The following is a 55,743-nucleotide window of genomic DNA, read 5'->3' as shown; positions in this document are numbered from 1 at the left end:
GAGGAATATCGCCAGCATCAGGCCTACAGCCGTGCAGATGACGATGTAAAGCGAGGCGAAGATCGCGATGTTGGTGATCGCGGTGGTCCAGGCGGGAAGGGCGAAGAGTTTCTCGTAGTTCTGGAAACCCACCCAGTCGTAGCGGGGCAGCATCTTCGATCCGGTGAAGGACAGGGCCACGGTGAAAAGGATGAAGCCGTAGACGAAAAGGAGCGTCACGGCGAAGGAGGGGGCGAGGACGAGCTTCGGCAGCAAGTCCTGCAGCGTGGTGCGGAAATCGGCCTTGGTGGCCATGGGTCCCTCCTTTGGTTCTGGTGGCCAAAATCCTTGAGTAAGGATTTTGACAAATTCCTTACTTAAGGAATTTGGGTCGGGGGGGCAGCGGTGCCGCCCCCCGTTCAAGCGATTACTGCGCGGCGGCAACCGCTTCGGCCAGGGCAGCGGCAGCGGCGGCGCCGTCGGCATATTCGCCGTTGAAGGCCGCGGTGATCACGTCATAGGTCGCGTTCTTCACCGAGGCCGGGGCGGCATGACCATGCGCCATGGACCCGAAAAGCGTGCCATTGGAGTTGGCTTCCGCGAGGTCCGCCATCCCCTTCTTGCCGCAGTCGTCGAAGGCGTCGTTCGGCACGTCGGTCCGGGCCGGGACCGAGCCTTTGACCACGTTGAACGCCGACTGGAAGGTCGGGTTCATGATCGCCGAGGCCATCGCGCCCTGCGCGGCTTTCGCCTCTTCGCTTTCCACGTTGAACATGGCGAACTGGTCGGAGTTGAAGGTGACCGAGCCTTGCGTGCCGGGGAAACGGATGCAGACGAAGTCGGTGCCCGGGACCTTTCCGGCCTTCAGGAACTCGCCCTTGGCCCAGTCGCCCATCATCTGCATCCCGGCCTCGCCGTTGATGACCATAGCGGAGGCCAGGTTCCAGTCACGGCCCGAGAAGTTGTCGTCGACGTAGGAGCGCAGCTTGATCAGGCGGTTAAAAGCCTCGGCCATTTCCGGGCCGCCGAGGGCCGCGGGGTCGAGGTCGATGAAAGCCTTCTGGTAGAGGTCCCCGCCCATCCCCAGGACCACGCCGTCGAAGACAGTCGCCTCTTGCCAGGGCTGGCCGCCGTGGCCAAGGGGCGTGATCCCGTTTTCCTTCATCTTGTCGAGGACGGCGACCAGCTCGTCCCAGGTCGTGGGCGCGGCAAGGCCGGTCGCGTCAAGCGCGGCCTTGTTGATCCAGACCCAGTTGGTGGAGTGGACGTTCACGGGGGCCGCGATCCACTTGCCATCGGCTTTCGAGAAGCCCTGGAGTGCTGCGGGAACGACAGCGTCCCAGCCTTCGGCGGTGGCGACTTCGGTCAGGTCGCCGAGTGCGCCCTCACCGGCCCAGTCGAGGATGTCGAAGCCCAGCATCTGCACGGCGGTCGGCGGGTCGCCTGCCGTGACACGGGCGCGGAGCGCGGTCATCGCCGCCTCGCCCCCGCCCCCGGCGACGGGCATGTCGACCCAGCCGATGGACTTGGTGCCGAGGTCGTCCTTCAGCACGTTCAACGCGGCGGCTTCACCGCCGCTGGTCCACCAGTGAAGGACCTCCACATCCTCGGCAAATGCCAAGGACGTGGTCAGGGCAAGTGCCGCCGCGGCGGTCATCGTTCTTCCGAAAAGGCGCATGGTTTCCTCCCGTTTTGCGCATCATTGGCCCGCTCAAGGGTCAGCGGGGTCTTACCCAAGGCGCCCGTGTGCGGCCGATCCGCATGACGAGCGACTTGATTTCCATGAATTCATCCAGGCCGTAGCGGCCGATCTCACGCCCGAGGCCCGATTGCTTGACGCCGCCGAAGGTGACTTCGGGGAAGCCGTCCATCCAGGTGTTGGTCCAGACGGTGCCGGCCTGCGCCTTGCGGGCAAACTCAAGGCAGGTATGGACGTTCTCGCTCCAGACGCCCGCGGAAAGGCCGTAGTCGGCGTCGTTCACGAGGTGCAGCGCTTCGTCCAACGTGCGGAAAGTCAGGACGGTGAGGACCGGGCCGAAGACTTCCTCGCGGGCGATGGCCATGTCGGGGGTGACATTGGTCACGATGGTGGGCTGGTAGAACTGGGGGCCGAGGCCGGGCACTTGCAATGCCGCGCCGCCCAACGCGACTGTGGCCCCGGCCTTGGCTGCGGCGGTGACGTAGGCGTCGATCTTCGCGCCATGCTCGCGGCTGACGATGGCGCCGACTTGCGTGGCGGGGTCGAGCGGATCGCCGAAGGCCACTTGGCGCGAGAGGTCCACCACGCGGGCGGTGAAGGCCTCGGCAATGTCTTCGCGGACGATGATCCGGCTGCCGGAATTGCAGCACTGGCCGACGTTGAAATAGACGCCGAAGGTGACGGCGTCGGCGGCGGATTCAAGGTCCGCGTCGGGGAAGATCACCTGCGGGTTCTTGCCGCCGAGTTCGAGGGCGACTTTCTTCAGCGTACTGGAGGCGGCGGCGGCGATCCCGCGCCCGACGGCGGTGGAGCCGGTGAAGGTGACCATGTCCACGTCAGGGTGGCTGGCAAGGGTCGTGCCGACCGGCTGGCCGTAGCCGAGGACGATGTTGACCACTCCGTTGGGGAGGCCTGCTTCAAGGAGCAGTTCACCCAGGATCACGGTAGTCGAGGGCGTGAGTTCGGAGGGCTTGACGACGCAGGTGCAACCGGCGGCCATCGCGAAGGGCAGCTTCTGGGACAGGATCCAGAACGGGAAGTTCCAGGGCGTGATGATGCTGACGACGCCGATGGGTTCCTTCAGGACCACGGCGAGGATGTCTTCGCCAAGGCTGTTGTGGCTGTCGCCGTGGAGGGTGCGGGCGAGAGAGGCAGCATAGCGCCAGAGGTCGGCGGCCCCGCTGATCTCTCCGCGCGCCTGGGTGATCGGCTTGCCGGATTCGAGCGTTTCCATGAGCGCCATGCGCTCAACGTTGGCCTCGATCAGGTCGGCGACTTTCAGGAGGACCGTGGCGCGCGCCTTGCCGGAGAGAGCGCTCCAGCGCCCGTCGTCGAAGGCCTTGCGGGCGGCGGAGATGGCGGCTTCGGCGTCTTGGATCGTTCCAATTTGCGCGCGTGAAACGACGGTGCCGTGGGAGGGAGAGAGGCGTTCGGACGTGGGGCCTTGGGCAAGCCATCGCCCGTCGATCAGATGGCGGGCGTCGAAGACCGGCGGAAGGGTGGTCTGGATTGCGGGGATCAGGGTGAGGTCGAGCATGTCAGGTCCCCGGGAAGTCTGGAGTGCGTTTCTGTTGGAAGGCGGCGACGCCCTCTGCGCGGTCCTCGCTGGCGGCGATGGCGGCGGAGCCGAGCGCCTCGATCAAGGCGGCGCTGTCCTCACTTTTCCCTGCGTGGATCATCGCCTTGGTGATCTCGGTCGCACGGGGGGAGAGGGTGGCGGCTTTCTCGGCGATGGCCTGGGCTGTGGAGCAGACGTCCTCGGCGACTTCGGCTACAAAGCCGCAGGAGAGGAGGCGGTCCGCGCCGATGCGGCGGCCGAAGAGGGCCATTTCCTTGAGGAGGCCTTCGGGGATCAAGCGGGCGAGGCGTTGCGATCCGGACCAGCCGGGGACGATGCCGACTTGTGCCTCTGGCAGGGCAATGGTCGCTTTCGGCGCGATGACCCGGATGTCGCAAGCGGCGGCGAGTTCGAGGCCGCCGCCGAAGGCATGGCCGTTCAGTGCGGCGATGGTGGGTTTCGCGAGGCGCGCGAGACGGTCGAAGATGCGGTGGCCGCCGCGGACCCAGTTGCGGGCGAAGTCGGCGGGGGTCAGGCCGCCCCAGGCGTTGATGTCGGCGCCGGAGCAGAAGGCCTTTTCCCCTTCCCCGGTGACGATCACGGCGCGGAGGTCTGGGTTGGCCTCGATGGTTTCAAGGTGGCTGGCGAGTTGGTCCAGCATGTCGGTCGTGAAGCAGTTGAGCTTCGCGGGGTTGTCCAGCGTCAGGGTGGCGACGGGGCCAGCGATGTGAAGACGGACGCCGCTCATGGTTGCCACCCCATCGGGCCTTCGGTGAGGAGCTTGAGCGGCATGGTAGTGGCGTTCTCGGCGATGGAGACGCGGCCCTGGGAGGCGGCGATGATGTCGCGGGCGGGGTCGATGCCGGGCATGATCTCGGTCGCGACAAGGCCCCGGTCGGTCAGGCGGATCACGCAGCGTTCGGTGATGTAGAGGACCTCTTGCCCAGTGGCGCGGGCGCGGGTGCCGGAGAAGGTGACATGTTCGACGCGGTCAACCATCTTGCAGAACTTGCCTGGGGTGGTGACAGTGAGGCCTTGCGGGGAGAGCGAGACCCCTGCCCCGGCCTCGAACCAGCCGGAGAAGACGATCTTGCGGGCGTGCGAGGTGATGTCGACAAATCCGCCGCAACCGGCTGTGAGATAAGGCTTTTTCCCGAGTTTAGAGACGTTGACGTTGCCTTCGACGTCGATCTCCAGGAACGACAGGAACGACAGGTCGAAGCCTGCGCCCTGGAAGTAGATGAACTGCTGCGGCGAGGGGACGTAGCCCCAGGCGTTCGACGCACAGCCGAAGGCGAAGCCGGTGAGGGGCATGCCTCCCACGGCGCCCTGTTCGATGGCCCAGGTGACGGCCTCGGGGTGGCCTTCCTCCAACAGGATGCGGGGGACCATGGCCGAGATGCCGAAGCCGAGGTTGGCGGTCTGGCCCTTGCGAAGCTCCATCGCGGCGCGGCGGGCGATGACCTTTTCGACACCGTGTTCGGCCAGGGTGAAGGAGGACCAGGGGCGCATGATCTGGCCGGAGATGGCGGGGTCGTAGGGGGTTTCGCAGGTCTGCTTCTGGTCGGGGTCGATGACGATCAGGTCGACCAGGTGGCCGGGTACACGGACGTCGTGGGGGCGGAGGCTTCCGGCGGCGGTCAGGCGGGAGACCTGGGCGATGACGAGGCCGCCGTTGTTGCGGGCGGCGATGGCCTGTTCGAGACCGCCAAGGTAGGCGCCTTCGTGTTCGTAGGTGAGGTTGCCGTTTTCATCCGCCGTGGTCGCGCGCAGAATGCAAACGTCGGGCTGGATGTTCGGGAAGTGGAGCCAGGTGTCGCCCCCGAACTCGACACGCTTCACGATGGGCGCAGCGGCCCCGCGGGCGTTCATCGCACAGCCCTCGCGGATCGGGTCGGCGAAGGTCTCCATCCCAACCTTGGTCAGCACTCCGGGGCGGCGGGCGGCGGCTTCGCGGTGCATGTCGAAGAGGATGCCGGAGGGGACGTTGTAGGCGGCCACCCGGTCCTCGACGATCATCTTCCAGATTTCGGGCATCGGCAGGTTGGAGGAGCCGGAGGGGTAGGAGCCGGCCAGGACGCGGGAGAGGAGGCCATCCTGCGCGATCCAGTCCATGCCCTTGACGCCGTACATATCCCCGGCCGCGATGGGGTGGAGCGTGGTGATGCCCTTCGGATGGCCCTCGGCGCGGAACCTTTCGCCCAGGGCCTTCAGGACCAGGTCGGGGCAGCCCAGGGCGGAGGAGGAGGAGACGGTGACGACAGCCCCGTCCGCAATGCGGGAGACGGCGTCGGACGGGGAGACGAGTTTGGTCATGCGGGCACCTTCACAAGCTGGCGTTGGCCGGTGCGCGCAGCTTCGCGCACGGCCAGCGCCACGGCAAGCGAGGCGATGCCGTCTTCTCCGGTCGCAGCCGGGGTGCCCTGCCCCGCGACGGCGGCCAGGAAGTCGGTCACACCCTGAAGGTAGAGGTTGTGGGCGGAATAGGGCACGGCTTCGCGGCCCTGGGCGGTGACCAGCTCGATCTCACCCACCGGAAGCTGTGTCATCACGCCCCGCGCGAAGATGGAGCCTTCAGTGCCGTGTACCTCCAGCCCCGACCCGGCGAAGGGGTGGGTGAAGCTTTCGTGGGACATGACCATCGCGCCCGAGGGCATGGTCCAGACCGACATGGCACCGTCCTCGACCCCCTGCCCCATGCCGCTGGCGGTCATCTGGGCGACCACGGAGACCGGGGTTTCGCCGAGGAGGAAGCTTGCCACGTCGGCATCGTGGACGGTGATGTCTGGGATGACGCCGCCGCCCGCGTCAGGGTTGTCGATCCGCCAGCCCTGCAGGTGCGGCGGCAGGTGGACGGCGTGGAAGAGGCGGAGCGACAGGACCCGCCCGATACGGCCCTGGGCGATCAGGTCGCGGATGGCGCGGTGGCTGCCCGAGCAGCGCAGGTGGTGGTTGGTGGCGAAAGTGACGCCTGCGGCGCGGGCAGCGCGGACCATTTCGGCGGCTTCCTCGGCGGTCATCGCCAGGGGCTTTTCGCACAGGACATGCTTGCCCGCCGCAATGGCCGCCATGGCCTGGGCGTGGTGTTTTTCGTTGGTGGAAGAGATGTAGACGGCCCCGATCCCCAGGTCTGCCGTGACCGGATCAAGCTGCGCAAAAGCGGCGGGGATGCCGTGCTCTGCCGCAAACTCGGTCGCCCGCGCGGCACTGGTGCTGACCACAGCCGCCACATCCTGACCCGCCCCGCGCAAGGCGCCGATCATGTGCTGAGCGGCAATCGTACTTGCCCCGATCAGTGCCCAGCGCATGATTCCCCCGATTTGGTTCGTTCCAAATTACTTATGGAACGATCCAAACGACGTCAAGCCAGAAAAGCTTTGGGGATTTGTGGCCGTCACGAGTAGGGCGACAGGCTAGCGCCGGGGCTTGGAGCCGGGCTTGCGGTCGGTTGCTGGGGCCTCGGGATCAAGGTTCAGCTTCTGAAGGTCTTCCAGCAGGTCCAGCAGCGCCTCCAACCGCTTGGAGCCGAACTCGGCCTCGATCCGGCCCAGGATCGCCGCACTCTGCCCGGCATGGGCGTTGACCAATGCAAGGCCCGCCGGAGTGATCGCGACAATCGACTTGCGCCGGTCCTCGGGCGGGGTCATCCGGGTGATCAGGCCCTCCTCGACCATCGGCCCGACCATCCGCGTCAGGCTGGAAAGGAGGAGAACCGCCTCGGCGGCGACCTGGCTGAGTTCCAGCGGCCCCCGCTCCTGCAACACGCGCAGGACGCGCCATTTCTGTTCGTTGACGCCGGAGGTCGCCAGCATGCCCCGCAACGGCCCCATGACCGTTTCCCGTGCGCGCAAAAGTGCGATGGGCAGGGAGCGGCGGGTCTGGCGAAACGGGGGCGGCTGATCGGTCATATCCGGCTTATCGCCTGTTTTCGGGTGGGCGACAATGCTTGCAGGGCGGCGCGAATGACGCAGCAGGCCGGGACGGCGGCGGCACCGCCAGGGGCAGCGGATTCCGCTGGCCAGTCCAAGACCTTGCGCGCTAGGGTCGGCCCGCCCGACCCCAAACACCGAGTGTCCCGATGCCTGCCCCTGTCAACCACCTGAAACGCCGCCTTGCTGCGGGAGAGACCTTGTACGGCTGCTGGCTGGGCATGGCCGATCCTTATCCGGCCGAGATGGCGGCGACCTGCGGCTTTGACTGGCTCTTGATCGACGGGGAACATGCGCCGAACGACCTACGATCAACAGTGGCGCAGCTGGCGGTGATCGAGCCGTCGCCCTCCCTGCCGGTGGTGCGGTTGCGCGACGACGATCCGGCGCGGATCAAGCAGGTGCTGGACGCGGGCGCGCAGAGCCTGTTGATCCCGATGATCGAAAGCGCCGACCAGGCGCGGCGGGCGCTGGCGGCGACGCGCTATCCGCCCGAGGGGATCCGGGGGGTGGGGTCGTCGCTGGCCCGTGCCTCGCGGTTCTCGGCGATCCCGGATTACCTGAAGACGGCGGCCGACCAGATCTGCCTGATCCTGCAGATCGAAAGCCGCGCGGGGCTGGCGGCGCTGGACGAGATTCTGGCGATCCCGGGGGTGGATTGCGTGTTCATCGGGCCGTCGGACCTGGCCGCCGACATGGGGCATCTGGGGAACGCGGGCCATCCGGAGGTGCGGGGCGCGGTCATGGACGCGCTAGCGCGGATCGCGGCGTCGGGCAAGGCGGCGGGGGTGCTATCGACCGAGGATGCGTTCATCGCCGATTGCGTAGCGGCCGGGGCGCGGTTCGTGGGCGTCGGGATCGACGTGCTGGCCTATGTCGGCGCTTTGCGGGCGCGGGCGAAGCAGTTCGTTTCCCGGTAAGGCTCCTGCGTCGCGCCTGCGGCTTCTCCTCGCGCGAGGAGAACCGAAGGGCACGACGAGCGGTCAGACCAGCGCCAGCGCCCGGATGGGTGAGCCGGTGCCGTCCTTAATCTTCAATGGCGTGACGATCAGCACCGCGCCCTTGGGCGGCAGCTGGTCGAGGTTGCAGAGGCTGGCAAGGCCAAAGCAGTTGTCCCGATGCAGGAAGTTATGCGCCGGGAAGGGTGGGCTGAACTTGCCGGCCATGCCCGCGTCGGTGCCGATGCACTGCGTGCCCCAGCCGACGATGCCTTTCCCCAGGAGGTAGTCGATGCAGTCGGTCGACGGGCCGGGGGAATGCGAGCCGTCCTCGTAAGGATCGGGGTCCTCGTTCAGGAACAGTTCCTCGTCGTGCGACCGCTTGTCCCAGTCGGTGCGCATCAGGACCCATTCGCCCGGCCCGATTTCGCCGTGCCTGGCCTCCCAGGCCTTCACATGGGCGGCGGTGAGGAGGAAATCGGGGTCTGCGGCGGCTTCCCTGGAGCAGTCGATGACGTTGGCCGGTGCGATCAGGCGCTGGACGGAGAGGGTATCGGTGAAGCCGTCGGGGTGGTCCTTGCCCGAGAGCCAATGGTGCGGCGCGTCGAAATGGGTGCCGGAGTGTTCGCCGAGTTCCAGCCAGTTCCAGGCCCAGAAGGGGCCGTTCTGGTCGTAGGCGCTGATTGGGTGGATGGCGACCTTGGGGGTGTTGCGGGCCAGGTCCTCGGGCAGGCGAAGGATCGGAGTTTCGGGGCCGAGTTGGGCGGTGAGGTCGATGATCTTGACGCCTCCGGTGGCCAGGCTGGTGGCCAGCGCGGCGAGGGTCTCTGTGGGGTTCCCGGTCCTTTCCCCCTGCCCCGGATAGCGGCGGCGGCGGCGGGCCATCACGTCCTCGACCATGTCGAAGACGGCGTCCACGGCGCGTTCCTCGGTCACGAAGCCCGGAGACATGCGCAGGATCGGGCCGCGGAAGTCGACGGAATAGCCCTCTACCCCGAGGGCACCGACGCAGGCCGCGGCCTCGGCCTTGTCGGGCATCCGGATCATCACCGCCCCGCCGCGCTTGTGGGCTTCGCGGGGGGAATGGAGCGGGAGGTCCAGGCGGTCGGCGCGGGTGATCACCCGGTCGACGAGGCGGCGGTTGTGGGCGGCGACGTCGTTCAGGTCCTGTTTCGAGAACCATTCCATGGCGGGCAATGAAGCCAGGGCCGCGACGGAGCCGGGCGTGCCGGTGTCGAAGCGGCGGATGTCGGGGGCGTAGGCGAAGGTGTCGAGGTCCCAGGAGAAGGGGTTGTTCTGCGAGAACCAGCCGCGGCCTTCAGGGGTGAGGCTGGGGATCAGGTCCTTGTCGGCGTAGAGGATGCCGGCGCCGGGCGTCCCGCAGAGCCACTTGAGGCTGGTGGAGACGACGAAATCCACCCTCGGGTTCAGCGCGTCGAAGGGCATGAGGCCCGCGCCCTGGGTGATGTCGGCGACCATCAGGCTGCCCATCTGGCGGCCGTGGGCGACGAGGGTTTCGTAGTCCATCTTCGACGACCCGATGGAGGTGACCCAGGTCAGTAATGCGAGGCCCACGTCGGGGGTCCAGTGGGCGAGGTAGTCCTCGGTCGTGACGAGGGGGAGGCCTTCCGAGAGGGGGACGGTGGTGAGGGTGAAGCCCATCTTGGGCGCGAGGCCAGCGAGGAGGAAGTGGAGCGAGGGAAAGCAGTCAGCGGCGGCGAGGACTTTCTTGCCCTTGAGGCTGCCTTCCGGCAGCGCGCGGAGGATCTTCTGCAGGCCCTCGGTCACGTTGTCGACGGTCGTGAGGCTGCCCTTCGGGACATTGATCAGCCGCCGCCAGCGGTCGATGAAATCCTGCCGCTTGCGCAGGACATAGCCCCATTGCTTGTCGTTCGGGGCGGACCAGACTTCGGAGAATTCGGCCATCGCGCAGGCCATGTCCTCTTCCTTGCCGGGATAGATGCCGATGGAATGGTAGAGGAAATAGCCCCCCGTCGTCGTATTGCTGGCCAAGGTCTGCCGTCCTTCCCGTCCCATTGCGGAGGAAGGATAGGGCACATGCGGGGGCGTCTCAAGTTGTTTCAAGCTTGAATGATCTGGCCGGATCAATCGGCGCGATGCGGGGCGAGGGTCCGGGCCCAGTCCGAGGGGAGGTTCAGGTCGAAAACCCTTCCCGCAAGGACATCAACCGTGCCGTCCGGGTGGACCTTGAACGCTGTCGGCAGCCCTCTCGCCCGGCAGAGGGCGAGGCCCGCAGCGCAGTCCCAGAGGCCGCCGACGTGGGCCTCGATGTAGCCTTTCAGCCGCTGGGTGGCGACCAGCATCAGGGACAGCGCGCAGGAGCCGAAGATGCGGGGAGAGAGGCCTGCAGCCTCGACGGCGGCCTCAAGGGCGTGGCGGTCGGCGGCGGGCCAGCGGTCGTTGCGGCCCATGCCGATGCAGGACGGGTTGGTGGCGCGGGAGCCGGGGGTGAGGCCGGTTTCAGTGAGCGTGATGCCGTCGGTCACGGCCATCAGGCCGAGAGCGGGGGCGTAGATGCCCCCGGCGACAGGCTGGCCCTGGTCCATGAGGCCCAGGGAGATGGTCCAGAACGGGAGCCCTGAGAGGAAGTTCGAGGTGCCGTCGATCGGGTCCACGGCCCAGAAGCGACCGGTGGGGTGGCCGCCCATCTCCTCGCCGAGGATGCCGTCGCCGGGGAAGTGCTGGGCGAGGAGGCGGCGGATGGTGACCTCCACTGCGCGGTCGGCGTCGGAGACGAAGTCACCGGGGGCCTTCGCCTCGATGGTGCGGGCGTGGAGGGTGTCGAAGAAGCCTTGGGCCTGGGTGCCCGCTTCGCTGAGGATGGTGGTGAGGGTGTCGAGCATTGGCGGCTCCTCGTGCGTCTTCGACTTCTCGTCGCAGAGTGGGCGGCTCCTGCGTCGCGTCTTCGACTTCTCGTCGCAGGGCGGACGGCAGCGAGGAGTGCCGAAGGCTTCGACGAGCGGCGCGTCAGGCCTCGGGCACAGAGACCACGATCCCGTCCAGCGCCGCCGTCATCTTGATCTGGCAGGACAGCCGCGAGGTAGGTTGGCGGCCGGCCTCGGTGATGTCGAGCATGTCCTCCTCGAAGGCGCTCGGGGCCCCTGCCCTTTCGGCCCAGTCATCGGCGACGACGACGTGACAGGTCGCGCAGGATATCGACCCGCCGCATTCGCCGATGATGCCGGGGACGCCGCGGGCGGTGGCGGCCTCCATCAGGCTGGTGCCCTCGGCAACGTCCAGGGTGATCTCGCGGCCATCGGCCAGTTTCCAGGTGGCTTTCCGTAGTGCAGGCATGGGGGGGACCCTCAGACGTACCAGATGTAGTAGTCGCGCAGCGCGGGGCCTTCGAGGCCTTCGGTCTTGGTCACCTCGATCCGCTTCATGAAGAGGTGGTGTTCGACGAGTTCCGGGCCGAGGGCCTGGCCCAGCGCGGTGTCGGCCTGCAGGTCATCCATCGCCTCGGCCAGAGACCCCGCCACGCCATAGCCCGCATCGGTGCGGTCGAAGCCGTCGCCAGCCTCGGGTGGCGGGAGGTCATAGCCGTTCTGGACGCCCAGAAGCCCGGCCTGCAGCAGCGCCGCAAGCGCGGTGTAGGGGTTGCAGCTGGCGTCGGCCATGCGGTGTTCGAGGCGGGTTTTCGGGCCGCCCTCTTCCGACACGCGGACCGTCACGCCGCGGTGGTCACCACCCCAGTTGCACCAGTAGCCGGACATCGAGGCGGGCTGCAGGCGGAGGTAGCTGCCGACCGTGGGGGCCAGGAGGCCCGCAAGGCCCTTGTGATGGTGCAGCCAGCCCGAAACGACGCCTTTCGCGAGGTCGTTCATGTGGTCGGGGCCGCCCTTGGGGCCGGTTTGCAGGGCGTTCTTGCCGGCTTTGTCCGCGAAGGACAGGTTGAAATGCAGGCCCGAGCCGCCCTTTTCCAGGATCGGTTTCGGCAGGAAAGTCAGAAGGATACCGTGCTCCAGCGCCACTTCGCGCGCCATCTGGCGGAAGAGCACCATCTCGTCCACGGCCTTGACCGCCGTGTCATAGGCGAGGGTGAATTCATACTGCGGGGTGTCGTATTCGGCGGTGATGAGGTCCAGCTTGAACCCCGCTTCCTCGGCCCGGTTCCAGATCGCGTCGGTGAAACCGGCGGGGTCGGCGAAGGGGCCGGTGCCGTAGACGATGCCGCCGGGGGCATGCATGGGCGCGACGGAGCCGTCTTCAGCGATCTCGAAGGCGAAGGCTTCCAATTCGATCCCGACCTTGGGGGTCAGGCCCTTCGCCTCCCAGGCGGCAACGGCGCGTTTCAGGGCCGAGCGGGGGCAGAGGGGGATGCGTTGGCCGTCGCTGTCGTAGAGGTCGCCGGTGACGACTTTCGTGTCAGGCTCCCACCCCTGGCGGATCTCGGCGGCGTCCCAGCGCAGTTCCATGTCCGGGATGCCCTCGCGGCATTTGGTGTGGGGGGCGTCGAGGATCAGGTCCTTGTCCCAGTGGACGCTGAACGTGGGCCGCGCCATGCGGGTGCCGTCGGATTTCAGCTTGGCGGCGGGCAGGTACTTGCCACGCATCAGGCTGAGGTGGTCGCAGAACATCGCGCGCAGGCGGTCGGCCATTTTGTGTCCCCTGTTGATTATTGCAGCGTCACGCGGACGGGCAGGCTTTTCAACCCTGCGATAAAGTTCGAGCGCAGGAATTTCTGGTCGCCCGCCGGTTCGATGGATCTGATGCGCTTGGCCAGTTCCTGGAACAGGACGCGGACCTCCAGCCGGGCGAGCCACATGCCGAGGCAAAGGTGCGGGCCACCCTGCCCGAAGGCGAGGTGCTTGTTCGGCGTGCGGGCCAGGTCGACGCGGTAGGGGTCGGCGAAGACCGTCTCGTCCCGGTTGGCCGAGGCGAACCAGTAGAGGACCTTGTCGCCGGTTTGCACGGTCTTGCCGTGCAGGTCGAAGTCGCGGGTCGCGGTGCGTCGGAAGTAGGCGGTGGGGCTGGCCCAGCGGATGATCTCGTCCGCCATGGTGTCGTCGACGGCGCCGGACTGGATCAGGGGGAGAAGTTCCGGCTGGTGGGCAAGCGCCTGCAGGCCCGCGGCGATGGAATAGCGGGTGGTGTCGTTCCCGGCGGCGACGATCAGGCAGAAGAAGTTGCGGAATTCGTTCTCCGGCATCACCGTGCCGTCGTGGCCGGGCTGCAGGATCATGTGAAGGACGCCGCCCGTGTCCCCGCTGGCGGCCTTACGGGCCATCAGGTCCTTGGCGTAGAGGAAAAGCTCCGCCCCGGCGGGGGAGTTGAAAGGCATCATCCGGAACTCGTCGGTGGTGAGCTTGTCGAGGACGTGAGGGGTGAAGTCGGGATCGGTGTTGGCGATCAGCGCGTCGCCCTTTTCGACGAGCCAGGGGAGGTCTTTGTCTGGCAGGCCCACGATGCGGCCGAGCATCCGCATCGGCAGCTCGCGGGCGATTTCCTTTGTGGCGTCAAAGGTTTCCTTTTGCAGGGCGGCGTCCAGGATCGTGGTGCAGAGGTCACGGATCGACTGCTCGAAGGTGGCGATGACGGGTTTCGAGAAGGCCTTGGCGACCTTGACGCGGGTCATCATGTGCTCGGGCGGGTCGGTTTCCTGGAAGGTGCGGCGGGCGAGGTATTCCTCGTAGCTCTGATCCTCCATCCGGATACCGCGGGCCGAGGAGAGGAGGTCGGGCTGGCCGTTCAGGCGATGGATGTCCTCGTGCCGGGTGAGGGACCAGAAGCCCTGGCCTTGGGGGTATGGGGTCCAGTGACAGGGGTCTTCGCGGCGGAGGCGGGCGAAGGTGTTGTAGGGTGCGCCCTGCAGGAAGGTGTCGTGCGAGGTGAGGTCAGCGAAACCGTCATCGGTGGGCGTCCAGACTGTCATGGGTTGCTACCTCCTGCGGTTTGTATAATGATACGCATGTTAAATATGTAAAGGGAAATCTCCATGCATATCGCGGTGCTGGCAACGAACACCGATGACAGTGCCTTTGCCGCCCGCCATCCGCGGGATGTGGAGAAGTTCCGGGTGCTTTTGCACGGGGTGCGGCCGGGGTGGCGGGTGACGGCGTTTGACCTGCCGAAGGGGGAGTTTCCCGAGAATGTGCAGGGGTTTGACGGGTTCCTGATCGGGGGCAGCCCGTCCTCGGTGCATGATGAGGACACCTGGATAGTGCGGCTGCTGGCGTTGATCCGTGAGGCCCATGCGGCGGGGAAGCCCATGGCGGGGGCCTGCTTCGGGCATCAGGCGATTGCGAAGGCGCTGGGGGGGACGGTCGGGCCGAATCCGGGGCCGTTCGTGCTGGGGACGGCGGAGACGGAGGTGGTGGCCCCTGCCCCATGGATGCAGTCCGTGGCCAGGTTCCGGCTGGCGGCGGCGCATGGGGAACAGGTGACGGTGCTACCGCCGGGGGCGGAGGTGGTGGGGGTCACGCCGGGGTGTCCGGCGGCGTGCTACCGGATCGGGGACAGGGTCTTTGCGACCCAGTACCATCCGGAAATGACGCCTGCGTTCCTGGTCGCACTGGTCGAGGAATTCGCGCCGCACTTTCCGGCGGAGGTGGGGGAAGCGGCACGGGCGTCCTTGTCCCTGGGCTCGGACGGGCCGCGCTTTGCGGAATGGATCGCGCGGTTCTTCGAAGCCGCGTAAGGCACGAGTTTTCTGCGAAAATTCGAAGTTCAGGACAGCGCCGCTAGCAGGTCCATCGCGGTGACCTGGTCGAACTGGACATGGGACTGCATCATCGCCTCGGCCCCCGCCGAATCGCGGTCGGTGATCAGGCGGGCGATGGCGCGGTGTTCGGCGGCAGAGTTCGGGATCGCGCCTGGAAACCGGTAGCGCGCTCGGTAGTAGGCCAGCAGGCGACGGGCGTTCGTCTTCAGGCTTTCGAGAAGCACGCCATTGCCCGAGGCGGTGGCCACGCAGGCGTGGAAGCGCAGGTTCAACTGGTAATAGCCATCGGGGTCGCTGTCCGGGCTGGCGGCGGCCTTCGCCTCGCAGGCGCAGACGGCGGCCTCCAGTTCCTCGGCCCCCTGGCGTGACAGGCGGCGGGCGGCAAGGCCTGCTGCCTGGCCTTCAAGCTTGGCATGGACTTCAAGGATAGCGAGGAACTCTTCCAAAGTCGGGCGGAAGATCGTCGCGCCCTTGCGCGGCAGGCGGCGGACGAGGCCCAGCGCCTCGAGATACAGGATCGCCTCGCGCACCGGCGTGCGTGAGACGCCGTGAGTTTCGGAAAGCTCGGCCTCGTCCAGAAGATCGCCGGGGTTGAGCGCGCCCAGGTCGATCCGGTCCAGGATGTGCTGGACCAGGGTCGGAATCTGCGGGCCGGCGAAGGGGATGGACATGGCACTCTCTCCTTGGGGGGACCCTGCCATGCAAAGCGGCCTGCGTCGATGCCCAAGTCCCGCCTTCAGAAACCGCTTTCACTTTGAACGGCAAACATTTGCAATACTTAAGTTTATGGTAGACTGCGAGGGCAGACGGGACGACGGCTTGCACGCTTTGACCCGCCAAACTGCCGCTTGTATCGAATCGGGAATGAGTTTTACCTCTTGGTAAAAATTACAACCGAATACCAACAACAGGGATGGCACTCAGATGACAACGGGAACCTTCACGGTCTCACGGCGCGGGCTGCTTATGGGTGGGGCTGCGGCGACGGTTGCGGCGAACCTGCCGGGCGTGGCGCTTGCGCAAGAGCCGATCAAGATGGCGGGCATCTACACGGTGCCGGTGGAACAGCAATGGGTCAGCCGCATCCACATCGCCGCCGAGGCGCTGAAGGCCGCTGGGACGGTCGACTATACCTACACCGAGAACGTGGCGAACACCGATTATCCCCGCGTGATGCGGGAATACTGCGAGGCGGGCGTCAAGCTGATCGTGGGCGAGATCTTCGGCGCCGAGGCCGAAGCGCGCGAGGTCTGCGCAGAGTATCCGGACGTGGCGTTCCTTTTGGGGTCCAGCTTCATGCCCGATGCGGCCGCCAACCCGAACCTCGCCGTCTTCGACAACTACATCCAGGACGCGGCCTATCTGTCGGGCATCGTCGCGGGCGGGATGACCAAGGGCAATATCGGCATGGTCGGCGGCTTCCCGATCCCCGAGGTCAACCGTCTGATGCATGCCTTCATGGCGGGCGTCCGCGAAGTGAAGGCGGATGCCAAGTTCCAGGTTTCGTTCATCGGGTCCTGGTTCGACCCGCCGAAGGCCAAGGAGACCGCTTTCGCCATGATCGATGGCGGGGCGGACCTGATGTATGCCGAACGCTTTGGCGTGTCCGACGCCGCGAAAGAGCGGGGCGTGCTGGCGATCGGCAACGTGATCGACACGCAAGCGGATTATCCCGAGACGGTCGTCACCTCGGCGCTGTGGCACTTTGAACCGACGCTGAACGCGGCCGTCGCGGCGATCCAGGCGGGCACGTTCAAGGCCGACAACTACGGCGTCTATTCCTACATGATCAACGGTGGCTGCTCCCTGGCGCCGCTGGGCACGTTCGAGGGCAAGGTCCCGGCCGAGGTGATGGCGCTGGTGGCCGAGAAAGAGGCCGCGATCAAGGAAGGGTCTTTCGTGGTCGAGATCAACGACAACGAGCCGAAGTCGTCGTGACCGGGGACCAAGGGGCGGAGGTCGTCCTCCGCCTCGACCGCATCACCAAGCGGTTCGGTGCGCTTGTGGCGAACGACGCGGTGTCCCTGACGCTGCGGCGCGGGGAAGTCGTTGCGCTTCTTGGCGAAAACGGCGCAGGGAAGACCACGCTGATGAACATCCTTTTCGGTCACTATGTGGCCGATGAGGGGTCTGTAGAGGTGTTCGGGGCACCCCTGCCCCCCGGTAACCCGCGCGCGGCGCTGGCGGCAGGGGTTGGGATGGTCCACCAGCATTTCACCCTGGCGGGGAACCTGACGGTCCTCGAGAACATCCGGCTGGGGACCGAGGGGATCTGGTCGCGCGGCGCTGCTGGCGCGCGGCAGAAGGTTCAACGGCTGTCGCGCGATTTCGGGCTGGTGGTGCATCCCGATGCCAAGGTTGGGCGGCTGTCGGTGGGCGAGCGCCAGCGGGTGGAGATCCTGAAGGCGCTCTACCGCGATGCACGCGTGCTGATCCTGGACGAACCCACGGCGGTGTTGACGCCGCAGGAGTCGGAGGCGCTGTTTGCCACGTTGCGCAAGGCCACGGCCTTGGGGCTGTCGGTGATCTTCATCAGCCACAAGCTGCACGAGGTGATGGCGATTGCCGACCGTTGCGTGGTGCTGCGGCATGGGCGCGTGGTGGGAGAGGTCGAGACGCGGGCGACCGACAAGGCGGCGCTGGCGGCGCTGATGGTCGGGGGCGAACTGTCGCTGCCGCGTGCCGAGGCGCGGGCGCCGGGGGCGGCGCTGATGCGGCTCGCGGGGGTTTCGACCCCGAACCGGGGGGCCACGCCGGGGTTGAGGTCGGTCTCGCTGGAACTGCGGGCGGGGCAGATCACCGGGCTGGCGGGGGTATCGGGCAACGGGCAGGCGGCCTTGGCCGAGATTGTCGGCGGGCTGTCTGTGCCGGCCGAGGGGCACCTGTGGCTGCACGGGCAGGAACCGAAGCGCTGGAGCCCAAGCGAGGCCCTGGCGCGGGGCGTGGCGCGGATCCCGGAGGACCGGCATCACCAGGGCTCCATCGCCGATTTCGACCTGACCGAGAATGCGGTGCTGGAGGGATACAAGGCGCGGTTTTCGCGCCGGGGCTGGATGGATTGGGGCGCGGCGCGGGAGTTCGCGGAAGGCATCATCAAGGGCTATGACGTGCGCTGTCCGGGGCCCTCGACCCGCATCCGGCTGCTCTCAGGCGGGAACATGCAGAAGCTGATCCTGGGCCGCGCGATGGCGGGGGGGCCGGATATCATCCTGGCGAACCAGCCGGTGCGGGGGTTGGACGTGGGCGCGATTGCCTATGTGCAAAGCCAGCTGATCGCGGCGCGGGACCGGGGCGCGGCGGTTTTACTGATCTCGGAGGACCTAGACGAAATCATGGGGTTGTCGGACGTCCTTCATGTGATGTCTCAAGGTCGGCTGTCACCGGCTTTCGCCCGGGGCACGATGACGGCGGCGGAGTTGGGCCTGTGGATGGCCGGGCAGAAGTTCGGGGACGCGGATGCGGCTTGAGGTGATCCCCAACCCCTCCCCCGCGCGGCGGCTGGGTCTGCCCGTGCTGGCGCTGCTCGCCACCCTGGGGGTAGCGATGGGCCTGGCGCTGATCGCCGGCGCGAACCCGTTTGCGGTGCTGGGCCAGATCGTGACCGGCGCGCTGGGGTCGCGGCTGGCGATCCTGGAGACGCTGAACCGCGCGACGCCGCTGATCTTCACCGGCCTCGCCGTGGCCGTCGCTTTTCGCGCCAAGCTGTGGAACATCGGCGCCGAGGCGCAGCTTTATGCCGGGGCGATCCTTGCGGTCGTGCTGGGGACCGGGCTCTTGGGCAGCCCCTGGGTCCTGCCCCTGTCCGCCCTGGTCGCGATGCTGGGGGGCGCGGCGCTGCTTCTGGGGCCGGTGCTGCTGAAGACGCGGCTGGGGGTGGATGAGGTGGTGACGACGCTTCTTCTCAACTTCATCATGCTTCTCTTCGTCAGCTACCTGCTGGAAGGCCCGATGAAGGACCCGATGGGCATGGGCTGGCCGAAGTCGACGCCGCTGATCCCGGAGGCCCGCCTGCCCCGGATCGTCGAAGGACTGCGGCTGCACTGGGGCTTTGCGCTGGCGATCCTTGCGGCGGTCGTGGTCTGGGTGATCCAGACCCGCACGACGCTGGGCTTTGAAATCCGCGCCGTCGGGCAGAACCCGGAGGCCGCGCGGTTTGCGGGGATGCCGGTGAATGCGGTGCTGGTGAAGACGGCGCTTCTGTCGGGCGGCCTTGCGGCGCTGGCAGGCTGGTCCGAAGTCGCGGGGCTGAAGGGGCATCTGTCATCGGATTTGTCGCCGGGGTTCGGCTACACTGGCATCATCGTCGCCATGCTGGCCCTGCTGCATCCGCTTGGGGTGGTGGTCACGGCGATCTTCGTCGCGGGGATTTTCGTCGGCTCTGACGCGATGAGCCGGGCGGCCGGGGTGCCGACCTATATCGCCGACATGCTGATGGCGGTGGCGCTTCTCTTCATGGTGCTGGCGATCCTGCTGACCAAGGTCCGGGTGGTGCGGGGATGAGCGAGATCGTCGACATCCTGATCTCGGCAAGCTTCTGGGCCGCCGTCATCCGCATCGCGACGCCCCTGATCCTGGCGACGATGGGGGAACTCATCTGCGAACGCGCGGGGGTTCTGAACCTGGGGATCGAGGGGATCATGGTCATCGGCGCCTTTACTGGCTGGATGGCGGTCTACCTTGGCCTGCCCTTGTGGGGCGGGGTGGCCACGGCAATGGCGGCGGGGATGCTGTTCGGCCTTCTCCATTCGACGCTGACCGTGCCCTTCGGCCTGTCGCAGCATGTCGTGGGCCTGGGGGTGACGTTGCTCGCGACCTCCACCGCCTATTTCGCCTATCGGCTGATGCTGCCCGAGGTGACGAGCCCACCGAAGATCGAGCCGTTCCAGCCACTGCACATCCCCGGCCTTTCCGACCTGCCCTGGCTGGGTGAAGCCCTGTCGCAGACCGCGCTGACCTGGGCGGCCTTTGCCGTCGCGGGGCTGGTGGCCTTCACGCTGTACCGCACGCCCCTCGGCCTTGCCGTCCGGGCGGTGGGCGAGAACCCGGCGGCGGTCGAGGCGCAGGGGCTTTCCGTCACCGGCCTGCGGATGGGGGCGTTGATCGTGGGATCGGGGCTGATGGCGGTCGGGGGCGCGTTCCTGACGCTGTCGGCCTTTTCCAGCTTTTTCTTCGAGATGGTGAATGGGCGCGGCTGGATCTGCATCGCGCTGGTCGTGTTCGGGGCCTGGAAGCCGGGGAAGGCGGTGCTGGGAGCGATCCTGTTTGCCGCCTTCGATGCGCTGCAGATCAGGTTGCAGCAGACGGAACTGGGGGCTGTCCTGCCCTACCAGCTGTTCCTGGCCCTGCCCTTCATCCTGTCGATCCTGGCCTTGATCCTGATGTCGAGGCGCGCAGAAGTCCCGGCGGCGCTGATGGTGCCCTACAACAAGGGGGAACGCTGAATGTTCGATCTTCTGGTCAAGGGCGGCACGCTGCCCGACGGGACGGTGGCCGATATCGGGATCACCGGCGACCGGATCGCGGCAGTGGGCAAGCTGGATGCGGGGGCTGCCCGGGTCATCGATGCGACCGGCGACCTGGTGTCCCCGCCCTTCGTCGACCCGCATTTCCACATGGACGCGACCCTGTCCTACGGCATCCCCCGCGTGAACTCCTCGGGGACGCTGCTGGAGGGGATCGCGCTGTGGGGGGAATTGCGCGAGATTGCGACGGTGGACGAGATGGTCGACCGCGCGGTCACCTACTGCGACTGGGCGGTGTCGATGGGCCTTCTGGCGATCCGCACCCATGTCGACACCACGCCCGACCACCTGCGCGGGGTCGAGGCGATGCTGGAGGTCAAGCGCCGGGTTGCGCCCTATCTGGACCTGCAGCTGGTGGCCTTCCCGCAGGACGGGCTGTACCGCACCAAGACCGGGCGGCAGAACGTGCTGCGGGCGCTGGACATGGGCGTCGATGTGGTGGGCGGCATCCCGCATTTCGAACGGACGATGGAGGAAGGGGCCGAGTCCTTGCGCGACCTGGGCCGTATCGCCGCCGAACGGGGCCTGATGTGGGACGTCCATTGCGACGAGACGGATGACCCGATGTCCCGCCACGTGGAAACGATGGCGCGCGAGGTGACGCGGCATGGGCTGGGCGGGCGCGCGGCGGGCAGCCACCTGACCAGCATGCATTCGATGGACAACTACTATGTGTCCAAGCTTTTGCCGCTGATTGCCGAGTCCGGCATGACGGCGATCCCGAACCCGCTGATCAACATCACCCTGCAGGGCCGTCATGATACCTACCCCAAGCGGCGCGGGCTGACTCGGGTCAAGGAGATGCAGGCCCTGGGCATCCCGGTCGGCTGGGGGCAGGACTGCGTGCTGGACCCCTGGTATTCCTTGGGGACGGCGGACATGCTGGACGTGGCCTTCATGGGCCTGCATGTCGCGCAGATGACGCATCCGACGGAAATGGCACGCTGTTTCACCATGGTCACCGAGGTGAACGCGCAGATCATGGGGCTGGACTACGGCCTGCGGCCTGGCTGCGTGGCGAGCCTTGTCGTCCTGGACGCAGGCACCCCGACTGAGGCGCTGCGGCTGCGGCCTGATCGGCTGGCCGTGGTGGCGAAAGGCAAGGTGGTGGCCGAGCGGCAACGGAATGACGCCCGCCTATCCCTGCCGGGCCGCCCTGGAACCGTCCGGCGCCGGCACGGATAGGGTAACGAATCGGCCCGAGTCGCGCTTGGTTAACTGCGGGCTGACCATTCATTCCGGTTTCGAAACAACCACGGATCCGGCAGAGACCGAAAAACATGCCCGGAAAGTGCGCGCACGGCCTTCGCCTTAGGGTTGAGGGAGCCCATCCTTCAAATCTCCTCTGGATCGCCCCATTTTCGCCCCGTTCCACAACCATCACAGAAGCCGTGAATTGGTGCGTTTGTGTGGACGATTGTCTCTGCGCCAGAGGCCGTCCGGGGGATTTGCAGCCTTGGATTGGTCAGAAAGCGTCGGACATCGGTATCTTTGCCTGAAGGATGAACGAAATGGCGCAACAAAAAGCGGTGGATCCCGTGGTCGATGAGGTTGATGACCTGATCGATGAGTTGCAGCCTGGCGTCAAGCTTCTGAAGGGCCAGTACACGATCACGCGCTACCTGAACTCGGGCGGGTTCGGGATCACCTATCTTGCCAAGGACAGCCTGGACCGCGACGTCGTCATCAAGGAATGCTTCCCGTCCTCGGTCTGCCGCCGGTCGAAGGTCATGGTGGCCGCCCGGTCGCGCGCCCATACCGCGGAACTGCGGTCGATCGTGCAGCTCTTCGTGCGCGAGGCGCGGAACCTGGCAAAGATCGTGCATCCGAACATCGTCAGCGTGCATCAGGTGTTCGAGGACAACGGCACCGCCTACATGGCGCTGGATTTCATCGACGGGCTGGATCTGCAGCAGATCATCGACGGCGAAGGCGAGCGGCCGGCGCCTGCACAGATCGTCGAGATCACGGAAAAGCTGATCAAGGCGGTGGGTTTCATCCACCAGAATGACATGCTGCACCGCGACATCTCGCCGGACAACGTGCTGGTCGACAAGAAGGGCGAGCCGATCCTGATCGATTTCGGCGCGGCGCGGGACAAGGCCAGCCAGACCAACCGCGCGATGTCGGCGCTGCGGGTGGTGAAGGACGGCTACAGCCCGCAGGAATTCTACATCGCCGGGTCCGAACAGGGACCGTGGAGCGATCTCTATGCGCTTGGCGCGACGCTGTACCACCTGATCTCGGACGAGGCCCCGGTGAACGGGCAGGCACGGCTGGGGGCTTTGGCCGAGGACCGGCCCGATCCTTACGTGCCGCTGGCCGGTCGCTTTGCGGGCTATCCGGTCGGCTTCCTGGAGGCGATCGACCGCGCAATGTGCACCCTGCCGAAGCAGCGGCTGCAGACGTCGGATGAATGGCTGGCGATGTTCGTCGGCAACCCCGTGGCAGTGGCGGAACCGGCCCCGGGGACCGAGGCGGCAGTGCAGCGGGTGCTGAGCGACTTCCAGGCCGAGGCGGCGCAGGCCGAGCCGGTGGCGGCAGAGCCGGTCGCGGCGGCCAAGGCCGCGTCGCGTCCGCAGCCGGTTGCGCCGGCGGCGCGGCGGAAAAGCCCGCTGCCGATGCTGGCGGGCGGGGCCTTCGCGCTGGCAATTGCGGGCGGGGCCTATGTCATGTTTGGCAGCAGCCCCACCGCTCCGACAGGAGCAGAGGACGTCGCCCCGATAACCGGCGAAGCGGCCGCGGCCCAGACGGCTGATGTTGCCGCGACGACCACGAACGATCCCACGCCCGAGGCGACGGCCGGGACCACCACCGGGACGACAGAGGCAGCACCTGCGACCGACGCGGCGGCAACAACACCGGAACCGGCCCCCGACGCCGCACCGGCGACGGACACGGCAACCGAAACCGCGACCGAGACCGCTTCGGCGACCGAAACCGCCCAGGCCTCGGCAGAAGCGGAGGCCGTGGCGCCGGAGGCAGAGACCGCCGCGACGACCGTTGAACCCGCAACCGATCCGGCACCGCAGACCGATACTGCCGAAGCCACGAGCGAACCTGCGCCGGTCGAAACTGCAGCGGCTGAGCCCGCGAACCCCGAGCCGGCCCCAGTCGAAACGGCAGGAGCAGATCCCGAGGTCGCGGCAGCCCCCGCAGTCGAACCTGAACCCGCAGCAGAACCCGATGTCGCTGTCGCCCCTGCCCCGGTCGGCAACCCGGCCGAAATGCAGGTGGCCTTCGCGGCCTGGGATGTCGTACTGCCCTTCACGGCAGATGACCGCCTGGCCGACGGCAAGCCTGCCGCTGTCATTATCCGGCTGTCCCCGACGATTGACCCCGAAACCGCTGGCACCTGGCTGCGGCAAGGGATCGTGATCCACTCGATCAACGGCACGCCGACGCCGTCGGCCAATGCCCTGACCACCGCAATCCTGAACGCGATGAAAGTCGACCCCGACGGCCGCGCCCGCATGGTGGCGGATTACTCCGGACAGGGCGGTGCCCGCGAAACTGGGCTTCTGACCGTCGATGCCGTGCGCCTGGTCAGCCTGTCGAACGGCGTGACGGTACGGACCGCGACCGTCGACGGCGTTTGGCAAAGCGTGGTGACAGGGGTGGACAAGCCCGAGATGACCTCGCTGCGGCTGGGTGACGTGCTGTTCCGCGACAAGGCGACGGGCACGCCGCTGGACGGCCCGACCTCGCTGGAAACCATCCTCGCCGAACTGGTGAACAACAAGGCGATCCAAAGCGAATTCTCGATCGTGCGGAACGGCAACGTGGATGCGGCCACGATGCAGCTTGTCCCGGCCGGGACCCCGTAAGGATGGCACGCGAAGTGCGGCACCCCCTGTCCCCCGCTGCAGAGCAGGACGGACCGTTGCCGGTGGCGCTCGCTGCGCAGGCAGGTGCGGCGGATGCAAAGGCGGCCTCGCTTGACCCGCTGGTCCGGGCGCTGGACCGGGCGATCAGCCGAGCGCAGCGAACCGGATTTGGCGGCAGCTCTGCCCCGCCGTGAGGGCAGAGCAGGACCGAGATGAGGACAAGTGAGGCCAAGAGGCCCGGGCTGGCCGCGCAAGCAGGCGCCCTGAAGAAGGAGCAAGGGACAATGACTTTCGCGCGGAAAACCTTTCTTTGCAGCACGGCTCTGCTTCTGACCGGCGTCGCGGCACAGGCGCAAGAGGCCTGTTCGACCTATACAGTCGTCGCCGGCGACAACCTGCGCTACATCGCCCGCGATGCCTATGGCGATGCCGACCTGTATCGGCTGATCTATGAGGCCAATATCGACAAGATCGGCGAAAAGGCCGACATCATCGAGATCGGCACGACGCTGACCCTGCCCTGCGACCCCAAAGACCAAGCGGCGGCGACCGTTGCCGCTGCGGAACCTGCGCCTGAAACGGTAACTCCGGTGGCAGCAGCAGCGACCGAAGCCACGGCGACCGCACCGGCGGAACGGCCCATCGCCATGGTCACCGGCAACGGCCATGCGCCCTTTACCGACGAGTCGCTGCCGGGCGGCGGGATGATGACCCAGCTGGTCGAGATGGCGACCTTCCGCGCTGATCCGGGCATTGCCTACAACCTCAGCTTCGTGAACGACTGGCAGGCCCATATCGACGCGCTGTTGCCGTCGGGTGCCTATGACCTGAGCTTTCCCTGGGTCCGCCCGGATTGCGAAGGCACGATGCTGTCGCCCGGCGACCAGGCGCGCTGCACCGACTTTGCCTTCTCGGCCCCGTTCTACGAAATCGTCGACGGCTTCTTTGCCACCCGCGACAGCGGCCTTCTGGAAGTGACCAAGGCATCCGACTTCGCGGGCAAGCGGATTTGCCGGCCCGAGGGCTATACCACCGGCGTGCTGGATGCAGCCGGGCTGACCGCACCGACCATCACCCTGGTGCGCAGCGAGGATGTCGAGGACTGCTTCCGGGCGCTGACTGCCGGCGAGGTCGATCTGGTGTCGGTCGATTCCGAGGTTGGCGATGCGACCGTTTCCCGACTGGGCCTGATCCAGACGGTCGGCGCAAACCCGCACCTGTCGACCATCGTCAGCCTGCATGTCATTGCGCACAAGTCGAACCCCCGCGCGGTGGCGATGCTGGGCCAGCTCGATGCCGGTCTGATCGAGATGTACCAGTCTGGAGAATGGTACGAGATCGTCTCGACCGCGCTGGCGCGGCAACGTGGACAGGAGTGAGCCATGATGGCCGTTACGGCAACGCTGACGCCCCGTTTGTGTCGTTGCGGCGCAGATCACGTGGACTTGCGTCCTAACCGACAATGACCACGCCAGCGCCATAATCGCGCCATCTATGCAACTATATGGTGTATCAACGCTAGTATTGTTTCGATTTCCGCCAGTTTTCAGTCTCGCTCACGGCCCCAGGAAGGAATGCTCCTCATGAGACCCGCTTCGCACCTGCACCGGCTTCCTTTCCTGGCGGCTGCGATGATCTCGTTGCCCGTCATCGCATCCGCTCAGGAAGCCTGCACCACCTACACCGTCAAGGACGGCGACACGCTGGGCTCGATCGCCCAGGCCGCCTACGGCACCTTCGACTACCAGATGATCTTCAACGCCAACCGCGATGCGCTGGCGGCAAGCCCGAACAGCCTTGCGGCAGGTCTGCAACTGATCCTGCCCTGCGAGGACGGCCGCCTGACCCCGGACCAGGAGCTGAGCTCGGTCATCCAGCAGGAGACCGAGAAGCAGGAAGCCGCCCCCAAGAAGTCGGACGTGTACGAGCCGCCGCTGAAGTTCGTCACCTCGAACAACTGGGCGCCCTTCACCGATGAATCGCTGACCGGCGGCGGCATTTTCGTGCGCATGGCCGCAACCGCGATGCAGCGCGGCGGCAACGACCGGGATTACGAGATCTCGTATGTTGACGACTGGATGTCGCACATCGACGTGCTTCTGCCTTCGGGCTCGTTCGACGTGTCCATCGCCTGGGAATCGCCGGACTGTTCCAAGCTGGACATGCTGGGCGAGTTCTCGGCCCGGATGTGCACCGACTTCGACTTCTCGCTGCCGATCTACGAGGCGGCCTACACCTTCAACACACTGCCCGACAGCAAGTTTGCCGAAGCACGGTCCTTCGCCGACTACACCGGCGCCAAGATCTGCCGGCCGGAGGCCTGGCCGCTGGGCGACCTGGAAGTGCAGGGCCTGACGCCGCCGGTGGTGGAATATGTCCAGCCGAAAAACCCGCTCGACTGCGCCGAACTGCTGCTGAAGGGCGAAGTCGACATCTACTCGATCGAGACCGAAACCTCGGTTTCGAACTTCAAGGAGCTGGACGCGACCGACAAGATCGTGACCAACCCGGCGCTGACGACCTTCATCTCTTACCACTTCCTGACCTCGAAGACCAATCCGCGCGGTCGGGTCTACATCGCCATGCTGAACCGCGGCATCACCGAGATGCGCGAGTCGGGCGAATGGTATGACATCCTGGCAACGGGCCTCGCCGAGTTCAACGGCATGAAACAGTAAGCGGGACCTCCATCCCCCGCGGCTAAGGCCCCGGTCCGCAAGGATCGGGGCCTTGTGTTTTTGTGGCGGATGTCGCTTGGAACGTACGTTCCATGTGTTATGGTAGGCCGGCCAAAGGGATTGGACCCGCCCATGCCGAAGGATGACCCCGCTGCAAGCGCAGCGCCGCAGTCGATCGACGCCTTCCGGGCGCGGTTGGCCGAGCTGGACGGCCAATTGCCGCGCCGGTTGCAGCAATGCGCCGACCACATCGGGCAGCACATGGACACGATTGCGCTCTCCACCGTGGCCCAGGTCGCCCAAAGCGCCGGTGTGCCGCCCTCGGCGATGATGCGGTTCTGCCAGATCATGGGCTTTTCCGGCTATGCCGAGATGCAGCGCCTGTTCCGCGAGGTGCTGTCGCGCCCCGCCCCCGACTATGCGACGCGGCTCGCGAACCTGAAGGCGGGCGGGGTCGGCCACCCCTCGACCCTGGTGGCCGAGTTTGTCGAGGCCGGGCGGCAATCGATGGAAGCCCTGGCCCGGGATCTGGATGAAATTGCGCTGGATCAAGCAGTTACCCTGCTGTCCCGCGCCCGCACCATCCATCTGGCCGGCTTCCGGCGATCATTCCCGGTGGCAAGCTACCTGGCTTATGTCTTTGACAAGCTGGGCGTTCCGGCGCTGTTGCACGATGGGGTGGCAGGGCTGGGGCAAAGGTCCACGCTGCAGCCTGGCGATGCGCTGCTGGCGATCACCTTCGCGCCCTATTCCGACGAGACGCTGACGCTTGCCACCGATGCGCGTGAGGGGGGCTTGCCGGTGGTCCTTCTGACCGACCCGCCTGCCGCGCGGCTTGCGGGGATCGCGGATACGGTGCTGACGGTGACCGAGATCGACTTCGGTGCGTTCCGGTCGTTGTCGGCGGCGATTGCCCTTGCCCTGGCTCTGGCCGTGGCCGTCGCCGCCCGACGCGAAACTTAGCGCTTTCGCGACTCGCGGATTTGGAATAAATGTTCTATGCACAGGGGCGACTCGACCCCGGTCGGAGCTGCCCATGTCCCAAAAACCCCTGGATGTCATCACCATCGGCCGCTCCTCGGTCGACCTTTACGGCGCGCAAGTCGGCGGGCGGCTGGAGGACATGGGGTCGTTCCAGAAGTACATCGGCGGCTCGCCCACCAACATGGCGGCAGGAACGGCGCGGCTGGGCCTGAAGTCGGCGCTGATCACGCGGGTCGGCAACGAACACATGGGCCGCTTCATTCGTGAGGAGCTGGCGAAGGAAGGCGTCGACGTCCGGGGCGTGAAGACGGATCCGGAGCGGCTGACGGCGCTGGTCCTTCTGGGCATCCGCGACGACAAGCAGTTCCCGCTGATCTTCTACCGGGAAAACTGCGCCGACATGGCCTTGTGCGAGGATGACATCGACGAAGGCTTCATCGCCGAGGCCCGGTCCGTTGTCGCCACGGGGACGCACCTTTCCAATCCCCGAACCGAGGCGGCGGTGCTGAAGGCGCTGAACCTGGCGCGAAAGCACGGGTTGCAGACGGCGCTGGACATCGACTACCGCCCGAACCTCTGGGGGCTGGCCGGGCACGGCGACGGGGAAAGCCGGTTCATCGAAAGCGCCAAGGTCACGGCGAAGCTGCAATCGACGCTGCACCTTTTCGACTTGATCGTCGGGACCGAGGAAGAGTTCCATATCGCGGGCGGCACCACTGACACAATCGCGGCCCTCCGCGCCGTTCGGGCGGTGAGCAAAGCCACCCTCGTCTGCAAACGCGGCCCGATGGGGGCGGTGGCCTTCACCGGCGCGGTGCCGGACTCGCTTGATGACGGCGAAAGCGGCCCGGGCTTCCCGATCGAGGTGTTCAACGTCCTTGGCGCGGGCGACGGGTTCATGTCGGGCCTTCTGAAAGGCTGGCTCGACGGTGAACCCTGGCCCACCGCCCTGAAATACGCCAACGCCTGCGGGGCCTTCGCCGTCTCCCGCCACGGCTGCACCCCGGCCTATCCGTCCTGGGAGGAACTGCAGTTCTTCTTGTCCCGCGGCGTCGTGGAAAAGGCGCTGCGCAAGGATGCGGCGCTGGAGCAGGTCCACTGGGCGACCAACCGGCACAAGGACTGGTCGACAATGCGCGTCTTCGCCTTCGACCACCGGATGCAATTGGAGCAGATGGAAGGCGCGGACCCGAAGAAGATCGGGGCGTTCAAGCAGCTTTGCCTGCAAGCCGCGCTTCAGGTGGCAAACGGCCAGCCGGGCTATGGAGTCCTCTGCGACAACCGGTTGGGCCGCGATGCGCTATTCCAGGCGGCAGGCACCGGCCTCTGGATCGGACGGCCGGTGGAATGGCCGGGCTCGCGTCCCCTGACGCTTGAACCCGAGCTTGGCCCTGATTTCGGCGGCCTTCAGGAATGGCCGCTGGAGCATGTGGTCAAGGTTCTGTGCTTCTACCACCCCGACGACGACGCGGCGACCAAGGCCGCGCAAGAGGACACGGTCCGCCGCCTGTTCCACGCCTGCCGCCGCAACCGGCTGGAGATGCTTCTGGAGATCATCCCGTCGAAAGTGGGCCCGGTGAACGACGACACCAGCTCGCAGGTGATCCAGCGGTTCTACGATCTGGGCGTTTACCCAGACTGGTGGAAGCTGGAGCCGTTTGCGACCGCGAAAGCCTGGGACAACGCCTGCACCGCCATCACGAAGAACGACCCGCATGTGCGGGGTGTCGTGGTGCTGGGGCTCGATGCCAAGGAAGAGGACCTTGCGGCCTCCTTGGCCCTTGCGGCCCGGCAGCCCTTGGTGAAAGGCTTCGCCATCGGCCGCACGATCTTTGGCGATGCCGCGCGGGCCTGGTTCAAGGGCCAGATGACCGACGCGGACGCCGTCGCCCAGATGTCAGACCGTTTTGCGCGCCTGTCCCACACCTGGGACGCCGCGCGCCAGGGAGGGAAGAAATGACCACGATCCGTTTGACTGCTGCCCAAGCTCTGGTGCGCTGGCTGTCCCTGCAACAGGCCGAGGATGGCTCCCGCTTCATCGAGGGCGTCTGGGCGATCTTCGGCCACGGCAACGTGGCCGGCCTGGGCGAAGCGCTGGAGACCCACCGCGACGCGATCCCGACCTGGCGGGGCCACAACGAACAGACGATGGCGCATACCGCGATTGCCTATGCCAAGGCGTCCCGGCGGCGGAAGGCGATGGCGGTGACCACGTCCATCGGGCCGGGGGCGACGAACCTGGTGACGGCGGCGGCGCTGGCGCAGGTGAACCGGCTGCCGGTGCTGCTGATCCCCGGCGATGTCTTTGCTTCTCGCGCGCCGGACCCGGTGCTGCAACAGGTCGAGGATTTCGGCGACGGGATCGTCAGCGCCAACGACTGCTTCCGCCCGGTGGTCCGCTACTTCGACCGGATCAGCCGACCCGAGCACATCCTGACCGCCCTGCCCCGTGCGCTGCAGGTGATGACCGACCCGGCGACCTGCGGGCCGGTCTGCCTGGCCTTCTGCCAGGACACCCAGGCCGAAGCCTATGATTACCCGGTGGAATTCTTCACGCCGAAGGTCTGGCACATCCGCCGCCCGGAACCCGACCAGCGCGAACTGGAGGCCGCCGTGGCCGCGCTGAAGGCCGCGAAAACCCCGCTGATCGTGGCGGGTGGGGGCGTGATCTATTCCGGCGCGGAGCAGACGCTTCTGGACTTCGCCCGCAGCCACAACATTCCGCTGGTGGAAACCCAGGCCGGGAAAGGTGCGGTTGCCTGGGAAGAGCGGCTCAACTTCGGCTCGCCCGGCGTGACGGGGTCGGACTGCGGCAACAAGCTCGCCGCCGAGGCGGATGTGGTGCTGGCCGTGGGCACGCGGCTGCAGGACTTCACCACCGGCAGCTGGACCATCTTCAAGAAGCCGGGCCGCAAGATCATCTCGGTCAACGTGCAGGCTTACGACGCGGGCAAGCGTGGGGCGCAGGCGCTGGTGGCCGACGCCAAGGTCGCGCTGGAAAAGCTGTCGGCAGCCCTCGGCGAGCACCGCTTCGCCGACCCCGATTTCGCGGCGCGGGATGCCTGGTTCCACACGACTGACGCGCTGTTCGCCGCGCCGAAGGGGAACCAGTTGCCCTCCGACGCTCAGGTAGTCGGCGCAGTGAACCGCAGCGCCACGCCGAAGACCATCGTGATGGGCGCAGCCGGGTCGATGCCGGGCGTCCTCCACGTCCTCTGGCGCGGGTCCGAGGGCGGTTATCACATGGAATACGGGTTCTCCTGCATGGGGTATGAGATCGCGGGGGCCCTGGGGATCAAGATGGCAAGCCCCGACCGCGACGTGATCTGCATGGTGGGCGACGGGTCCTACATGATGGCGAACTCCGAGCTTGCGACGGCGGTGATGATGGGCGTGCCCTTCACGGTGGTCCTGACCGACAACCGCGGCTTCGGCTGCATCAACCGGCTGCAGAAGCACACCGGCGGCGCGCCGTTCAACAACCTTCTCGACGACAGCTACCACGTGAACCCGTCGCACATCGACTTCGTCGCCCATGCCGGGTCGATGGGGGCGAATGTGGTCAAGGCGGGCGGGATTGCCGAGCTGGAAGCGGCGCTGGCTGCGTCGCGCACCGCGTCCGTGCCGACGGTGATCGTGATCGACAGCGATCCGGGTCCGGGGACAGGTGCAGGTGGGTCGTGGTGGGAAGTGGGCGTGCCCGAAGTGTCCACCCGCAAGGAAGTGGATGCGGCCCGCAAGGAATTCGAGGCGGGCGCCCGCGCCCAATGGCTTGTGAACTGAGGACAAGATGAGCATCAAGATCGGGATCTCCCCCATCTCCTGGCAGAACGACGACCTGCCGGACCTGACCGCCGCCTACACGATGGAGCAGGCGCTGAGCGAAGCGCGGGAGATCGGGTACACCGGCGTCGAACGCGGGCGGCGGATGCCGGCGGACACCGAGGGGCTGCGGAGTTACCTCAACGCAAACGGACTTTTCCTTTGCGGCGGCTGGTGTTCCGGCAATCTCCTCATAAACGACGTGAAGACGGAGATTGAGGCCATCCGCCAGCAGGTGGAGCAGTTCGCGGCCCTGAAAGCCCCCTGCATCGTCTATGCGGAATGTTCCAACACCGTGCAGGGCAACATTGCGGTGCCAGTGAACAACCGCCCGAAGTTCCAGGCTGCCGACGTGCGGGCCTATGGCGCGAAGCTGTCGGAGCTGGCGAAGTGGATGGCCGACCAAGGCGTCACGCTGGCCTACCACCACCACATGGGGTCGTTCATCGAGAGCGAGGACGATGTGAATGCGCTGATGGAAGGCTCCACGCCGGACGTGAAGCTCCTCTTCGACACCGGGCACCTGCTGTTTGGGGGCGCAGACGTGATGCGGGTCCTGAACACCTGGGCTGACCGCGTCCACCACGTCCACTTCAAGGACATCCGGCCCGAAGTCGTGGCCGATGTGCGGAAGAACAACCGCAGCTTCCTCGACGCCGTGATCGCCGGGGCCTTCACCGTGCCGGGCGATGGTTGCATAGACTTCCAGGCGGTGGCCGACAAGCTGCGCGCGATGGAGTACCACGGCTGGATCGTGGTCGAGGCCGAGCAGGACCCGGCCAAGGCTCCGCCCTATGAATACTCGAAGATGGGCTACAAACACATCCTGCAGGTCTGCGCCAAGGCGGGACTGACCGTCGACAACTCCCGTCCCTGAGGTAGCCCACATGTCCGACCTCCTCCGCCACCCCACCGGCACCCGCGGCAAGGTGCATGAGATCACCCCCGAAAGCGCGGGCTGGGGCTATGTCGGCTTTACTCTGTACCGGCTGGAACCCGGAGATGTGGCCGAGGAGCTGACCGGCGAGACCGAGGTGATCCTGGTGATCGTCGAGGGCAAGGCGCGCGTCCAGGCGGCAGGCCAGGACTGGGGCGAGATGGGCGAGCGGATGGATGTCTTCGAAAAGACCCCGCCGCATTGCCTGTACGTCCCGAACCGCAGCCAGTGGAAGGCCGTGGCCACCACCGCCTGCACCATCGGGGTCTGCAAGGCTCCGGGGAAAGGCAACCACCCGGCCCGCCGTCTGGGGCCGGAGGGGATCACCCTGACCCCGCGCGGCAAGGGGACGAACACGCGCTACGTGAACAACATCGCAATGGAAGCGCTGGACGTGGCGGACAGCCTGCTCGTGACCGAGGTGTTCACTCCGGCCGGGCACTGGTCGTCCTACCCGTCCCACAGGCATGACGAGGACGACTTTCCGAACATGACCTATCTGGAAGAGACCTATTACCACCGGCTGAACCCGGGCCAGGGCTTCGGCATCCAGCGGGTCTATACCGAGGACGGGGCGCTGGATCAGACGATGGCGGTGAAGTCCCACGATGTCGTGCTGGTCCCAAAGGGTCACCACCCCTGCGGCGCGCCCTATGGCTATGAGATGTACTATCTGAACGTGATGGCCGGGCCGATCCGCAAGTGGCGGTTCAAGAACGACCCGGATCACGACTGGATCGCGCAACGCGACGCGTGACCGGGGAACGTGACTGGCATCCCCTGGCCGGGCGGACTAGGCTTGGCCGGTCATTGGAGCCACCGTCATGATCCGCCTTGTTGCCCTTGCCCTGCTGATCGCCCTGCCGGCCCGCGCGCAGGACCTGCCGGACCTGCAGCGCGGCGATGTGATCTTCCAGAATTCCCGCTCGGCGCAGTCGCTGGCGATCCTCTTGGCCACCGACAGCCCGTTCACCCATGTCGGCATCGTGGATTTCGATGCCGGCGGTGATCCGGTGGTGCTGGAGGCAGTCCGGACCACGCGCGAGACGCCGCTGGCGGACTGGGTGGCGCAGGGGGAAGGCGGCGACGTCGCGGTCTACCGGATGGAGGGGCTGACCGAGGCGCAGGCGCTGGCCGTGACCACGGCGGCGCGTGGCCATTTCGGCAAGGGCTATGACCCGTATTTCTACCAGACCGAGGACGTGTTGTACTGCAGCGAGCTGGTGCATATCGCGTTCCGGGACGGGATGGACGTGGCCTTGGGCGAGGTTCAGCGGCTGGGCGACCTGAACCTCGACAGCGCCGCCGTGCGCGAGTTGATCGAGGATCGCTGGCAGTCGCATCCGGCCTGCGCGGACGGTCAGGCGCAGGACGCGGAAAGCTGCCTCGCCTTGATCCGGGACGAACCCCTCGTCACCCCGCAAGCCGTGGCCGAGGACGACCGGCTGAAGCTTGTCTACACGAGCTTCGCGCCCTGACCGGGGCCGCTCGTCGATGACTTCGTCACTCCTCGCTTGCGGGGAAGCCTGCGACGAGGAGACGAAGTCGAACGAGGAGCCGCCCTTTGCCGTTGAAGGTGGCCTGCGGCTCGTCTAATCAGGGGCGAGCCGGAAGGAACCCCCGACAGATGCGCATCCTGATCACCAATGACGACGGCATCAACGCGCCGGGGCTTGAGGTTCTGACCGAAATCGCCACCGAAATTGCAGGACCGGACGGAGAAGTCTGGACCGTGGCCCCTGCCTTTGAGCAGTCGGGCGTGGGCCATTGCATCAGCTATACCCATCCGATGCTGATCGCCGAGCTTGGCCCCCGCCGCTTTGCCGCCGAAGGCTCGCCTGCCGACTGCGTGCTGGCAGCGATCTACGACGTCCTGGACGGCGCGCGGCCCGATCTCGTGCTGTCCGGCGTCAACCGGGGCAACAACGCCGCGGAAAACGTGCTCTATTCCGGCACCATCGGCGGGGCGATGGAGGCGGCGCTGCAAGGCGTGCCGGCGATTGCGCTGTCGCAGTTCTTCGGGCCGGAGAATGCCAAGCTCGCCGATCCGTTCGAAAGCGCCCGGGTCCATGGGGCGGGCGTGGTCCGCGCACTGCTCGACAAGGGGCTGTGGACGCAGGACGACTACCGCGTCTTCTACAACGTGAACTTCCCGCCGCTGCCTGCGGCCACGACGAAGGGGACCCGCGTCGCCGCACAGGGCTTCCGCCGCGACACGGCCTTTTCCGTGGACCCGCACATCTCGCCTTCGGGCAAGCGCTTCCTGTGGATCAAGGGCGGCACCCAGCACACGCCGACCCTGCCCGGGACGGACGCGGCGGTGAACCTGGACGGCTATATCTCGGTCACCCCGATGCGCGCGGACCTGACGGCGCATGACCTTCTGGCCGATCTGCAGGCGAGGCTGGCATGACCGAAGGAGCGGAGGACGACCCGACCTCCGAGCTTGCCGAACGCAAGATGCGCTTTCTGTTCCAGTTGCGGTCGCGCGGGGTGACCGACACCCGCGTCTTGACCGCGATGGAACGGATCGACCGCGGGCTGTTCGTGAGAAATGTCTTTGCCGACCGGGCCTATGAGGACATGCCGCTGCCCATCGCCTGCGGCCAGACGATCAGCCAGCCCTCGGTCGTGGGGTTGATGTCGCAAGCGCTCCAAGTGAACCCGCGCGACACGGTCCTGGAGGTAGGCACCGGCTCGGGCTACCAGGCCGCCGTCCTGTCGCAACTGGCGCGGCGGGTCTATACCGTCGACCGCTATCGCCGCCTGGTGCGCGAGGCGGCGGAGCTGTTCCGCCAGTTGGACCTGGTGAACATCACCGCGATCCCGGCGGACGGCTCGCACGGATTGCCGGACCAGGCGCCGTTCGACCGGATCATCGTGACCGCGGCGGCCGAGGACCCGCCTGGCCCCCTGCTGGAACAGCTGAAGCCCGGCGGGATCATGGTCGTGCCTGTGGGCCAGTCCGATGCGGTGCAGGCGCTGATCAAGGTCACCCGGACCTCACGCGGGTTTGATTACGAGGAACTTCGCCCAGTGCGCTTTGTCCCACTGGTAGAGGGCATGGGCTCCGAGTAGTATTGCTGCCCGAGACAACCGGGCCAAACCCGGGCGGCGGACAATCAGGCGGGACGAGATGGCAAGAACCAACGGACTTCGGACAAGCTTCGTGCTTGGCGCCAGCGTTTTGGCCCTTTCGGGCTGCATCGACACCGGAGCCCTGGACTGGGACCTAAGACGCGGTGGCGGTGCCACCTCCGAGGCCGCGCGCCAGGCGACGGCGGCAGCCCCCACGCCGGACCAGAACGGCATCATCTCTTACCCCGATTACCAGCTGGCGACAGCCCGGCGCGGCGAGACGGTGGCCAGCATGGCAGGCCGGCTGGGGGTCAGCCCCGAGGCGATGGCCCGCGCCAATGCGCTGCGCCCGACCGACCCATTGCGCGAAGGCGAGATGCTGCTGTTACCCGACCGCGTGTCGGCGACCCCACAGCCGCCGGTGATCGCAGGTGCCGCCCCCCTGCCCGGCGGCTCGGGTTCGGTCGACATCTCGGCCATTGCGACCACGGCACTGGACGAGGCGGGACCGACGCCCGTGGCGTCCTCTCCGGCAGCGTCCAAGCCGATCTCGGGCCAGCCCGCGACCCACCGCGTTGCGCGGGGCGAGACAGCCTTCACCATTGCGCGGGCCTACAACGTCTCGGCCAAGGCGCTGGCGGACTGGAACCAGCTGGGCCCCGACATGGCGGTGCGCGAGGGCCAGACGCTGATCATCCCGATCGCAACAGCACCGGCCCCGGACCCGGAACCGGTGCCGAGCGCACCCGGCGCCGGCAGCCCGACGCCCGAGCCGCCTTCGGCCAAGAAGCCCCTGCCGGACGAGAAGACCGAGGCCAGCGGCACCAAGCCCAAAGCCACCCCGCCCTCGCCCGACCTGGGTGCCGAGGCGACGACCACCACCAAGATGACGATGCCGGTCGCGGGCAAGATCATCCGCGGCTATGACGCGAAGAAGAACCAGGGCATCGACATCGCGGCAGCGCCGGGGACTGCGGTGAAGGCGGCGGACGCCGGGACCGTGACAGTGATTTCGTCCGACACCAACGGCAAGGGCATCGTGATCGTCCGCCACGCCGGGAACCTGCTGACCGTCTATGTGGGCGTCAGCGGGATGGCGGTGAAGAAGGGCGACAAGGTCAAGCGCGGGCAGGAGATCGGCAAGGTCGCCGCGGGCGATCCGGCCTTTGTCCACTTCGAGGTGCGCGACACGTCGAAGAAAAGCTATGATCCGATGGGCTTCCTGCAGTAGGTCGGCGGGGACGAATTTTCTGCGAAAATTCGGGGTGCGATCTTTCGCAGAAAGATCGTGCTGCGGTCAGGCAACCTGCGAGACCAGGACCTTGTCGATGCGGCGGCCGTCCAGGTCGATCACCTCAAACCGGAAGCCCTCGGCAGTGAAGCTGGCGCCGAGGTCAGGGATCTGGCCCAACTGGTGCAGGATCAGGCCCGCGACGGTATCGTATTCCCCCGCCATGTCACGCGGCAGGCCGAGCCGGTCGCAGAATTCGTCGACCGGCATCCAGCCCGCCACCAGATAGCTGCCGTCCGCGCGTTCGACCATCGCGGGTTCATCGGTATCGCTGGCTGCGACTGACCCGGTGATCGCCTCCAGCACGTCGCCGGTGGTGATGATCCCCTCGAAATGGCCATACTCGTCATAGACCAGCGCGAGGTGGTGGTCCGACTTGTGCAGGATTTCCAGCACATCCAATGCTTCAGTTCTGTCAGAGACGACAGGCACCTCATGCAAGAGGGCCTTCAGGTCCAGGGTTTCGCGGCGCGAGACAACCTGGAAGGCGTCCGACAGCAGCACGATGCCCACCACGTCGCCTTCGGCATTGGCGACCGGCATCCGGGGGCGCGCGACCTTGCGGATCGCCGCCACCGCCTCGGCCCCCGTCGCCTCCAGCGGGAGCATCTCGACCTCGTGCCGTGGGGTCATCAGCGCGCGGGCGGTGCGGTCCGACAGGCGCATGACGCCGGTAATCATCTCGCGTTCTTCGGTTTCCAGCACGCCGCCTTCGTGGGCTTCGGCCAGCAGGACGTGCACTTCCTCTTCGGTCACCCGATTCTCGCTGGTCCCGCGCTGGCCAAGCAGCCAGAGGAGAAGCCTGCCGGACTTGTCGAGGAACCACACAAGCGGCGCACCGATCACCGACAGGAAGGTCATTGCCGGGGCCATGCGGATGGCGACGCCTTCGGCATTGCGGAGCGCAAGCTGCTTTGGCACCAGCTCGCCCACGATCAGGCTGACATAGGTGATGGCAACGACCACCCCGCCAACGCCCAGGGTCTGCGCCCAGTCTGCATCCACGCCCCGCGCGATCAGCCAGCCTTCCAGCCGCAGGCCCAGCGTCGCCCCGGACAGGGCACCGGACAACACGCCGACGGCAGTGATGCCGATCTGCACGGTGGACAGGAACCGGCCGGGATGTTCGGCCAGCCGCAGCGCCATGCGCGCGCCACGGCTTTTGCCTTCCAGCGACTTCAGCCGCGCGGGCCGGGCGCTGACGATGGCAAGCTCGGACATGGCAAGAACGCCGTTCAGGACGATCAGGGCCAGGATGACAAGGATTTCAGTGAGCATCGTCTTTATCGCCTAAGGCGAGTTGCACGGCTCTGCAAGTGAAGATCACATGTCACGCCCGGATGCGCACGCCTTCGCGCGCAGCAAGGTCGCAGAAGAACTGCCAGGCGACCCGGCCCGAACGGCCACCGCGGGTTGCCTGCCACTCGATCGCCTCGGCATGCAGGCGGTCGTCGGGCACGCGCACCCCATGCGCCGCGCAGTAGCCGCGGATCATCTCCAGGTAGTCGTCCTGGCTGCAAGGGTGGAAGCCCAGCCACAACCCGAAGCGGTCGGACAGGGAGACCTTTTCCTCCACCGCCTCGGACGGGTTGATCGCGGTCGAACGTTCGTTCTCGATCATGTCGCGCGGCATCAGGTGGCGACGGTTCGACGTGGCGTAGAACAGCACGTTTTCCGGCCGCCCCTCGATGCCCCCGTCCAAAACGGCCTTCAGCGATTTGTAGTGCTGGTCGTCATGGGAAAACGACAGGTCGTCGCAGAAGAGGAGGAACCGGTGCGACGCGGCGCGGAGATGGGAAAGCAGGCGCTGCACCGACGGCAGGTCTTCGCGGCTGAGTTCGACGATCTTCAGGTCATGCCCCTCGGCGCGGACGGCGGCGTGGACCGCCTTGACCAGCGAAGACTTTCCCATCCCCCGCGCACCCCAGAGCAGCGCGTTGTTCGCCGGCAGCCCGGCGGCGAAATGGCGGGTGTTCTCCAGCAGCGTGTCGCGTGACCTGTTCACGCCGACAAGAAGCCCGATGTCGACACGGGCAACATGCGCCACAGGTTCCAGCCGGTCGGGCTGGGTATGCCAGACGAAGGCCTCGGCGGTGTAATCCGGGGCAGGCATCGGGGCCGGGGCCAGACGCTCCAGCGCGGCCGCGATCCGGTCCAGCGGGTCGGTCATGCCTTGGGCTCTGCCGTGTCGGACGGTCCGTCGGTCTCGTCATCCCACAGACCCTGGGCCCGCAGGTCCGCTTCGCGCCGCTTTTCGATCCGGCGGATCAGGAAGATCGACACTTCGTACAGCGGATAGACCGCGAAGAAGAGGATCAGCTGGCTCATCACGTCGGGCGGGGTCACCAGAGCCGCGACAAGCAGGATGACGACGATCGCGTAGCGGCGCATGTTCGCAAGCCCCGCCGAAGTCGCGAGCCCCGCCTTGCCCATCAGCGTCAGAAGGACCGGCAGCTGGAAGCACAGGCCAAAGGCCAGGATCAGCTTGAGGCTGATGTCGAGCGTCTCGTTCACCTTCCCCTGGAAGACGATGTCGATCCCGGTGTCGACCACTGGGGCCGTGGCAGTGACAGCATCGGCAGGCGCGTTGCCCAGACCCGGGATCAGCGCGGTGACGACCGAAAAGGCATCGGCGAACCCCAGGAAGAAGGTCATCGCAATCGGCGTGACGACATAATGCGCAAAGGCCGCACCGATGATGAACAGCACGGGCGAGGCGATCAGGAACGGCAGGAAGGCCTGCTTTTCGTTGCGGTACAGGCCTGGCGCCACGAACCGCCATAGCTGGTAGGCGATGACGGGAAAGCTGACCATCAGCCCGGCCACGACCGAGATATGGACCAGGGTGAAGAAGTATTCCTGCGGCGCGGTGTACTGCATCACCGGGTTCGGATCGCCCAGCTCGCGCATCGAATGCTCGATCGGGGTCAGCATGAAGTCCAGGATTGGCTCGGCAACGAAGAAGCACAGGATCATCGCCACAAGGAACGCCGAAACCGCCCATATGATCCGGTTGCGCAGTTCGATCAGGTGCTCGACCAGGGGGGCCGAGCTGTCTTCGATATCGTCCTTGGCGCTCATGCCTCGTCACCGCCCGTGGTTGCGGGTTTCTTGCGGGTGCGGCCCGGGCTTTTCTTGGCCGGGGCGGCAGCAGCGGCAGCGGGGGCCGGGTCGGTCGAGATCGACTTCAGCTTTGCCGCAGCCTCGTCCACGACCGCCTTGCGGGCCGCCTGCTTTTCGTAAAGCGCCGCGGTATTCGGCCCGACTGACGCGGCCGGATCCGCTGCGGCTTCTGCCGCAGGCGCCACGGCGGCTGCAGCCACCGGGGCGGGGCTAGCTGGCATCGGCGCGGGGGTCAGCGGCTTGGTCGGTTCGGCCCGGTTCTTCAGCGGATCCCACTTCTCGAACTTGTCGGCAGCGGATTTCACTGCATCCAGCCCCATGGACTTTGGCGAGGCGACCTTCTTCAGGTCGTCGGCCACATCCTTGACACCCGACTCCTTGGCGGCCTGCTCCATCGCGCGGCTGAACTCGCGGCCCATCGCGCGGATCTTGGCGGTAAAGCGGCCAAGCTCGCGGAACATGCCGGGCAGGTCTTTCGGGCCGATGATGACCAGCGCGACAATGCCGACAACCAGAAGTTCGGACCAGCTGAAATCCATATCTCAGTCCCCCGAAGGTCAGGCCTCAGGCCTTGTCCTTCTCGGCGGCAGGCGTCACGTCCTTGGCCTCGGCGACCTTGGCGTCCTCAATCTCCTTGGAGCCGTCGTTCACGCCCTTCTTGAAGGCGGTGATGCCCTTGCCGACCTCGCCCATCAGGCTGGAAACCTTGCCCTTGCCGAACAGGACAAGGACGACGACGGCGATCAAGAGCAGGCCCGGCAGGCCGATATTGTTGAACATGGGAGACCCCCTTCTCTGGCCCCAGTGCGGGGCAAATGGCGAAACTGACCCCAGTTATGCCCCCTGCCGTGCCGGTTCCAAGAGGCAAGCAGCTTGCGCAGGGCACACAACTGACAGTATTTTGTCAGTAAGGTGGGCAGGAATGCCCGCCCTACGCCTGGAAAAGCCCATGAAACGCGACGCGCGCCTTTACGACATCGTCCAGGAACTCCGCGATGGGCGGCTGCACACGGCGGCGGAACTGGCCCAGCGACTCGGGGTCTCGACCCGCACGATCTGGCGCGACATGGAGATGCTGGCTGCCACCGGGATGCCGGTGACCGGGGAACGTGGCCTCGGCTACATGCTGCGCTCACCCCTGGTCTTGCCGCCCACCATGCTGACCCCGGAAGAGCTGGAGGCGCTGGTCGAGGGCCTGCGGCATGTGGGCCAGGACGGCAACCCACGCGCCAAGGCGGCGAAGAGCCTGCTCTACAAGGTCGCGACCCTTCTGCCTCAGTCGGGCATCGAGACGGACGGCTGACAGGAGGGGACAAAATCCTTCAAAGGATTTTGCAAGAGTTTTCGAAAACTTTTGCCCCCCGCGCGACCGTTACTGCCAGGCTGTTGTCAGTTGGCCCCTGCCATACCCGTCCCATCGCAACCGATGGAGAGACTGATGCCCCCCGAATCCCAAGTTATCGAATACGTCACCTTTGCCCTCGTCTCCGGCGCGGACGAGGCCACCTTCCTGGCTGCCGCCCGCGGGACCGAAGCACTGGTCCGCAGCCAGCCGGGCTTTGTCGCCCGCCGCCTGACAAAGGGCGAGGACGGTCGCTGGACCGACGCCGTCACCTGGGCCAGCATGACCGCTGCCCATGCCGCGCCCCCCGCCGTGATGGTCGACCCCGCCTTCCACCCCTTCATGGCGCTGATCGACAGCCCATCCGCCATTCTGCGCCACGAAACCATCGCCTTCGCGATGGATTGACCGGCGCCCCCGGGACGCGTCACCCTTGACCCATGCGCCGCACCGACCGCCTGTTCGACCTGATCCAGATCCTGCGCGACGGGCGGCTCCACACCGCCCGCGACATGGCCGACCGGCTGGAGGTCTCGACCCGCACGCTCTGGCGCGACATGGCGACGCTCATCGCCTCGGGCCTGCCGGTCGAGGGCGAGCGTGGCGTGGGCTATATCCTGCGCGAGCCGATCACCTTGCCGCCGCTGACACTGACGCCTGACGAGGTGCAGGCCCTGACGCTGGGCCTGCAGCTGGTCACCCGGGGGGCCGACCCCTCGTTGGCGCAGGCGGCGGGTAGCCTTTCGGGCAAGATCGCTGCCGTCCTGCCCGCGCGGTTGTTGGAGGGCGCGGGGGCGGAAACCTGGGTCTTCCCTGGCAGCGAGGCCATGGCCGCCGCCCGCCACCTGCCCGCCCTGCGCCGTGCCATCCGCCTGCGCGAGCGTCTGCTTCTGACCTACCGCGATACCGAGGGCAACGACAGCAGCCGCACGGTCCGCCCCCTGGTCCTGGAGTTCTGGGGCCGGGTCTGGACGCTGGCCACCTGGTGCGAAACGCGCGGCGATTTCCGGAGCTTCCGCGTCGACCGGATCGGGACACTGTCCCCAGCGGGCGGGACGTTCCCCGAGGAACCCGGCCGAACCCTAGCCGACTGGCGGCGGTTGCACGGCAATTGATCGCCTTGACGCGTCCGGCAGCTAGACCCCGAACACAAAGCAGCGGTCGCGGCGGATCATCAGCCACAGCACCGTCCCGGGCTTCGGCAGGAAGACCCCCGGTACGCTGGCAGTCAGGCGCGCGCCCTCGAAGTCCATCGCGAAATCGACCAGGCTTTCACGGCCCAGATAGCGGCTGCGCAAAACCGTGCCGCGCGCGGGCGTGCCGTCTTCCGGCGTCGGGTTCGGGCCCCGGCCCCCCCGGTCAAAGTCGATGCGCAGGTGCTGCGGGCGGATCACGATGTCGACTTCGGCCCCGTCCTTGTGACCCGGGGTCAGGAAGGCACCGAAGGGCGTCTCGGTCAGCGCGCCCTTCGAGGTGCCACGGATCACGTTGATATCGCTGAAGAAGGCCGCCGCCGCCTTGTCGACCGGCGCGTTGTAGACGTTGTAGGGCGCGCCCTTCTGCACGATCCGTCCGCCCCGCATCAGCGCAATCTCATCGGCCATCCGCATCGCCTCGTCGGGTTCATGCGTGACCAGCAGGACCGCAGCCCCCGCTTCTTTCAGCAGGTCCAGCGTCCGGTCCCGGATGCCGTCGCGCAGCCGGTTGTCGAGGCCCGAAAACGGCTCGTCCATCAGCATGACCCGCGGGTTCGGCGCCAGGGCCCGGGCCAGCGCCACGCGCTGCTGTTCGCCCCCCGACAACTGGTGCGGGTGCTTCGGGCCAAAGCCGCTCAGGTCGACCTTTTCCAGCAGCGCATCGACCCGCCGCGTCTTTTCCGCCCGGTCGACCCGCAGGCCGAAACCCACGTTCTCGGCCACCGTCAGATGCGGGAACAGCGCGAAGTCCTGGAACATCAGCCCCACCGACCGCACCTCGGGCGGGACATGGACGCCCGGCCCCGCGACCACCTGGCCATCGAGCCGCACCTCGCCCGCATCGGCGCGTTCGACGCCCGCGATCATCCGCAACGTCGTCGACTTGCCGCAGCCCGAGGGCCCCAGAAGGCAGGTCACTTGCCCCGCCGCGACCGACAACGAGACCCCATCGACCACCGTCCGGCCGCCAAAGGACCGGCACAGGTTCGACACTTCCAGACGCAGCGGGGGACGGTCGGGCATGGATACTCAACGAAATCGCTCAGGCTTTCCCCTAGCAGTGCCAGTCGGGCCGGGCAATACCGGACCCGAATCAGGCGCACCCTGGGCGGACTGCACAAGGTGCCGCACCAAAGCCGAAGCGCGGGCCGGGATTGATGCGCCGGGCGATCCAGTCCGGCCCCATTTGCAGCAGAAATTTGACGAGAATCTGGCGAAGTGGTTGCTTTTCCAAATAGATAAAAAACCATCAGGTGCTGCCATGCTGTCGCGTCCCCTTGCTCTTGTGTCTGCCTTGGCCATTCTGGCCAGCCTGTTCTTTCCCTGGCTGTCTTCGCCCTTCGGCGAAAATGTCGTGCCCTGGACCGTCCTGCGCGATCTTGACGCGGCGGGTGCCCAGGCGATCCTTGCCGACGCCCGGCCCGAGACCATTGCCTATGGCTGCTCCTTCGTGATGGCCGCGCTCTTCGTCCTATTCGGCCTATTCGGCCGCGAATCCCGGCTTCTGGCCTTCCTGACCGGCGCGCTGCCGGTGGCGCTGGTCGCCTGGGCGATGATCACGCTCCTGCGCCAGCCCGAAGCGGCCGGGCTGTCCCTGTCGGGCTCGACTGTCCCTGACATGGCCAGCCACATGCTCGGCTCTGGCGCCTGGGTCTGGGTCCTGGGGGCAAGCTCGCTGGCCACGCTGGGCGTGGTCGATCCAGGCAGACGCCGGCGCTACTTCTAAAGCGTGGTGTTGGTGGCCCCGCCGTCCAGCAGGACATTCTGCCCGACGATGAAACCTGCGTGTTGCGAACAGAGGAACGCGCAGGTTGCCCCGAACTCCGCCGGCGTGCCGTAGCGACCGGCGGGGATGGTGGCGGCGCGCTCTTCGATGGCCTGGTCCATCGTGATCCCGCGCGCCTTCACCACCGCACTGTCCAGCGCGATTGCCCGGTCGGTCGCGTGGATGCCGGGCAAGAGGTTGTTGATCGTGACCCCCTTCCCTGCCACCTGCCGCGACGTGCCCGCAACAAAGCCGGTGAGCCCGGCCCGGGCCGAGTTCGACAGGCCCAGGACCGGAACCGGCGCCTTCACCGAGACGCTGGTGATGTTGACCACCCGGCCCCAGCCCTGCGCCATCATCCCGGGCAGGACCGCCTGCATCAGCGCGATGGGCGTCAGCATGTTGGCGTCGAGCGCCTTGATGAAATCCTCGCGCCCCCAGTCCGACCACATCCCGGGCGGCGGGCCGCCTGCGTTGGTCACCAGGATGTCGAACGGGCCCTTCGACAGCACTGCCGCGCGGCCAGCCTCGGTGGTGATGTCTGCGGCCACCGTGACCACGTTGACCTGAAACCGCGCGCGGATGTCGGTGGCCGCAGCCTCCAGCGCCTCGGCCCCACGGGCGTTCATCACCAGATCGACCCCGGCTTCGGCCAGGGCCTCGGCACAGCCACGCCCCAGCCCCTTGGACGAGGCGCAGACCAGCGCCCGTTTCCCTGCAATCCCCAGATCCATGCGCCAACCCTCCCGGCTTTGCCCGAGAGCCTAACAGTCGGCTGGCCAAGGGCAACACCCCTGCCCCTTGCCCTTGTCACAAATACTCTGGGGTTTGGGGGGAACCCCCAACGCCCGAGGAGGAGGCGAAGGCCGACGACGAGACAAAGAGTCTTCGCGCGCCAGCGCTCCGCTAGAAAACCGCACCAACCCGCGGGGCGGGTCAGTAGAAGAACTCCTCCCGGACGATCTTGCCGCCTTCCACATGGTAGACCCCGACCTCGCGGTCCTTGCGCTTCTCACCATTGGCCTTGTTCACCGTTTCCATCTCGAAGATCACGGCAAAACGGTCATCGCCATGCAGGAACGGGCCCTCGACCTTCAACGCGGGCACGTCGAAATTCGCCTCCCACCAGTCATGCTTGCCGTGGATCGCGGCACGCCCTACCGTCTCACGCCCGCCGCCCATGTCGCTCGGCTCCACCGACACCGCATCGGCGGCATAGAGCTTGTCCAGGTTTTCCCGCGTCCGATCCTCGCGACAGCCGGCCACCAACTCATCGGCAATCTCTTTCAATGTCATCGCATCCTCCGCATGTTCTATTAATGTTCTCATCCTGCGCCCGCCGCGCGAGTCGCGCAAGCCCGCAGTTCTGTTGCGGCGGAACGCGGCCCAGCCTATAGGGGGCGGATGACAAATCGTGCCGCCCTGCCCCCCGAAATCGCCCGCCGCCGGACCTTTGCGATCATCTCGCACCCCGACGCCGGGAAAACCACGCTGACCGAAAAGTTCCTCTTGTTCGGGGGCGCGATCCAGATGGCGGGCCAGGTCCGCGCCAAGGGCGACGCGCGGCGCACGCGGTCGGACTACATGAAGATCGAGGCCGATCGCGGGATTTCGGTTTCCGCCTCGGCCATGTCCTTCGACTACCGCACCTACCGCTTCAACCTGGTCGACACCCCCGGCCACAGCGATTTCTCGGAAGACACCTACCGGACCCTCACCGCCGTGGACGCCGCGATCATGGTGATCGACGGGGCCAAGGGCGTGGAGTCCCAGACGCGGAAGCTGTTCGAGGTCTGCCGCTTGCGCGACCTGCCGATCCTGACCTTCTGCAACAAGATGGACCGCGAAAGCCGCGACACCTTCACCATCATCGACGAGATCCAGGAGAATCTGGCGATCGATGTGACCCCGGCGTCGTGGCCCATCGGCATGGGGCGCGACTTCATCGGGGCCTATGACCTTCTGCACGACCGGCTGGAAATCATGGACCGTGCCGACCGCAACAAGGTGGCAGAGTCGATCAAGATTTCCGGCGTGGACGACCCGAAGCTTGCCGAACATATCCCCGCCGACCTCTTGTCGAAGTTCCATGAAGAACTTGAGATGGCGCGCGAGCTTTTGCCCGCTTTCGACCGCACCGCCTTCCTCAACGGCTCGATGACCCCGATCTGGTTCGGCTCCGCCATCAACTCCTTCGGCGTGAAGGAACTGATGGACGGCATCGGCGAATACGGGCCCGAGCCCGAGCCGCAGAAGGCCGCCGAACGCCAGATCGACCCGTCGGAACCCGCCGTCACCGGCTTTGTCTTCAAGGTCCAGGCCAACATGGACCCGAAACACCGCGACCGGGTGGCCTTTGTCCGCCTCGCCAGTGGCCACTTCGAACGCGGCATGAAGCTCCATCACGTCCGCTCGAAAAAGCCGATGTCGATCACCAACCCGGTCCTGTTCCTGGCCGCCGACCGCGAGTTGGCCGAGGAAGCCTGGGCCGGCGACATCATCGGCATCCCGAACCACGGCCAGTTGCGCATCGGCGACGCGCTGACTGAAGGCGAAACCCTGCGCTTCACCGGCATCCCTTCCTTCGCGCCGGAACTTCTGCAGACCATCCGCGCGCTGGACCCGATGAAGGCCAAGCACCTGGAAAAGGCCTTGACCCAGTTCGCCGAAGAAGGCGCGGCCAAGGTCTTCAAGCCGATGATCGGCTCGGGCTATATCGTCGGCGTCGTGGGCGCGCTGCAGTTCGACGTGCTGGCCAGCCGGATCGAGCAGGAATACAGCCTGCCCGTCCGGTTCGAGGGATCGAACTTCACCTCAGCCCGCTGGATATCCGGCGACAAGGCCGAGATCGAAAAGCTCGTGAACGTCAACAAGGGCCATATCGCGCATGACAGCGACGGGGACCTGGTGTTCCTGACCCGCCTGCAATGGGACATCGACCGCGTGGTGCGCGACTATCCGGCTGTCCGCCTGACCGCGACGAAGGAGATGATGGTCTGATGACCGCCCCGGGGCCCGAGGATGACAAGGACCTGACCTATCCCGGCGCGCCCGACAGCGTCATCGCCACCTGGCAAGGCCGCCGCGGGCCGGTGCTGTACGGCCGCAACGAAAGCCTGCCGCCGCTGGACGTCGACCTTGCCGAACTGCGGGACGAGAAGGTTCCGCTGACCGAACCCGACCTGCCGAAGCGCCGCTCGCATTACCTGCGCAAGCTCTTGCAGCTGCGGCAGGAACTTGCGGGCAAGTCGGAGCTTGCGGTGCTGAACGCCGACCTGATCGTGCACCTGCGTCGTGAAACCTTTCCCGACCACGCCCCCGCCCTCTTCCGCCGCGTCTGGCAAGAGGAAGGCCCCGCCCTGATGGCGGAACTGCCCGGCCGCTGGCTGATCTCGTCGATCATCACCTTTGCCGACCATGGCGAGACCGAAGCACAGCGCCGGATCGGGCAGTCGCTCAACATCCTGTTCTCGTTGATGAAACTTTATGAGTTCGAGCGGCTCTTCTCCGGCACCGCTTCGGACACTCCGTTCAAGCGCAAGCCGCCCAAGGGGTCGCCCCTGCCGATGGGGATGCAGCGGTTCGGCATGACGGGCGGCGGGCTCGACCGCAATCTTCTGGCGCCGATCTGGAAAGAGGCGATGCAGGACCCGGTCGCGGGCCCCCTGGCCTGCCACCTGCTGGACCGGCTGAACGCCGACCCCCGGACCTTGTTCCGCCGCATCCGACTGATGCGCGAGGCGCGCCAAGGCCGGGACGAGGGGACTGAGGATCAGTCCGACACCGACCGCCAGCCGTGATCGGGCGACTGCTTGGCAAGCGTTACTCGCCGGGTTGCCGCCGGGCCGGCGTCGCAGCCTTCCGCGTCGATCGTCAGCAGATGGACACCTTCTGCAAAGCCCTGGCTGATCCGGACGACGGCCAGCTCACCAGGCGCCAGCGGCGGGGTCTGGCCCAGGAAGATGTCGCGCTCATCCTCGACCCGGAACCGGACATGTCGGCACCCCGCATCGGGCGCGGCGATGAGGATGCCGTAACGTCGCGTGTCTGATACCGAGGTCAGCTGATACTCGGTCCGGCAACCCGTCTGACACTGTAACGTCTCTGCCGCGACGGGCGGCGCAATGGCCAGGAAAAGCCCGGCCAGCACAAAAGCCTTGGTCATCATGCACCTGAAAGAAATGGAATCGAAAAATCTGTGCCGTCAATGGCGGTAAGCCTAGTCGATCCCGGCCCGTCGGTCCATCCCCACGGCCTCCGACTTGACCGTCAGGGCGATTTCCGCTATGCGCGGATCTCGCGGCCACAGGGGCCGAGACGCCGGGGCGCCCGGAAACTTGCGTCCCATCATCCATGCGGTCCGATACCGCATCTATAGGACGCTAATGACCAAATTTTCCGACCTCGCGCTGGACCCGCGCGTGCTGCAGGCCGTCACTGAAGCCGGCTATGAAACCCCCACACCGATCCAGGCCCAAGCGATCCCCGAGGCGCTGAAAGGCCGTGATGTGCTGGGCATCGCCCAGACCGGCACCGGCAAGACGGCAAGCTTCACGCTGCCGATGATCACGCTTCTCGGCCAGGGCCGCGCCCGCGCCCGGATGCCGCGCAGCCTGGTCCTTGCGCCGACACGCGAACTTGCCGCCCAGGTGGCCGAGAACTTCGACATCTATGCCAAGCATACCAAGCTGACCAAGGCGCTCCTCATCGGTGGCGTGGCCTTTGGCGAGCAGGACAAGCTGATCGACCGTGGCGTCGACGTGCTGATCGCCACCCCGGGCCGCCTTCTGGACCATTTCGAGCGCGGCAAGCTTTTGCTGACCGGCGTGCAGATCATGGTGGTGGATGAGGCCGACCGGATGCTCGACATGGGCTTCATCCCGGACATCGAGCGCATCTTCACCCTGACCCCGCCGAAACGGCAGACGATGTTCTACTCGGCCACCATGGCGCCCGAGATCGAGCGGATCACCAAGACCTTCCTGAAGGACCCCGCCAAGATCGAGGTGGCGCGGCAGGCGACGACTTCGACCACGATCACCCAGGCGCTGATCCAGGTGACGCCCGCGAAAAAGGACCGCAGCTTTGGCGACAAGCGCGCCATGCTGCGGGCGCTCATCAAGGCCGAGGGTGAGGCCTGCACCAACGCGATCATCTTCTGCAACCGGAAGATGGACGTGGACGTGGTGGCGAAGTCCCTGAAATCGCATGGGTTCAACGCAGCCCCGATCCACGGCGACCTGGCGCAGTCCGAACGCATGAAGACGCTGGATGCCTTCCGCGACGGGACCCTGCACCTGCTCGTGGCGTCCGACGTGGCCGCCCGTGGCCTCGACATCCCGGCCGTCAGCCATGTCTTCAACTTCGACGTGCCCTCGCACCCCGAGGATTACGTCCACCGCATCGGCCGCACCGGTCGGGCGGGGCGTCTCGGCAAGGCCTTCACCATCGCCGTGCCCTCTGACGACAAGTACCTTAAGGCCATCGAAAGCCTGATCAAGGCCGAGATTCCGCGTGGTCAGGCGCCCGAGGGCTATGAGCCCTCGACCAGCGACAGCCGCCCGGACCGCGCCCCGCGCGAGGACCGCAAGGGCCGCGACCGTGGCGGGCGTGGGCGCGACCGGGACCGGGATCGGGACCGTCCGGTCAAGCCGCATGACGAGGTGGCCCCGATGGAGCCGCTGGTCGCAACCCCGAAGGCCGAGGTCGAAGAGGCCCAGCCCGAGCCGCGCCGCGAGGAGCGCCGGGAGGAACGTCGCGAGCCGCGCGGCGACCGGGGCGGCGACCGGGCTGACCGGGGCGACCGCGGGGACCGGGGCGGCGACCGTCGCCGCGATGGCCGGGGCGAGGACCGGGGCGAGCGTCGGGAACCGCGCGAGCCGCGTGAGGATCGGCGCGACTACCGCCGCGACCGCGACCTGGGGCCGTCGGTGATCGGCATGGGTGACCATGTCCCCGACTTCATCCTGCGGAGTTTCGCGCTGAAGGCCTCGACCCCGACCGAAGAGGTCGAAGAGGTCGCCGCCACCGGCACCGAGGGCTGACGCCCCTAGCGGGTAAAGATGTCCAGTCGCAGATCGCTGGTCAGCAGGCCGAACAGCTTTGCGTCCTGCGACCAGGCGGCCCAGCGATAGCGTTGGTTCGCGTAGAACTCGCGCTGGATTTCCAGCGTCTGGCCATCCCAGACCGTGACAGCCGCCATGCGCCGGAACCCGAGAGGCGTGTACAGCCGCTGCCCCCGGTTCGTGCCATGGGCGATCCGCAGGCTCAATAGGCCCTGGCTGTCGGACGCGAAGAACGCCCGCTGCAGCGAGTCGAAAAGCTCAAGCCCGGCGTTCAGATCCGCCAGCCGGACGTCCGTGCCATCCGGCGCTCTGGTCCCCATGGCCGAAAAGGCAGCAAGGATCGGGAAACGGAAATCGCCGTTGTCATCGACCAGGGATTCAGTGGCCCCCGTTTCAAGGTCATGAGCCAGAGTGTAGCATTGCAGCATGCGGCCGTCCGCGCCGAAATCCAGCATCGAGACGCAATCCCGGCCCGACGAAGCGTCCTCCCATAGTCGGCGCACCAGACTGCCATCGGCCAGCCGATAGACCTCCAGCGCCGTACTGCCGCCCTGGCTGATCACGGCCGCGGCGAGGCTGGCATCCGGGGACAGCGCAATCTCGCCCATCCAGGGCTCCGCTCCGGTGGTCTCGGACAAAACCCTGACTGGCTGGCCGCTGCCTGCGTCGAACACCGCAAGAAGAACCCGCCATTCCCCATCCTTGAGAGTCTTCAGCCCGACCAGGGCGACACCCGCATCCGGCCCAAGGTCAAGATTGCGCGCTTCGACGTAGGTATCCGCAGGACTGAGACCCAGCGCAGCCACATCCAGCGTGACACTGGAGACGCAGTCGCTGGTCCGGTCCAGCGCCCCACAGGGCCAGAGCGCCGCGCGGACGATCCAGACAGCCGCCGCAACCACCACCAGGAGGGCAAGGCCGACCAGCCACCAGCGGCGTGAGGGGCGGAGAGGGGCGGTATCGATCAAGGCGTGTCTCCCCGGGAAACGACCGTCAGCTCAATCCGGCATCAGTCGCCCGAAGCAAGCCGCGACGCGCGATTGCCCGCCATCAAGCCTCAGCCACCCACGGCTGCAAAGTAGGGAATCTTGACCGCTCCCCGGCCTATTCGGCCATCAGCCGGCTGATCACCACGGTGACCTCGGGCTTCTTGCCGATTTCCTCCATCGCGACCTGGCGGACGACCTTGCGGATTTCCTCTTCAAGCTTGTCGTCGTCGGCCATCACCTTGCGACCAAGCCGCCCGATCACCTCGTCGAGGTCGGTCTCCATCGTTTCGACCAGCGGACGCTCGCCCCGGCCCGTTGGCGGCAGGCCCATCAGTTCCACCCAGGGCTCGCCCATCGGGGTGTCGGTCTCATCGAGGATCAGGGTGACCGTGACCACCCCGTTCAGCGCCATCCGGATCCGGTCGCGCACCACCCCGTCCAGCGCGCCGATCAGCGCGGTGCCGTCCAGGTAGAGCCGACCGGTTTCGACATATTCCGCGACCTCGGGCACGTCGCCGGTCAGGTCCAGCATCGTCCCGTTCGGCGCCACCGCCGCCGGGATGCCGCTTTCGGTGGCGATGCGGACATGTTCCGACAGGTGGCGGTGTTCGCCATGCATCGGGATCAGCATGTCGGGCAGGATCAGGCGGTGGACATGTTCGAGGTCCGGGCGGTTCGCGTGGCCCGAGACGTGATACTTGCCGCCCTGGTCGTCGATCACCTGCACGCCGGCCTCGGAAAACGCGTTCCAGACCCGCAGGACGTCGCGTTCGTTGCCCGGGATGGTCTTCGAAGAGAAGAGGAAGGTGTCGCCCTCCTTCATCTCGATCCCCAGGTACTTGCCACGGCTCAGCTGCGCCGAGGCCGCCCGGCGTTCGCCCTGCGACCCGGTCACCAGAAGCATCAGGTTGCGGCGGGGTACTTCCAGCGCCTCTTCCGGGCTGACGGTCTTCGGAAAGCCGGACAGCACCGCCGCCTCTTCTGCCGCCGAGAGCATCCGCTTCATCGACCGGCCGAGGACGCAGATCGTCCGGTCGGCGGCCTTCGCAGCCTCGGCCAGCGTCTTCAGGCGCGCCACGTTCGACCCGAAGGTCGTCGCCACCACCATGCCGGTGCGGCTGCGGATCAGCTCGGTCAGGGGTTCGGCCAGGGTCGATTCCGACCGGCCCTCATGGGTGGAAAACACGTTGGTGCTGTCGCAGGTCATCGCCTTCACCGGGCGTTCGGCCACGATCTCGGCAAAGCGGGCGTCGTCCCAGGCCTCGCCCACCACCGGGTTGTGGTCGATCTTGAAGTCGGCGGAATGGAAGATGCGGCCTGCCGGCGTGTCGATCACCAGGGCAGAGCTTTCCGGAATGGAATGCGACACCGGGACAAACTGCACCTTGAACGGCCCCACTTCCACGGTCGCGGGCCGCGGCTCGACCGTGACGATCTGGTCAACCGGCAGGCCCGCCTCTTCGAACTTCAGCCGCCCGATGGTCGCGGTGAAGCGGCGGCAGTAGACCTTCTTCTCCAGCTGCGGCCAGAGGGGGGCAAGCGCGCCGATATGGTCCTCATGCGCATGGGTGATGAAGATCGCCTCAAGCCGGTCGAGCTTGTCATGCAGCCAGCTGACGTCGGGCAGGATCAGGTCGACCCCAGGCGAGGTGTCCATGTCGGGAAAGGCCACGCCCACGTCGACCAGGATCAGCCGTTCCTTGCCCTTCGGCCCATAGCCGTAGACGTAGGAATTCATGCCGATCTCGCCGGCGCCGCCGAGGGGAAGGTAGATGAGGCGGTTCATGGGTGTTCCTTGTTGTATGCGTCGATCAGGACGAGGCCGTGCATGGTCAGGTCGTCCTCGATGGAATGAAATAGCTCGGTTCCCTGCGCGAACAGAGAGGCCAAGCCCCCGGTCGCAATCACTTTCATCGGCCGGTCGCGTTCGCGCCGCACTTCGCGGACGATGCCCTCGACGAGGCCGATGTAGCCCCAATACACGCCGGACTGCATGCAGGCCACCGTATTCGTGCCGATGGCCTTCACAGGCTTTGCCACATCGACATGCGGCAGGGCGGCGGCGGCCATGTGCAAGGCCTCAAGCGACAGGTTCACCCCGGGCGCGATGACCCCGCCGATATAGGCGCCGTCGGTGTCAACGACGTCGAAGGTGGTCGCGGTGCCGAAGTCGACGACGATCAGGTCGCCACCGTGACGGTCGTGACCTGCCACGGTATTGACCAGCCGGTCGGGGCCGACGGTGGTGCCCTGATCGACACGGGGCGCGACCGGCAGCTTGCAGTCGGGCTTGCCCACCACCAGCGGACGGCAACCAAAGTAGCGGTCGCAAAGGACGCGCAGGTTGAAGACGACGCGCGGGACGGTGGAGGAGATGATCGCCTCGGTCACAGTGACCGAGGTGCTGGTCAGGGTCATCAGCGACGAGAGCCAGACGAAGTATTCATCCGCCGTGCGCTTGTGGTCGGTGGCAATGCGCCAGGTGGCAAGGAAGCGCGTCCCGTCCCAGATCGAGAAGACGGTGTTGGTGTTGCCGCAATCGATGGCGAGAAGCATTTGGGCTCCGGTCAGTTCGGGCGCGGGCCACGATTTTTCTGCGAAAAATCGGCGCGGGGCGCGCGCGGGTTAGAAGAACACCTCGGCGGCGGGGATGGCAAGGGTTCCGGCTTGGGTCCGCAGGATCAGGTTGCCGGTGGCGTCGATCGTTTCGAACGTGCCCTCGCGCGTCTCCGTCCCAGTGCGGGCGCGGATCGGTTGCCCAAGGCGGGCGGCGTGAGAGAGCCAGGCGGCGCGGAGGGGGCCGAAGCCTTCGGTCGTTAAGGTGGCCTCCCAGGCCGAATAGGCGGGGGCGAGGGCGTCGAGGAAGGTTTCAGGGGTGATCTTCAGGCCGGTTTCATGGAGGAGCGAGACGGGCGGCACGGCCCCGGGTTCCACCTGGGACGCGTCCGGGGCGGCGATCAGGTTGACTCCGATGCCGATGCAAAGCGTCGCCTCGGGGGTGTTCAGGCCTTGGCTCTCCAACAGGATCCCCGCGATCTTGCCGCCGTTGCAGAGGACGTCGTTCGGCCATTTCAGCGCAAAGCTTTGCGGCAGGCCGGTCAGCTGGACAAAAGCGTCGCGCAGAGCGAGGGCGGCGGCGAAGGAGCGGAGCGCCACCGTCTCGGGCGGTTCCGTCGGGTGCAGGACGAGGGTGCCGTGGAAGTTGCCCGGCGGGCTTGACCAGGGCCTTGCGCGGCGGCCTCGACCTGCGGTCTGGACCCCGGCAAGGATCCAGGTCGGGCGGGCCAAGCTTGCAGCGCGCCGGAAGCTCTCGGCGTTGGTGCTGTCGATCTCAGGCAGGACGATCCGCCCTGCCCCACTGTCAACGGACAAGCGCTTCGGCGGCCATTGCCGCAGGGGCTTCGATCCCGAAGAGGTTCACGATGCCAAGGACCATTATCGCGGCCACCGCCACCAGCATGCCCCATTGCACCGGGGCCATGCGGCTGTCGACGGGTTCCTGCTCCGCGCCGAAGTACATGAAGTAGACGATGCGCAGGTAGTAGAACGCCCCGATCACCGAAGCCACGGCCCCGGCCACGGCGAGCCAGACCCAGCCCGCGTCGACGGCGGCTTTCAGGACGTAGAACTTCCCGAAGAAGCCGACCATTGGCGGCACCCCGGCGAGGGAGAAGAGAAGGACCAGCATGGCCAGCGCCTTCAGCGGCTCCTTCTTCGCGAACTGGTTCAGGCCGGCGATGTCCGACACCGGGCGGCCGTCCCGCTCCATCGACAGGATGAAGGCGAAGGTGCCGACGTTCATCGTGACGTAGATCGCCATGTAGATCATCGTCGCCTGCACCCCGTAGGCCGTGCCGACACAAAGCCCGATCAGCGCATAGCCCATGTGGGCGATGGAGGAATAGGCCATCAGCCGCTTGATGTCGCGCTGGCCAATGGCCGCCACGGCGCCGAGGAACATCGAAGCCACCGCCAGTGCCGCCAGCACCTGGCCCCATTGGCCCGGGATGCCGCCGAACGCGTCCTGCACCAGCCGCGCGATCAGCGCCATCGCGGCGACCTTGGGGGCAGTGGCGAAAAAGGCGGTGACCGGCGTGGGAGAGCCTTCGTAGACGTCCGGCGTCCACATGTGGAACGGCGCGGCCGATACTTTGAAGGCCAGACCCGCCAGCATGAACACGAGGCCGAACAGCAGCCCCAGCGGCACGCCGTCCTGCACCGTCGACAGGATGCCCGCGAACTGGGTCGTCCCGGCATAGCCGTAGACCAGCGAAGCACCATACAGCAGCAGACCCGAGGACAGCGCACCGAGGACGAAGTACTTCAGGCCCGCTTCCGA

At 66.6% G+C, this 55,743-nt stretch carries 54 protein-coding genes (2 of these 54 running past the window's edge); 27 read left to right on the top strand and 27 right to left on the bottom strand.

Annotated features, from left to right (window positions below; translation table 11 throughout):
• The 7 genes from AC2EAL_RS11100 to AC2EAL_RS11070 all read right to left on the bottom strand — a co-directional run.
• Positions 1–294, bottom strand: partial view of a carbohydrate ABC transporter permease gene (locus AC2EAL_RS11100; RefSeq protein WP_484724280.1) — the beginning only. It extends 597 nt beyond the left edge of the window; 294 of the gene's 891 nt are visible here — the first part of the coding sequence; the start codon lies at positions 292–294; its stop codon lies off the left edge, out of view.
• Positions 295–406: 112 nt separating this feature from the next.
• Positions 407–1,657 carry an ABC transporter substrate-binding protein gene (locus tag AC2EAL_RS11095; RefSeq protein ID WP_484724279.1) on the bottom strand — a complete coding sequence of 417 codons (1,251 nt, stop codon included), beginning with the start codon at positions 1,655–1,657 and terminating at the stop codon, positions 407–409.
• A 40-nt stretch (positions 1,658–1,697) separates the two neighbouring features.
• Positions 1,698–3,215, bottom strand: a complete 1,518-nt coding sequence (locus AC2EAL_RS11090) for an aldehyde dehydrogenase family protein (RefSeq protein WP_484724278.1) — start codon at positions 3,213–3,215, stop codon at positions 1,698–1,700.
• 1 nt (position 3,216) lies between these two features.
• Complete coding sequence (locus tag AC2EAL_RS11085; protein ID WP_484724277.1) at positions 3,217–3,984, bottom strand: enoyl-CoA hydratase/isomerase family protein; 768 nt, start codon at positions 3,982–3,984, stop codon at positions 3,217–3,219.
• Complete coding sequence (locus AC2EAL_RS11080; protein ID WP_484724276.1) at positions 3,981–5,552, bottom strand: acyl CoA:acetate/3-ketoacid CoA transferase; 1,572 nt, start codon at positions 5,550–5,552, stop codon at positions 3,981–3,983. The genes AC2EAL_RS11085 and AC2EAL_RS11080 overlap by 4 nt, the downstream gene beginning before the upstream one ends.
• Positions 5,549–6,544: a Gfo/Idh/MocA family protein gene (locus AC2EAL_RS11075; protein WP_484724275.1), complete on the bottom strand. Its 996-nt coding sequence runs from the start codon at positions 6,542–6,544 to the stop codon at positions 5,549–5,551. The genes AC2EAL_RS11080 and AC2EAL_RS11075 overlap by 4 nt, the downstream gene beginning before the upstream one ends.
• 105 nt (positions 6,545–6,649) lie before the next feature.
• The gene (locus AC2EAL_RS11070) at positions 6,650–7,144 is read right to left on the bottom strand and encodes a MarR family transcriptional regulator (RefSeq protein WP_484724274.1); all 495 of its coding nucleotides are present in this window, start codon (positions 7,142–7,144) and stop codon (positions 6,650–6,652) included.
• Between the two features lie 170 nt (positions 7,145–7,314).
• On the opposite strand from AC2EAL_RS11070, the gene AC2EAL_RS11065 reads away from it, so the two are divergent.
• Positions 7,315–8,085, top strand: coding sequence for an HpcH/HpaI aldolase family protein (locus tag AC2EAL_RS11065; protein WP_484724273.1), 771 nt, complete (start codon positions 7,315–7,317; stop codon positions 8,083–8,085).
• 63 nt (positions 8,086–8,148) lie between these two features.
• On the opposite strand, the gene AC2EAL_RS11060 is transcribed toward AC2EAL_RS11065, so the two are convergent.
• The 5 genes from AC2EAL_RS11060 to AC2EAL_RS11040 all read right to left on the bottom strand — a co-directional run bounded on the left by AC2EAL_RS11060 (position 8,149) and on the right by AC2EAL_RS11040 (position 13,996).
• Positions 8,149–10,116 (bottom strand): aminotransferase class V-fold PLP-dependent enzyme, encoded by a 1,968-nt coding sequence (locus AC2EAL_RS11060; RefSeq protein WP_484724272.1) that lies wholly within the window; start codon positions 10,114–10,116, stop codon positions 8,149–8,151.
• A 92-nt stretch (positions 10,117–10,208) separates the two neighbouring features.
• Positions 10,209–10,967: an inositol monophosphatase family protein gene (locus AC2EAL_RS11055; RefSeq protein WP_484724271.1), complete on the bottom strand. Its 759-nt coding sequence runs from the start codon at positions 10,965–10,967 to the stop codon at positions 10,209–10,211.
• Positions 10,968–11,091: 124 nt separating this feature from the next.
• Complete coding sequence (locus tag AC2EAL_RS11050; RefSeq protein ID WP_484724270.1) at positions 11,092–11,418, bottom strand: 2Fe-2S iron-sulfur cluster-binding protein; 327 nt, start codon at positions 11,416–11,418, stop codon at positions 11,092–11,094.
• 11 nt (positions 11,419–11,429) lie between these two features.
• Positions 11,430–12,722, bottom strand: a complete 1,293-nt coding sequence (locus AC2EAL_RS11045; protein ID WP_484724269.1) for a type I glutamate--ammonia ligase — start codon at positions 12,720–12,722, stop codon at positions 11,430–11,432.
• Between the two features lie 17 nt (positions 12,723–12,739).
• Positions 12,740–13,996, bottom strand: a complete 1,257-nt coding sequence (locus tag AC2EAL_RS11040; RefSeq protein ID WP_484724268.1) for a cytochrome P450 — start codon at positions 13,994–13,996, stop codon at positions 12,740–12,742.
• Positions 13,997–14,059: 63 nt separating this feature from the next.
• On the opposite strand from AC2EAL_RS11040, the gene AC2EAL_RS11035 reads away from it, so the two are divergent.
• Positions 14,060–14,761, top strand: coding sequence for a type 1 glutamine amidotransferase (locus tag AC2EAL_RS11035; RefSeq protein WP_484724267.1), 702 nt, complete (start codon positions 14,060–14,062; stop codon positions 14,759–14,761).
• Between the two features lie 29 nt (positions 14,762–14,790).
• Here AC2EAL_RS11035 and AC2EAL_RS11030 read toward each other — a convergent pair whose 3' ends face one another.
• Positions 14,791–15,456 carry a GntR family transcriptional regulator gene (locus AC2EAL_RS11030; protein WP_484724266.1) on the bottom strand — a complete coding sequence of 222 codons (666 nt, stop codon included), beginning with the start codon at positions 15,454–15,456 and terminating at the stop codon, positions 14,791–14,793.
• A gap of 253 nt (positions 15,457–15,709) precedes the next feature.
• On the opposite strand from AC2EAL_RS11030, the gene AC2EAL_RS11025 reads away from it, so the two are divergent.
• The 18 genes from AC2EAL_RS11025 (at position 15,710) to AC2EAL_RS10940 (ending at position 36,864) form a co-directional block, all read left to right on the top strand.
• Complete coding sequence (locus AC2EAL_RS11025; RefSeq protein WP_484724265.1) at positions 15,710–16,723, top strand: BMP family protein; 1,014 nt, start codon at positions 15,710–15,712, stop codon at positions 16,721–16,723.
• Positions 16,720–18,252 carry an ABC transporter ATP-binding protein gene (locus AC2EAL_RS11020; RefSeq protein WP_484724264.1) on the top strand — a complete coding sequence of 511 codons (1,533 nt, stop codon included), beginning with the start codon at positions 16,720–16,722 and terminating at the stop codon, positions 18,250–18,252. Before AC2EAL_RS11025 ends, AC2EAL_RS11020 begins: the two co-directional genes overlap by 4 nt.
• Entirely contained in the window at positions 18,242–19,285 is a 1,044-nt protein-coding gene (locus AC2EAL_RS11015) for an ABC transporter permease (RefSeq protein ID WP_484724263.1), read from the top strand. The genes AC2EAL_RS11020 and AC2EAL_RS11015 overlap by 11 nt, the downstream gene beginning before the upstream one ends.
• Positions 19,282–20,226, top strand: a complete 945-nt coding sequence (locus AC2EAL_RS11010; RefSeq protein ID WP_484724262.1) for an ABC transporter permease — start codon at positions 19,282–19,284, stop codon at positions 20,224–20,226. The genes AC2EAL_RS11015 and AC2EAL_RS11010 overlap by 4 nt, the downstream gene beginning before the upstream one ends.
• Positions 20,227–21,492, top strand: coding sequence for an amidohydrolase family protein (locus tag AC2EAL_RS11005; RefSeq protein WP_484724261.1), 1,266 nt, complete (start codon positions 20,227–20,229; stop codon positions 21,490–21,492).
• A gap of 326 nt (positions 21,493–21,818) precedes the next feature.
• On the top strand, positions 21,819–24,134 hold the full coding sequence (locus AC2EAL_RS11000) for a serine/threonine-protein kinase (RefSeq protein WP_484724260.1): 2,316 nt from the start codon (positions 21,819–21,821) through the stop codon (positions 24,132–24,134).
• A gap of 2 nt (positions 24,135–24,136) precedes the next feature.
• Positions 24,137–24,328 carry a hypothetical protein gene (locus AC2EAL_RS10995; protein WP_484724259.1) on the top strand — a complete coding sequence of 64 codons (192 nt, stop codon included), beginning with the start codon at positions 24,137–24,139 and terminating at the stop codon, positions 24,326–24,328.
• Positions 24,329–24,418: 90 nt separating this feature from the next.
• A complete protein-coding gene (locus AC2EAL_RS10990) occupies positions 24,419–25,513 on the top strand; it encodes a peptidoglycan-binding protein LysM (protein ID WP_484724258.1) in 1,095 nt (364 codons plus the stop codon).
• A gap of 204 nt (positions 25,514–25,717) precedes the next feature.
• Positions 25,718–26,812: a LysM peptidoglycan-binding domain-containing protein gene (locus AC2EAL_RS10985; RefSeq protein ID WP_484724257.1), complete on the top strand. Its 1,095-nt coding sequence runs from the start codon at positions 25,718–25,720 to the stop codon at positions 26,810–26,812.
• 132 nt (positions 26,813–26,944) lie between these two features.
• Complete coding sequence (locus tag AC2EAL_RS10980; protein WP_484724256.1) at positions 26,945–27,775, top strand: MurR/RpiR family transcriptional regulator; 831 nt, start codon at positions 26,945–26,947, stop codon at positions 27,773–27,775.
• Positions 27,776–27,848: 73 nt separating this feature from the next.
• Positions 27,849–29,756, top strand: a complete 1,908-nt coding sequence (locus AC2EAL_RS10975) for a bifunctional 5-dehydro-2-deoxygluconokinase/5-dehydro-2-deoxyphosphogluconate aldolase (protein WP_484724255.1) — start codon at positions 27,849–27,851, stop codon at positions 29,754–29,756.
• Positions 29,753–31,579: a 3D-(3,5/4)-trihydroxycyclohexane-1,2-dione acylhydrolase (decyclizing) gene (gene iolD, locus AC2EAL_RS10970; RefSeq protein WP_484724254.1), complete on the top strand. Its 1,827-nt coding sequence runs from the start codon at positions 29,753–29,755 to the stop codon at positions 31,577–31,579. The genes AC2EAL_RS10975 and iolD overlap by 4 nt, the downstream gene beginning before the upstream one ends.
• A 7-nt stretch (positions 31,580–31,586) precedes the next feature.
• A complete protein-coding gene (gene iolE, locus AC2EAL_RS10965) occupies positions 31,587–32,495 on the top strand; it encodes a myo-inosose-2 dehydratase (protein ID WP_484724253.1) in 909 nt (302 codons plus the stop codon).
• Between the two features lie 10 nt (positions 32,496–32,505).
• Entirely contained in the window at positions 32,506–33,312 is an 807-nt protein-coding gene (gene iolB / locus AC2EAL_RS10960) for a 5-deoxy-glucuronate isomerase (RefSeq protein ID WP_484724252.1), read from the top strand.
• Between the two features lie 67 nt (positions 33,313–33,379).
• A complete protein-coding gene (locus tag AC2EAL_RS10955; protein ID WP_484724251.1) occupies positions 33,380–34,033 on the top strand; it encodes a YiiX/YebB-like N1pC/P60 family cysteine hydrolase in 654 nt (217 codons plus the stop codon).
• 149 nt (positions 34,034–34,182) lie between these two features.
• Positions 34,183–34,968, top strand: coding sequence for a 5'/3'-nucleotidase SurE (surE, locus tag AC2EAL_RS10950; protein ID WP_484724250.1), 786 nt, complete (start codon positions 34,183–34,185; stop codon positions 34,966–34,968).
• Positions 34,965–35,633, top strand: coding sequence for a protein-L-isoaspartate(D-aspartate) O-methyltransferase (locus AC2EAL_RS10945; RefSeq protein WP_484724249.1), 669 nt, complete (start codon positions 34,965–34,967; stop codon positions 35,631–35,633). The genes surE and AC2EAL_RS10945 overlap by 4 nt, the downstream gene beginning before the upstream one ends.
• A gap of 58 nt (positions 35,634–35,691) precedes the next feature.
• Positions 35,692–36,864 (top strand): peptidoglycan DD-metalloendopeptidase family protein, encoded by a 1,173-nt coding sequence (locus tag AC2EAL_RS10940; protein WP_484724248.1) that lies wholly within the window; start codon positions 35,692–35,694, stop codon positions 36,862–36,864.
• A gap of 66 nt (positions 36,865–36,930) precedes the next feature.
• On the opposite strand, the gene AC2EAL_RS10935 is transcribed toward AC2EAL_RS10940, so the two are convergent.
• Genes AC2EAL_RS10935 through AC2EAL_RS10915 form a run of 5 tightly spaced genes read right to left on the bottom strand, consistent with a single transcriptional unit; the run spans position 36,931 to position 40,827 of the window.
• Positions 36,931–38,202 carry a hemolysin family protein gene (locus tag AC2EAL_RS10935; RefSeq protein WP_484724247.1) on the bottom strand — a complete coding sequence of 424 codons (1,272 nt, stop codon included), beginning with the start codon at positions 38,200–38,202 and terminating at the stop codon, positions 36,931–36,933.
• Positions 38,203–38,254: 52 nt separating this feature from the next.
• Entirely contained in the window at positions 38,255–39,094 is an 840-nt protein-coding gene (locus AC2EAL_RS10930) for an ATP-binding protein (protein WP_484724246.1), read from the bottom strand.
• A complete protein-coding gene (gene tatC / locus AC2EAL_RS10925) occupies positions 39,091–40,005 on the bottom strand; it encodes a twin-arginine translocase subunit TatC (protein WP_484724245.1) in 915 nt (304 codons plus the stop codon). The genes AC2EAL_RS10930 and tatC overlap by 4 nt, the downstream gene beginning before the upstream one ends.
• Positions 40,002–40,586, bottom strand: coding sequence for a Sec-independent protein translocase protein TatB (tatB, locus tag AC2EAL_RS10920; protein ID WP_484724244.1), 585 nt, complete (start codon positions 40,584–40,586; stop codon positions 40,002–40,004). The genes tatC and tatB overlap by 4 nt, the downstream gene beginning before the upstream one ends.
• A 25-nt stretch (positions 40,587–40,611) precedes the next feature.
• Positions 40,612–40,827, bottom strand: coding sequence for a twin-arginine translocase TatA/TatE family subunit (locus tag AC2EAL_RS10915; protein ID WP_484724243.1), 216 nt, complete (start codon positions 40,825–40,827; stop codon positions 40,612–40,614).
• A 142-nt stretch (positions 40,828–40,969) separates the two neighbouring features.
• Between AC2EAL_RS10915 and AC2EAL_RS10910 the strand changes: the two genes are divergently transcribed.
• The 3 genes from AC2EAL_RS10910 to AC2EAL_RS10900 all read left to right on the top strand — a co-directional run bounded on the left by AC2EAL_RS10910 (position 40,970) and on the right by AC2EAL_RS10900 (position 42,504).
• Positions 40,970–41,350 carry a helix-turn-helix transcriptional regulator gene (locus AC2EAL_RS10910; protein ID WP_484724242.1) on the top strand — a complete coding sequence of 127 codons (381 nt, stop codon included), beginning with the start codon at positions 40,970–40,972 and terminating at the stop codon, positions 41,348–41,350.
• 135 nt (positions 41,351–41,485) lie between these two features.
• Complete coding sequence (locus AC2EAL_RS10905; RefSeq protein WP_484724241.1) at positions 41,486–41,797, top strand: hypothetical protein; 312 nt, start codon at positions 41,486–41,488, stop codon at positions 41,795–41,797.
• A gap of 32 nt (positions 41,798–41,829) precedes the next feature.
• Positions 41,830–42,504, top strand: coding sequence for a helix-turn-helix transcriptional regulator (locus tag AC2EAL_RS10900; protein WP_484724240.1), 675 nt, complete (start codon positions 41,830–41,832; stop codon positions 42,502–42,504).
• Between the two features lie 21 nt (positions 42,505–42,525).
• Here AC2EAL_RS10900 and AC2EAL_RS10895 read toward each other — a convergent pair whose 3' ends face one another.
• Positions 42,526–43,608, bottom strand: a complete 1,083-nt coding sequence (locus AC2EAL_RS10895; protein ID WP_484724239.1) for an ABC transporter ATP-binding protein — start codon at positions 43,606–43,608, stop codon at positions 42,526–42,528.
• Positions 43,609–43,846: 238 nt separating this feature from the next.
• Between AC2EAL_RS10895 and AC2EAL_RS10890 the strand changes: the two genes are divergently transcribed.
• Positions 43,847–44,311, top strand: a complete 465-nt coding sequence (locus tag AC2EAL_RS10890) for a hypothetical protein (protein ID WP_484724238.1) — start codon at positions 43,847–43,849, stop codon at positions 44,309–44,311.
• Here AC2EAL_RS10890 and AC2EAL_RS10885 read toward each other — a convergent pair.
• Positions 44,308–45,084, bottom strand: a complete 777-nt coding sequence (locus AC2EAL_RS10885) for an SDR family oxidoreductase (RefSeq protein ID WP_484724237.1) — start codon at positions 45,082–45,084, stop codon at positions 44,308–44,310. The two genes, AC2EAL_RS10890 and AC2EAL_RS10885, sit on opposite strands and share 4 nt — an antisense overlap.
• Positions 45,085–45,286: 202 nt before the next feature.
• Complete coding sequence (locus AC2EAL_RS10880; protein WP_484724236.1) at positions 45,287–45,646, bottom strand: SnoaL-like domain-containing protein; 360 nt, start codon at positions 45,644–45,646, stop codon at positions 45,287–45,289.
• Between the two features lie 108 nt (positions 45,647–45,754).
• Here AC2EAL_RS10880 and AC2EAL_RS10875 point away from each other — a divergent pair, with 108 nt between their 5' ends.
• The gene (locus AC2EAL_RS10875) at positions 45,755–47,350 is read left to right on the top strand and encodes a peptide chain release factor 3 (RefSeq protein ID WP_484724235.1); all 1,596 of its coding nucleotides are present in this window, start codon (positions 45,755–45,757) and stop codon (positions 47,348–47,350) included.
• A complete protein-coding gene (locus AC2EAL_RS10870; protein WP_484724234.1) occupies positions 47,350–48,150 on the top strand; it encodes a hypothetical protein in 801 nt (266 codons plus the stop codon). The genes AC2EAL_RS10875 and AC2EAL_RS10870 overlap by 1 nt, the downstream gene beginning before the upstream one ends.
• Here AC2EAL_RS10870 and AC2EAL_RS10865 read toward each other — a convergent pair.
• On the bottom strand, positions 48,123–48,515 hold the full coding sequence (locus AC2EAL_RS10865) for a hypothetical protein (protein WP_484724233.1): 393 nt from the start codon (positions 48,513–48,515) through the stop codon (positions 48,123–48,125). The genes AC2EAL_RS10870 and AC2EAL_RS10865 overlap by 28 nt on opposite strands.
• A 220-nt stretch (positions 48,516–48,735) precedes the next feature.
• Between AC2EAL_RS10865 and AC2EAL_RS10860 the strand changes: the two genes are divergently transcribed.
• Entirely contained in the window at positions 48,736–50,394 is a 1,659-nt protein-coding gene (locus tag AC2EAL_RS10860) for a DEAD/DEAH box helicase (RefSeq protein WP_484724232.1), read from the top strand.
• A 5-nt stretch (positions 50,395–50,399) separates the two neighbouring features.
• Here AC2EAL_RS10860 and AC2EAL_RS10855 read toward each other — a convergent pair whose 3' ends face one another.
• The 5 genes from AC2EAL_RS10855 to nuoN all read right to left on the bottom strand — a co-directional run.
• Positions 50,400–51,383, bottom strand: a complete 984-nt coding sequence (locus AC2EAL_RS10855) for a hypothetical protein (RefSeq protein WP_484724231.1) — start codon at positions 51,381–51,383, stop codon at positions 50,400–50,402.
• A 136-nt stretch (positions 51,384–51,519) separates the two neighbouring features.
• A complete protein-coding gene (locus AC2EAL_RS10850; RefSeq protein ID WP_484724230.1) occupies positions 51,520–53,190 on the bottom strand; it encodes a ribonuclease J in 1,671 nt (556 codons plus the stop codon).
• Positions 53,187–53,960: a type III pantothenate kinase gene (locus AC2EAL_RS10845; protein ID WP_484724229.1), complete on the bottom strand. Its 774-nt coding sequence runs from the start codon at positions 53,958–53,960 to the stop codon at positions 53,187–53,189. The genes AC2EAL_RS10850 and AC2EAL_RS10845 overlap by 4 nt, the downstream gene beginning before the upstream one ends.
• 69 nt (positions 53,961–54,029) lie before the next feature.
• Positions 54,030–54,776, bottom strand: coding sequence for a biotin--[acetyl-CoA-carboxylase] ligase (locus AC2EAL_RS10840; protein WP_484724228.1), 747 nt, complete (start codon positions 54,774–54,776; stop codon positions 54,030–54,032).
• Positions 54,766–55,743, bottom strand: the 3' portion of a protein-coding gene (gene nuoN, locus AC2EAL_RS10835) for an NADH-quinone oxidoreductase subunit NuoN (RefSeq protein WP_484724227.1). It continues 459 nt past the right edge of the window; the window shows 978 of its 1,437 coding nt (coding positions 460–1,437); its start codon lies off the right edge, out of view; its stop codon occupies positions 54,766–54,768. The genes AC2EAL_RS10840 and nuoN overlap by 11 nt, the downstream gene beginning before the upstream one ends.

The sequence above is a fragment of the Tabrizicola sp. T74 genome (genome assembly GCF_057219935.1).
This window is presented reverse-complemented; position numbering and strand designations above follow the sequence as displayed.

Coding starts and splice junctions, on each gene's coding strand:
- AC2EAL_RS11095 (WP_484724279.1), bottom strand. CDS start 1,657: ATGCGCCTTTTCGGAAGAACGATGACCGCCGCGGCGGCACTTGCCCTG.
- AC2EAL_RS11090 (WP_484724278.1), bottom strand. CDS start 3,215: ATGCTCGACCTCACCCTGATCCCCGCAATCCAGACCACCCTTCCGCCG.
- AC2EAL_RS11085 (WP_484724277.1), bottom strand. CDS start 3,984: ATGAGCGGCGTCCGTCTTCACATCGCTGGCCCCGTCGCCACCCTGACG.
- AC2EAL_RS11080 (WP_484724276.1), bottom strand. CDS start 5,552: ATGACCAAACTCGTCTCCCCGTCCGACGCCGTCTCCCGCATTGCGGAC.
- AC2EAL_RS11075 (WP_484724275.1), bottom strand. CDS start 6,544: ATGCGCTGGGCACTGATCGGGGCAAGTACGATTGCCGCTCAGCACATG.
- AC2EAL_RS11070 (WP_484724274.1), bottom strand. CDS start 7,144: ATGACCGATCAGCCGCCCCCGTTTCGCCAGACCCGCCGCTCCCTGCCC.
- AC2EAL_RS11065 (WP_484724273.1), top strand. CDS start 7,315: ATGCCTGCCCCTGTCAACCACCTGAAACGCCGCCTTGCTGCGGGAGAG.
- AC2EAL_RS11055 (WP_484724271.1), bottom strand. CDS start 10,967: ATGCTCGACACCCTCACCACCATCCTCAGCGAAGCGGGCACCCAGGCC.
- AC2EAL_RS11050 (WP_484724270.1), bottom strand. CDS start 11,418: ATGCCTGCACTACGGAAAGCCACCTGGAAACTGGCCGATGGCCGCGAG.
- AC2EAL_RS11045 (WP_484724269.1), bottom strand. CDS start 12,722: ATGGCCGACCGCCTGCGCGCGATGTTCTGCGACCACCTCAGCCTGATG.
- AC2EAL_RS11040 (WP_484724268.1), bottom strand. CDS start 13,996: ATGACAGTCTGGACGCCCACCGATGACGGTTTCGCTGACCTCACCTCG.
- AC2EAL_RS11035 (WP_484724267.1), top strand. CDS start 14,060: ATGCATATCGCGGTGCTGGCAACGAACACCGATGACAGTGCCTTTGCC.
- AC2EAL_RS11030 (WP_484724266.1), bottom strand. CDS start 15,456: ATGTCCATCCCCTTCGCCGGCCCGCAGATTCCGACCCTGGTCCAGCAC.
- AC2EAL_RS11025 (WP_484724265.1), top strand. CDS start 15,710: ATGACAACGGGAACCTTCACGGTCTCACGGCGCGGGCTGCTTATGGGT.
- AC2EAL_RS11015 (WP_484724263.1), top strand. CDS start 18,242: ATGCGGCTTGAGGTGATCCCCAACCCCTCCCCCGCGCGGCGGCTGGGT.
- AC2EAL_RS11010 (WP_484724262.1), top strand. CDS start 19,282: ATGAGCGAGATCGTCGACATCCTGATCTCGGCAAGCTTCTGGGCCGCC.
- AC2EAL_RS11005 (WP_484724261.1), top strand. CDS start 20,227: ATGTTCGATCTTCTGGTCAAGGGCGGCACGCTGCCCGACGGGACGGTG.
- AC2EAL_RS11000 (WP_484724260.1), top strand. CDS start 21,819: ATGGCGCAACAAAAAGCGGTGGATCCCGTGGTCGATGAGGTTGATGAC.
- AC2EAL_RS10995 (WP_484724259.1), top strand. CDS start 24,137: ATGGCACGCGAAGTGCGGCACCCCCTGTCCCCCGCTGCAGAGCAGGAC.
- AC2EAL_RS10990 (WP_484724258.1), top strand. CDS start 24,419: ATGACTTTCGCGCGGAAAACCTTTCTTTGCAGCACGGCTCTGCTTCTG.
- AC2EAL_RS10985 (WP_484724257.1), top strand. CDS start 25,718: ATGAGACCCGCTTCGCACCTGCACCGGCTTCCTTTCCTGGCGGCTGCG.
- AC2EAL_RS10980 (WP_484724256.1), top strand. CDS start 26,945: ATGCCGAAGGATGACCCCGCTGCAAGCGCAGCGCCGCAGTCGATCGAC.
- AC2EAL_RS10975 (WP_484724255.1), top strand. CDS start 27,849: ATGTCCCAAAAACCCCTGGATGTCATCACCATCGGCCGCTCCTCGGTC.
- iolD (WP_484724254.1), top strand. CDS start 29,753: ATGACCACGATCCGTTTGACTGCTGCCCAAGCTCTGGTGCGCTGGCTG.
- iolE (WP_484724253.1), top strand. CDS start 31,587: ATGAGCATCAAGATCGGGATCTCCCCCATCTCCTGGCAGAACGACGAC.
- iolB (WP_484724252.1), top strand. CDS start 32,506: ATGTCCGACCTCCTCCGCCACCCCACCGGCACCCGCGGCAAGGTGCAT.
- AC2EAL_RS10955 (WP_484724251.1), top strand. CDS start 33,380: ATGATCCGCCTTGTTGCCCTTGCCCTGCTGATCGCCCTGCCGGCCCGC.
- surE (WP_484724250.1), top strand. CDS start 34,183: ATGCGCATCCTGATCACCAATGACGACGGCATCAACGCGCCGGGGCTT.
- AC2EAL_RS10945 (WP_484724249.1), top strand. CDS start 34,965: ATGACCGAAGGAGCGGAGGACGACCCGACCTCCGAGCTTGCCGAACGC.
- AC2EAL_RS10940 (WP_484724248.1), top strand. CDS start 35,692: ATGGCAAGAACCAACGGACTTCGGACAAGCTTCGTGCTTGGCGCCAGC.
- AC2EAL_RS10935 (WP_484724247.1), bottom strand. CDS start 38,202: ATGCTCACTGAAATCCTTGTCATCCTGGCCCTGATCGTCCTGAACGGC.
- AC2EAL_RS10930 (WP_484724246.1), bottom strand. CDS start 39,094: ATGACCGACCCGCTGGACCGGATCGCGGCCGCGCTGGAGCGTCTGGCC.
- tatC (WP_484724245.1), bottom strand. CDS start 40,005: ATGAGCGCCAAGGACGATATCGAAGACAGCTCGGCCCCCCTGGTCGAG.
- tatB (WP_484724244.1), bottom strand. CDS start 40,586: ATGGATTTCAGCTGGTCCGAACTTCTGGTTGTCGGCATTGTCGCGCTG.
- AC2EAL_RS10915 (WP_484724243.1), bottom strand. CDS start 40,827: ATGTTCAACAATATCGGCCTGCCGGGCCTGCTCTTGATCGCCGTCGTC.
- AC2EAL_RS10910 (WP_484724242.1), top strand. CDS start 40,970: ATGCCCGCCCTACGCCTGGAAAAGCCCATGAAACGCGACGCGCGCCTT.
- AC2EAL_RS10905 (WP_484724241.1), top strand. CDS start 41,486: ATGCCCCCCGAATCCCAAGTTATCGAATACGTCACCTTTGCCCTCGTC.
- AC2EAL_RS10900 (WP_484724240.1), top strand. CDS start 41,830: ATGCGCCGCACCGACCGCCTGTTCGACCTGATCCAGATCCTGCGCGAC.
- AC2EAL_RS10895 (WP_484724239.1), bottom strand. CDS start 43,608: ATGCCCGACCGTCCCCCGCTGCGTCTGGAAGTGTCGAACCTGTGCCGG.
- AC2EAL_RS10890 (WP_484724238.1), top strand. CDS start 43,847: ATGCTGTCGCGTCCCCTTGCTCTTGTGTCTGCCTTGGCCATTCTGGCC.
- AC2EAL_RS10885 (WP_484724237.1), bottom strand. CDS start 45,084: ATGGATCTGGGGATTGCAGGGAAACGGGCGCTGGTCTGCGCCTCGTCC.
- AC2EAL_RS10880 (WP_484724236.1), bottom strand. CDS start 45,646: ATGACATTGAAAGAGATTGCCGATGAGTTGGTGGCCGGCTGTCGCGAG.
- AC2EAL_RS10875 (WP_484724235.1), top strand. CDS start 45,755: ATGACAAATCGTGCCGCCCTGCCCCCCGAAATCGCCCGCCGCCGGACC.
- AC2EAL_RS10870 (WP_484724234.1), top strand. CDS start 47,350: ATGACCGCCCCGGGGCCCGAGGATGACAAGGACCTGACCTATCCCGGC.
- AC2EAL_RS10865 (WP_484724233.1), bottom strand. CDS start 48,515: ATGACCAAGGCTTTTGTGCTGGCCGGGCTTTTCCTGGCCATTGCGCCG.
- AC2EAL_RS10860 (WP_484724232.1), top strand. CDS start 48,736: ATGACCAAATTTTCCGACCTCGCGCTGGACCCGCGCGTGCTGCAGGCC.
- AC2EAL_RS10850 (WP_484724230.1), bottom strand. CDS start 53,190: ATGAACCGCCTCATCTACCTTCCCCTCGGCGGCGCCGGCGAGATCGGC.
- AC2EAL_RS10845 (WP_484724229.1), bottom strand. CDS start 53,960: ATGCTTCTCGCCATCGATTGCGGCAACACCAACACCGTCTTCTCGATC.